The 44,605-nt window shown below is 62.3% G+C and carries 34 protein-coding genes; 16 read left to right on the top strand and 18 right to left on the bottom strand.

Annotated elements, in window-relative coordinates; genetic code table 11:
• The 5 genes from istA to R4P70_RS30395 all read left to right on the top strand — a co-directional run.
• Positions 1-1,119, top strand: a 1,119-nt coding sequence (gene istA, locus R4P70_RS30415; RefSeq protein WP_317833397.1) for an IS21-like element IS1415 family transposase, incomplete at its 5' end; no start/stop codon positions are given.
• Entirely contained in the window at positions 1,119-1,910 is a 792-nt protein-coding gene (gene istB, locus R4P70_RS30410) for an IS21-like element IS1415 family helper ATPase IstB (RefSeq protein ID WP_003944771.1), read from the top strand. The genes istA and istB, both read left to right, overlap by 1 nt.
• A 193-nt stretch (positions 1,911-2,103) precedes the next feature.
• Positions 2,104-2,742 (top strand): hypothetical protein, encoded by a 639-nt coding sequence (locus tag R4P70_RS30405; RefSeq protein ID WP_317833393.1) that lies wholly within the window; start codon positions 2,104-2,106, stop codon positions 2,740-2,742.
• A gap of 387 nt (positions 2,743-3,129) precedes the next feature.
• Positions 3,130-3,393 (top strand): hypothetical protein, encoded by a 264-nt coding sequence (locus R4P70_RS30400; RefSeq protein ID WP_225330463.1) that lies wholly within the window; start codon positions 3,130-3,132, stop codon positions 3,391-3,393.
• Positions 3,394-3,471: 78 nt separating this feature from the next.
• Positions 3,472-4,050, top strand: a complete 579-nt coding sequence (locus R4P70_RS30395) for a tyrosine-type recombinase/integrase (RefSeq protein WP_202916944.1) — start codon at positions 3,472-3,474, stop codon at positions 4,048-4,050.
• A gap of 371 nt (positions 4,051-4,421) precedes the next feature.
• Here the strand turns inward: R4P70_RS30395 and R4P70_RS30390 are convergent, their stop codons facing one another.
• From R4P70_RS30390 to R4P70_RS30345, 10 genes are all read right to left on the bottom strand, one after another.
• Positions 4,422-5,957: a class I adenylate-forming enzyme family protein gene (locus tag R4P70_RS30390; RefSeq protein ID WP_011331209.1), complete on the bottom strand. Its 1,536-nt coding sequence runs from the start codon at positions 5,955-5,957 to the stop codon at positions 4,422-4,424.
• Between the two features lie 28 nt (positions 5,958-5,985).
• On the bottom strand, positions 5,986-6,747 hold the full coding sequence (locus R4P70_RS30385; RefSeq protein WP_011331210.1) for an enoyl-CoA hydratase: 762 nt from the start codon (positions 6,745-6,747) through the stop codon (positions 5,986-5,988).
• Positions 6,748-6,751: 4 nt separating this feature from the next.
• Positions 6,752-7,906 (bottom strand): acetyl-CoA C-acetyltransferase, encoded by a 1,155-nt coding sequence (locus R4P70_RS30380; RefSeq protein ID WP_011331211.1) that lies wholly within the window; start codon positions 7,904-7,906, stop codon positions 6,752-6,754.
• A 21-nt stretch (positions 7,907-7,927) separates the two neighbouring features.
• Positions 7,928-8,428, bottom strand: a complete 501-nt coding sequence (locus tag R4P70_RS30375; protein WP_011331212.1) for a MaoC family dehydratase — start codon at positions 8,426-8,428, stop codon at positions 7,928-7,930.
• Positions 8,425-9,183: a 3-hydroxyacyl-CoA dehydrogenase gene (locus R4P70_RS30370; RefSeq protein WP_011331213.1), complete on the bottom strand. Its 759-nt coding sequence runs from the start codon at positions 9,181-9,183 to the stop codon at positions 8,425-8,427. Before R4P70_RS30370 ends, R4P70_RS30375 begins: the two co-directional genes overlap by 4 nt.
• Before the next feature lie 91 nt (positions 9,184-9,274).
• On the bottom strand, positions 9,275-10,435 hold the full coding sequence (locus R4P70_RS30365) for an acyl-CoA dehydrogenase family protein (RefSeq protein WP_011331214.1): 1,161 nt from the start codon (positions 10,433-10,435) through the stop codon (positions 9,275-9,277).
• An 8-nt stretch (positions 10,436-10,443) separates the two neighbouring features.
• The gene (locus R4P70_RS30360) at positions 10,444-11,232 is read right to left on the bottom strand and encodes an enoyl-CoA hydratase/isomerase family protein (protein WP_011331215.1); all 789 of its coding nucleotides are present in this window, start codon (positions 11,230-11,232) and stop codon (positions 10,444-10,446) included.
• Positions 11,229-12,896 (bottom strand): long-chain-fatty-acid--CoA ligase, encoded by a 1,668-nt coding sequence (locus tag R4P70_RS30355; RefSeq protein WP_011331216.1) that lies wholly within the window; start codon positions 12,894-12,896, stop codon positions 11,229-11,231. Before R4P70_RS30355 ends, R4P70_RS30360 begins: the two co-directional genes overlap by 4 nt.
• 7 nt (positions 12,897-12,903) lie before the next feature.
• Positions 12,904-14,079, bottom strand: a complete 1,176-nt coding sequence (locus R4P70_RS30350) for a thiolase family protein (RefSeq protein WP_011331217.1) — start codon at positions 14,077-14,079, stop codon at positions 12,904-12,906.
• The gene (locus tag R4P70_RS30345) at positions 14,076-14,942 is read right to left on the bottom strand and encodes a CoA transferase (protein WP_011331218.1); all 867 of its coding nucleotides are present in this window, start codon (positions 14,940-14,942) and stop codon (positions 14,076-14,078) included. The genes R4P70_RS30350 and R4P70_RS30345 overlap by 4 nt, the downstream gene beginning before the upstream one ends.
• Positions 14,943-15,043: 101 nt before the next feature.
• Between R4P70_RS30345 and R4P70_RS30340 the strand changes: the two genes are divergently transcribed.
• Entirely contained in the window at positions 15,044-15,631 is a 588-nt protein-coding gene (locus R4P70_RS30340; RefSeq protein ID WP_011331219.1) for a TetR/AcrR family transcriptional regulator, read from the top strand.
• 126 nt (positions 15,632-15,757) lie between these two features.
• Here R4P70_RS30340 and R4P70_RS30335 read toward each other — a convergent pair whose 3' ends face one another.
• The 4 genes from R4P70_RS30335 to R4P70_RS30320 form a co-directional block, all read right to left on the bottom strand.
• A complete protein-coding gene (locus R4P70_RS30335) occupies positions 15,758-18,793 on the bottom strand; it encodes a Tn3 family transposase (protein ID WP_011331220.1) in 3,036 nt (1,011 codons plus the stop codon).
• A gap of 499 nt (positions 18,794-19,292) precedes the next feature.
• Positions 19,293-19,424 carry a hypothetical protein gene (locus R4P70_RS30330; RefSeq protein WP_276328052.1) on the bottom strand — a complete coding sequence of 44 codons (132 nt, stop codon included), beginning with the start codon at positions 19,422-19,424 and terminating at the stop codon, positions 19,293-19,295.
• Positions 19,425-19,601: 177 nt separating this feature from the next.
• Positions 19,602-20,366 (bottom strand): hypothetical protein, encoded by a 765-nt coding sequence (locus R4P70_RS30325; protein WP_054825790.1) that lies wholly within the window; start codon positions 20,364-20,366, stop codon positions 19,602-19,604.
• 183 nt (positions 20,367-20,549) lie between these two features.
• On the bottom strand, positions 20,550-21,239 hold the full coding sequence (locus R4P70_RS30320) for a PE-PPE domain-containing protein (protein ID WP_317833388.1): 690 nt from the start codon (positions 21,237-21,239) through the stop codon (positions 20,550-20,552).
• A gap of 398 nt (positions 21,240-21,637) precedes the next feature.
• Between R4P70_RS30320 and R4P70_RS30315 the strand changes: the two genes are divergently transcribed.
• Complete coding sequence (locus R4P70_RS30315; protein WP_029257027.1) at positions 21,638-21,859, top strand: hypothetical protein; 222 nt, start codon at positions 21,638-21,640, stop codon at positions 21,857-21,859.
• A 430-nt stretch (positions 21,860-22,289) separates the two neighbouring features.
• The gene (locus R4P70_RS30310) at positions 22,290-22,943 is read left to right on the top strand and encodes a hypothetical protein (protein WP_317833385.1); all 654 of its coding nucleotides are present in this window, start codon (positions 22,290-22,292) and stop codon (positions 22,941-22,943) included.
• Positions 22,944-22,986: 43 nt separating this feature from the next.
• Here the strand turns inward: R4P70_RS30310 and R4P70_RS30305 are convergent, their stop codons facing one another.
• On the bottom strand, positions 22,987-25,638 hold the full coding sequence (locus tag R4P70_RS30305) for a DEAD/DEAH box helicase (RefSeq protein ID WP_317833383.1): 2,652 nt from the start codon (positions 25,636-25,638) through the stop codon (positions 22,987-22,989).
• A gap of 117 nt (positions 25,639-25,755) precedes the next feature.
• On the opposite strand from R4P70_RS30305, the gene R4P70_RS30300 reads away from it, so the two are divergent.
• Complete coding sequence (locus R4P70_RS30300) at positions 25,756-29,169, top strand: helicase-related protein (RefSeq protein ID WP_317833381.1); 3,414 nt, start codon at positions 25,756-25,758, stop codon at positions 29,167-29,169.
• Here the strand turns inward: R4P70_RS30300 and R4P70_RS30295 are convergent.
• Positions 29,166-29,729: a hypothetical protein gene (locus R4P70_RS30295; RefSeq protein WP_317833379.1), complete on the bottom strand. Its 564-nt coding sequence runs from the start codon at positions 29,727-29,729 to the stop codon at positions 29,166-29,168. The genes R4P70_RS30300 and R4P70_RS30295 overlap by 4 nt on opposite strands.
• Positions 29,730-30,486: 757 nt before the next feature.
• Between R4P70_RS30295 and R4P70_RS30290 the strand changes: the two genes are divergently transcribed.
• Both R4P70_RS30290 and R4P70_RS30285 read left to right on the top strand, forming a co-directional pair.
• The gene (locus R4P70_RS30290; RefSeq protein ID WP_317833377.1) at positions 30,487-33,228 is read left to right on the top strand and encodes a DUF1156 domain-containing protein; all 2,742 of its coding nucleotides are present in this window, start codon (positions 30,487-30,489) and stop codon (positions 33,226-33,228) included.
• Between the two features lies 1 nt (position 33,229).
• Entirely contained in the window at positions 33,230-36,595 is a 3,366-nt protein-coding gene (locus R4P70_RS30285) for a Swt1 family HEPN domain-containing protein (protein ID WP_317833375.1), read from the top strand.
• Between the two features lie 166 nt (positions 36,596-36,761).
• Here the strand turns inward: R4P70_RS30285 and R4P70_RS30280 are convergent, their stop codons facing one another.
• Positions 36,762-37,442 (bottom strand): NrtR DNA-binding winged helix domain-containing protein, encoded by a 681-nt coding sequence (locus R4P70_RS30280; RefSeq protein ID WP_317833373.1) that lies wholly within the window; start codon positions 37,440-37,442, stop codon positions 36,762-36,764.
• 233 nt (positions 37,443-37,675) lie between these two features.
• On the opposite strand from R4P70_RS30280, the gene R4P70_RS30275 reads away from it, so the two are divergent.
• From R4P70_RS30275 to R4P70_RS30255, 5 genes are all read left to right on the top strand, one after another.
• Positions 37,676-37,831, top strand: coding sequence for a hypothetical protein (locus R4P70_RS30275; RefSeq protein ID WP_317833371.1), 156 nt, complete (start codon positions 37,676-37,678; stop codon positions 37,829-37,831).
• 120 nt (positions 37,832-37,951) lie between these two features.
• Positions 37,952-38,962, top strand: a complete 1,011-nt coding sequence (locus R4P70_RS30270; protein WP_317833369.1) for a hypothetical protein — start codon at positions 37,952-37,954, stop codon at positions 38,960-38,962.
• Positions 38,963-41,053: 2,091 nt separating this feature from the next.
• Positions 41,054-41,602, top strand: a complete 549-nt coding sequence (locus tag R4P70_RS30265) for a recombinase family protein (RefSeq protein WP_317833367.1) — start codon at positions 41,054-41,056, stop codon at positions 41,600-41,602.
• Between the two features lie 166 nt (positions 41,603-41,768).
• Positions 41,769-42,215 (top strand): hypothetical protein, encoded by a 447-nt coding sequence (locus tag R4P70_RS30260; protein ID WP_317833365.1) that lies wholly within the window; start codon positions 41,769-41,771, stop codon positions 42,213-42,215.
• Positions 42,216-42,599: 384 nt separating this feature from the next.
• Entirely contained in the window at positions 42,600-43,541 is a 942-nt protein-coding gene (locus R4P70_RS30255; RefSeq protein ID WP_317833363.1) for a hypothetical protein, read from the top strand.
• A 271-nt stretch (positions 43,542-43,812) separates the two neighbouring features.
• Here the strand turns inward: R4P70_RS30255 and R4P70_RS30250 are convergent.
• On the bottom strand, positions 43,813-44,605 hold a 793-nt coding region (locus R4P70_RS30250; protein WP_317833361.1), incomplete at its 5' end, for a hypothetical protein.

Below are 44,605 nucleotides of genomic sequence, written 5' to 3'. Positions count from 1 at the left end.
ACGTTGTTCTGCGCATGGTTGGCGTGGTCGCGATTTCGGGTGGTGATCCCGATCTGGGACAAGACATTGCCGACGGTGGCGGCGTGTTTGGATGCGACATTCCGCCGCTTGGGCGGGGTTCCGGTCTATGTCCTCACCGACAACGAGAAGACCGCGACGATCGATCACGTGGCCGGGATCGCGGTCCGCAATCCGGAGATCGTGGAGGTGGCACGGCATTACGGCACGACGCTGCGGACGTGTTTACCTGCTGATCCGGAGTCGAAGGGAGGAAGTGAGGCGACGGTGCGGATCGCCAAAGCCGACCTGTTGCCGAAGGAGGTGAACCTGCGCGAGCAGTATCACTCTTTCGGTGAGCTCGAGTCGGCTTGCCGGCAGTTCTGCACCGACGTCAACACCCGCGTCCACAGCTCTACTCGGCGGCGGCCGGTCGAGCGGCTGGCCGAAGAGTTGCAGCGGCTGCATCCGCTGCCGAAATCTCCGTTCACCGCGGTGTTCGGCACTACCCGGCGGGTGAACTGGGAGTCGACGATCTCGGTGGAAGGGGTGCGGTATTCGGTGCCGCACACGTTGATCGACACTCGGGTCTGGGCCCGCTTCCATGGTGAGGAGCTGATCGTGACCGCCGTCGACAATGATGGCGGTGCAGTCGAAGTCGCGCGGCACCGCCGCGGCCAACCCGGTTCACCGGTCCTCGACAACGACCACTACCCACCCCGCCCAGACCGCGACGCCGCCGACCGGGTGCCCAAGCCTCGTACCGCCGCCGAGCTCGCCTTCCTACAGTTGGGCCAGGGTGCCAACAGCTGGCTGGTCGAGGCTGCCGCCGCGGGAGCGCACCGCATCAGGGCGAAGATGGCCGAGGCCGTGGACCTTTCGAAGCTGCACTCCCCGGACGCAGTCGACAGAGCGTTGGGGACGGCGGCGATGACCGGCCGGTTCGCCGATCGGGACCTGATCTCGATCCTCGACTACCAAGTCACCCACGAACACGCTGATCCGGTCCGTCGCAGCGAGAACCACACTCTGCAACCGGGCACCGCCGCCTGGTCCACCTTCGGCCAGACACCAGCGCCGGCCAGCCCAGCCACTACTGACGATGAAAGCGATGACGCCTGATGAGCACCCCTTTGCGCACTGTTACCAGCGCTAACGGCGACCCGTTGGCCGAGGCGATCGACCTGACTAAACGCCTGAAACTGCCCCATATCCGCAGGTCCTTGAGCGATATCATCCCGACCGCGAAAGCCCAACGCTGGGACCCCGCCGAAGTCGTGCGGGTTCTCCTCGCTGAGGAAGCCGCCGGCCGGGACCGGGCGAACCTGCACACTCGCCGCAAACGCGCGGGTTTCCCTACCGGCAAGACCTTCGGCGACTGGGACGAAACGAAATCGTCGATTCCCCGCGCCACCCAGGACGCGCTCCGCACCCTGGAGTGGGTCGGGCGGCGTGAATGTTTCTGCGTCTGTGGGCCTTCGGGAACTGGCAAGTCTCACTTCACCGAGGCACTCGGGCAGGCCGCAGTCGAAGCTGGGCTGGCGGTGTCTTGGTTCACCATCGAAGACCTCGGTGCCCTGGTCCGCCGGCACCGTGCCGACGACTCCATCGCCCGAGCCCTGACGAGGATCATCCGCTCCGACCTGATCATCGTCGACGACATCGGTCTGCTCCCGGTCTCTGAAGACGCCGCCGAAGGATTCTATCGCCTCGTCGACGCTGCCTACGAACGCCGAGCGATTGCCGTCTCGAGCAACCTGCACCCCTCCGGCTTCGACGAGATCATGCCCAAAACATTGGCCACCGCCACCGTTGACCGGCTCCTGCACCATGCGCACGTCGTCGTCACCGACGGCGACTCCTTCCGCCTCACCGAAGCCACCACCGGCAAGGGGGTGAAGCCCTTCAGCTAACCCAAATCAGAAAGCGGGTGGGGAAAAACAACTGGCCGCCACCGGGGAGAACCCGTGGCCACCAGCGGGGAGAACTACTGGCCGCCTACGGGGAGAACTTCGTGGCCATTGACACAGCGGCCACGTCCCTCCCAAAGTTCGGCCGATCTAAGCTCACCTGAACAACCAAAGCCACACCCTCACAGGAGCAGCGATGAGTCCTCGGCCCACCTGGCTCCACACCCGATCCACCGAACTCCGGGCCGCCCTACTCGATCTCGGGCTCACGATCACCGACACCGACGCCCACACAATCCTCGACGACAAACTCACCGAGTATGCGACGCTCATGCGAGTCACCCGCCAGACCGCGCAGAACGACTTCACCGACGAACGCCTGATTGCCTTCGCGCAATCACTGGCACGGTCCCTCTCCGACGAAGCCCCCGGCGCCGACCTGATCGAATTCGAACGCACCATCTCCATGCCCGTCGCCGCCGTCGGGTTGACCACCGCGGCACTGGCCGAAGCCTTGAAAGTCGCGCACATCAACCTCGACGACAAAGAAGCTGTCGCCGGCCTGTCCCTACTGTCGACTCTCGGCATGATCACCGCCGACGCGAACGACTCCGTCGTCCCGACCCCACGTCCGCTGCTCTTGCGGATCGCTCGTTACCTCGACGGCGCCGCGGCATCCATCACCGACGGTGCGAATCTTCCCGACGGACTCGACGACACCCACAGACGGCAATTCGCGGACATCCTTGCCCAGGACGCCGACGGAATCCGGGCCCTCGCCAACACCGAAGACGGCGACACTCCGACACTGTGGCGCACCCCCAACCCACGATGACCACCGGGCAGCGAATCGCAGTCCACACGCCGAAAACCCGCCGGACGGCTCGCCCGCCGATAGACCAGGGGTGGCTACCGGCGGAGCGTTCGCCATACCCGTTGGGGACCGGGTGATGCCGCCCCCGAAAATTTACGTGGCGCCCACCCTGGTTACCAGTCTTCGCACAGTTACAGCTACTTGAGTATTGAACTATTTTCCGAAACTTTGTGTCCGAAACGGGGGTCGGGGAGCAGATTCTCGAAATCCGGCGCTAAGGATTTACGGCAGATAGTAGCGTACTATCTGCCGTAACTCGTGAGTCGTCCTGCCGCGATGGTCGTTCCGGAGATGGGCGACTCCGGAAACTATCTGCCGTAGTGCTGAAGGGCGGTCGGGGTGGGATCGGTGAGCTCGCTACCGGCGCGGGCCGCCGGGATCCGGCTGGCGGACGCGACGCGGACCTTTCTGGGCACGATCGCGGCGGTGAACACCCGCCGCGCCTACGCCTCGGCGTTGGATCGGATGGTGCGCGACTTCGGCGCGGACGGCGATGTCGGGTTGTTGAACCCGGATCGGGTGTCGGGGTGGTTCGACTACGTGTGGGGCGACAAGGCCCCCAAGACCTACAACCTCCGGCTGACCGCGGTGTCGGCGGCGTGCGCCTACTGACGCGATCAACAGTGGCTGACCGGCGATCCGGTGTCGCGCCTGCGGGCGCGGCCGAGTGCGCCGGACAACAGCAAGGCGATGACCGCCGCCGAGGTTGCGGAGCTGCTGGGCATGGACGCGGCCCTGCGCGAGCGGGTGTTCTGGTCGATGCTGTATGAGTCCGCCGCGCGGGCGGAGGAGATCCTGAATCTCGACATCGAGGACCTGGACACCGTGAACCGATGCGCCACGGTCACCCGCAAGGGCGGCGCCCGCGAGGTGATCTATTGGCAGACCGGCACCGCACGGCCGCTGCCCCGGCTGATCGCCGGACGGAAGTCCGGGCCGCTGTTCCTGACCGACCGCAAAGCCAAGCCGTCGGTCGCCAAGACCGACACCGACAACTCGACCGGCCGCGCCCGACTTTCCTACCGCCGCGCCGCGACGCTCCTCGAGGAGCACACCGAAGGGATGCGACGCGGACCGTTCACGCTGCACCAGCTGCGGCACTCGCGACTGACCCACGCCGCAGAGAAGGGCGCTTCCACGCCGATGCTGATGGCGTTGAGCGGACACACCTCGGTGCGCAGCCTGGTCAAATACGCGAAGGTCTCCGCCGAGGCGCTGGGGCGCTGGCAGGCCGAGACCGATCCCGCTGCGCGGCGGCGCTCCCGCTGAATCTCTCAGTAGCTGACGGTGACGAGTTCCGGCGCGTGTCTGCGTATCTTGTTCAGCACCTTGACTGTTCGGCCCGAGCGCATCTGCTCGAGGGGGGCCGAAAGAGACCAATCAAGTGCGGCACCGTCGATGGGTGTGGTCTTCCGCGTCCGGGAACTCATAGCCGCTGCCGGGCGTGCGTGGTCGTGGTGTTTGTCGGATCCGGCGGGGGCACGGCCGAGAGTAGGGCCGTGAGGTCGCGCGAGACCTCGCCGGGGTTGGAACAGCCGTGGGAGATGAGCGCGCGGGAGCGCGGCTTCGGTCAGGCCGTATCGGATATGGACGGCGTCGTGGTTCCCGGGAACTCGAATGTGCCGGAGTCGTCCGTCGGTCTACGTGCGTTGCGCGGAGTCGTCCCGAATCTCACTGCGGAGAACGTGTTTGAGGATCTTGCCGGAAGGGTTGCGCGGGATGTCACGGACGATCAGATCGCGCGGCAGTTTGTAGTCCGCGACGTATTCGGCGGCGTACGTCCGCAGCTCCTCGAGGGTCACCTCGCGACCGGGAACCGGGGTCACGATCGCGACGATGGTCTCCCCGAATGTGGCGTGGTCCAGGCCGACGACGGCAACGTCCTGGACGTCGGGGTGCCCCGCGAGGGCGTTCTCGACCTCGATCGAGTAGACGTTGCGGCCGCCGGTGATGATCATGTCCTTGAGCCGGTCGACGATCGTGATGAAACCGTCGGCGTCGCGGACGGCGAGGTCCCCGGTGTGCAGCCACCCGTCTCGGATGGTCTCGGCGGTGGCCTCGGGCTTGTTCCAGTAGCCCTTCATGATGGTCTCGCCGCGCAGGATGATCTCGCCGGTCATCCCCGTCGGGACATCGTTGCCATCCGGATCGACCAGCCGGAACTCGGCATTCGTGATCGGCCAGCGTCCCGTCGCATCGGGACGGACGGCGACCTCGTCAGGCGTGGAGTAGATGCCGGTGGGGCCACCCTCGGTCGGCCCGCACAGCTGGAAGAAGCCGACGTCCGGGAAGGTCGTCACGAGTTTCGCGACCGCAGTCGGCGGCATCGGTGCCGCCCCGAAGAAGCCGAGCCGCCAGTGCGAGAGGTCGCGCCGCTCGAGGTCGGGGACCGTCAACATCATCTGATACATGGTGGGAACACCGAGGAAGACGGTGATCCGGTATCGCTCGAGGGCGTCGAGGACGGCGGCGGGCTCGAATGCCGGCAACACGACGTGGGTGGTGCCCATCGAGAAGCCGCTGAGCACGAACAGCACCAGTTCGGCGCAGTGGTACATCGGTGCCACGTGCAGGTTCCGGTCGAAGGAGTTGACGCCGAGCGAGGACACCGCGTGGCCGACCCACAGCAGCCGGTGGTGATCGAACAGCGCACCCTTCGGTTTCCCGGTGGTGCCGGAGGTGTAGATGATCATGCAGTCGTCGTCCTCGCGCACCTCGACCTGTGGGTCGCTGTCCGGCATGGAGGACGCCAGCTGGACGAAATCGTCGAAGCCGTCCGCGCCGTCCAGCGAAAGCGCCGGGGCAGCGGGCGCCTGCTCCAGCTTGGCCAGGTCCCGCACCGCCGCGACGGTGTCCCCACCGAACAGCAGCACCGACGCGCCGGAGTCCTCGAGCAGATACGCCAGCTCCCGGGCCGTGGACCGCGGGTTGAACGGGGAGACGATCGCGCCGACCTTGAACGCGCCGTACAGCGCGAGGAGGAAGCGGTCGGAGTTCGGCGACAGCACCGCCACGCGGTCGCCCTTCTGCACGCCGAGGGACAGCAGCGCGTTGGCGTACTGGTTGATTTCCCGGTCGAGCTGCCCGTAGCTGCGCTCGACGCCCTCGAAGATCAGCGCGGGCCGGTCCGGGTGGCGGCGTGCGTTCAATGTCAGTTGTCCACCAAGGGTTGCCATGATTCTCCTATGATCGGCGGGTGGTCTGCTAAGCAAATGTGGGGGGACGTTTGGTGAGGACGGCGTCGGCGCCCTCGGCGAAATCCGGTGTGCCGATGAGTTCGATCTGTCCGGCTCGTTCACGCTCGAGGGCGTGGTCGAGGTGGCCCAGGGTGGACGCGGCGAGCGCCCGTCTGGTCAGTTCGAGGGCGCGCCGCGGCCCGGCTCCCAGCGTGCCGGCGACGGCCTCGACATGGGCCGCGAGCTGGTCATCCGGCAGGATCCGGGCCACCAAGCCGGTCTGGGCGGCGTCGGTGGCGGAAAGCCGCTGCCCGAGCAGCGCTAATTCTGTAGCCCGCGCCCGGCCGATCGCCGCGGCGACGAGCGCGGTCGCGCCGCCGTCGGGCATCAGCCCGATGCTGGTGAACGACAACAGGAAATACGCGCTTTCGGCGGCGTAGGTGAGGTCTGCGGCGCAGGCGAGCGCCACTCCGTACCCGACCGCGGGGCCGTTGACGGCGGCGATGACGGGGACCGGCGCGGAGACGATGCCGCGGATCACCCGGTTCGCGGCGTCCATCACCACCTCGGGTTCCTCGCCCGTCACCGCGGTCAGATCCGCTCCCGTGCAGAAGGCTCTTCCCGCGCCGGTGAGCACGATCGCGCGGGCACCGGTCGCTTCCGCCCCGCTGATCGCGGTGTCGAGTGCGACCAGGTCGTCGACGCCGAGGGCGTTCATGCGGCCGGGCCGGTCGATCGTGATGTGAAGCAGGCGGCCGGTGCGGACGGTCCGGATAGCGGTCGGGGTCATCGGATCAGCCGAGCCGCTCGATGATGGTGACGTTGGCTTGTCCGCCGCCCTCGCACATGGTCTGCAACCCGTAGCGTCCGCCGGAGCGTTCGAGTTCGTGCAGCATGGTGGTCATCAGCCGGGTGCCGGTGGCGCCGATCGGGTGGCCGAGAGCGATGGCGCCGCCGTTGGGGTTCACCCGCTCCGGGTCGGCGCCGGTCTCCTGCAACCACGCCATCACGACCGGGGCGAACGCCTCGTTGACCTCGAACACGTCGAAGTCGTCGATGCGCATGCCGGTCCGCTCGAGTGCCCGTTCGGTGGCGGGGATCGGTGCGGCGAGCATCATGACCGGATCGGCGCCGAGCACGGTCAGGTGATGGATCCGGGCCCGCGGAGCCAGGTCGTGGCGGCGTACCGCCTCGGCGGAGGCGATGAGCATGCCCGAGGCGCCGTCGGAGATCTGGCTGGCGACCGCGGCGCTCAAGCGCCCCCCCGGCGTGAGGCTCGGCAGGGCGGCCATCTTCTCCGGTGTGGTGTCGGCGCGCGGTCCTTCGTCGGTCGTCATCTGCTGGTAGGGGAGGATCTCGGCGGCGAAGCGTCCGCCGGCGATCGCCTGCAGCGCCCGGCGGTGGCTTTCCAGGGCGTACTGCTCCATCGCCTCCCGGTCGATTCCCCACTTTTCGGCGATCATCTCGGCGCCGCGGAACTGCGAGATCGTCTCGTCCCCGTAGCGGGCCCGCCACCTCGTCGAGCCCGAGTAGGGGTCGCGCACGCCGAACGCCTCGCCCGCGGTGACCGACGACATCAGTGGGATCTGGCTCATGTTCTGCACCCCGCCCGCGACGATGAGGTCGGCGGTGCCGCTCATCACGGCCTGCGCGGCGAAATGTACAGCCTGTTGCGAGGATCCGCACTGGCGGTCGATGGTCACGCCGGGCACTGTCTCGGGCAGGCCCGCAGCGAGGGCCGCGGTGCGGGCGATATCGCCCGCCTGCGGACCGATGTTGTCCAGGCAGCCGAGGATCACGTCGTCGACCGACGCGGGGTCGACACCGTTGCGTTCGACGAGTGCGCCGATCACATGGGCCGCGAGGTCGACCGGGTGTGCGGCGGCCAGTGCGCCGCGGCGGCGGCCTACCGGGGTGCGTGCCGCGTCGATGATGTATGCCTCTGGCATTGATGTCTCCGAATCGTCGTCTCAGGTGGTCGATGGTTGACGTGTGCGCGAGTGCAGGTAGGCGTCGAGCAGGACGGTCAGCACGACGCGGCCTTCGCTGTCGACCACGGTGCTCTCGGTGGTGACGAGGGCGCGTGCCCGGTCGTCGAACTGGATGTCGTCGATGACGACGGTGCCGGTCAGCACGTCTCCTGGACGCACGGGACGGCGGAACCGCAGATCTCGGATGCCGCGCCCGGCAATGGCCGCCCAGCTGTGCCCCACTGCGTCGAATGTCAGCCGTTGCAGGATCGCCAACGTGTGGATTCCACTGGCGATCAGGCCACCGAACTGGCCGTCCTGCGCCGCCGCCCGGTCGATGTGAAACCACTGGGGATCCCAGTGGGTGGCGAAGTCGACGAGTTCGGCCTCGGTCACCGTGTGTGAGCCCAAGTCGAAACGCTGGCCGATGCCCAGGTCCTCGGCGTATACAAGGCGTGTGTGCTCATGGTGCGATCCCACCTGCACGCCGACGGGTTTCACCGCGGCGCCATGCGGATCGCGCCGTCGAGGCGGATGGTTTCGCCGTTGAGCATCGGGTTGGTCACGATCGCCTCGACCAGCTGCGCGTACTCGGCGGGGTCGCCGAGCCGGTTCGGGTGCGGCACCTGCTGTCCCAGCGAAATCTGAGCCGCCTCGGGCAGCGTGCCCAGCAGCGGGGTCTTGAACAGGCCGGGCGCGATGGTGTTCACCCGGATCAGCAGCGACGCCAGGTCGCGGGCGATCGGCAGGGTGGCGCCGACGATCCCGCCCTTCGATGCCGAGTACGCGGCCTGTCCGATCTGCCCGTCGAAGGCCGCGACCGAGGCGGTGTTGACGATCACGCCGCGCTCGCCGTCGACGGGCTCGTTCTGCGACATCGCGTGCGCGGCGAGGCGGATGACGTTGAAGGTTCCGGTCAGGTTGACCTTGACGATCTTCTCGAATTCGGCCAGCGGGAACGGTCCGTTCTTACCGACGGTCTTGACGGCGTTGCCGATGCCGGCGCAGTTCACGGTGATTCGCAGTGAGGACTCCGCGTTGGCGCGCTCGACCGCCTCGGTGACCGCGGCCTCGTCGGTGACATCCGCCGGAGCGAATTCCACGGTGTCGCCGAGAGCAGCCAGCGCATCCGTGTTCGCGGTGGGCAGGTCGACGGCGATTACCCGGGCGCCCGACTTGGCGAGGGCGGTGACGGTGGCCAGTCCGAGGCCCGAGGCTCCGCCGGTGACGAGTGCGTTGGTTCCGGTGATATGCATGAATACTCCTGACGAAATAGGTTGAGAACATCGGGTTTTTGACAAAGTGAGGTGTGACTGACGCAGTGGTGTCACTGCGCGAAGGTCAACCTCATAAGGCGCGGCCGATGAGTTCCTTCATGATCTCGTTGGTGCCGCCGTAGATCTTCTGCACGCGGGAAGCGGCGTACATCTGCGCGATCGGGTACTCCATCATGTAGCCGTAGCCACCGAAGACCTGCAGGCAGCGGTCGACGATCTCGCACTGCTTGTCGCTGCCCCACAGCTTGGCCATCGACGCGGTCGCCGCGTCGAGGGTGCCGTCGAGGTGACGCTGGATGCAGTGGTCCATCAGGGTCTTGCCGGCCAGCACGTCGGTCTTGCACTCGGCGAGTACGAACTTCGTGTTCTGGAAGTTCAGGATCGGCTTGCCGAAGGCGTGACGTTCCTTGGCGTACCTGATGCTCTCCGCCACCGCGGCCTCGGCCACCGCGACACCGCCGACACCGAGGATCAGCCGCTCACGCTGCAGCTGACCCATCAGCTGGTAGAAGCCCTGCCCCTCGACGCCGCCGAGCAGATTCGCTGCCGGCACCCGCATGTCGGTGAACGACAACTCGCGGGTGTCCTGGCCGTGCTGGCCGATCTTGTCCAGCACCCGCCCACGCTCGAACCCCGGAAGATTCTCCGTCTCCGCGACGAGCAGCGAGATACCCTTGGAACCTTGGCTCGGGTCCGTTTTGGCGACGATGACGAGCAGGTCGCAGTGCGACGCGTTCGAGATGAACGTCTTCGAGCCGTTGATCACGTAGTGGCCGCCGTCGCGAACCGCGGTGGTCCGTACGGCCTGCAGGTCCGAGCCGGTGCCGGGTTCGGTCATCGCAATGGCGAGGACGCTCTCACCGCTCGCACATTTCGATAGCCAGCGCTTCTTCTGGTCCTCGGTGGCATAGGCGGCGATGTAGTGCGCGACGATCGTCGAGTGCACGGCGAAGCCGAACGCGGTGTCGTGGGCGTAGGCGATCTCCTGCTGCACGATCGCCTCGTGGCCGAAGTTGCCGCCCCCGCCGCCGTATTCTTCGGCGATGTCGAGGCACAGCAGTCCCGCGGCGCCGGCCTTGGTCCAGAACTCGCGGTCGACCTGGTGCTGCGCGGCCCAACGGTCCTGGTTCGGGGTGGCTTCCTTGCGGAAGAACTCGGCGGCGTGCTTACGCAGCAGCGCCTGATCGTCGGTCTCCCACGGGGAGCGGTAATCGGGGAACAGCTCGCTCATGATCGGTCCTACTTTCCGGTGAATTCGGGGGCGCGCTTGGCGAGGAACGCGGCCTGGCCCTCGCGGCTGTCGGCGGAATGGATGGCAACGTGAAAGTTGCGCTTCTCGTGCTCGAGTCCTTGCGCCAGAGAGGTTTCCAGGGCCTGGAGGGCGGCATCCTTGGCCAGCGCCACCGCGAGCGGTGAGTTGGCGGCGATCCGCTGCGCCATGGCGACCGCCGCTTCGAGGGCGGTGCCGTCCGGGACGGTCTCGGCGACGATGCCGGCCGCGCACGCCCGCTGTGCGGACAGGAAGTCGCCGGTGAGCAGTAGGGCCATCGCCTTGGACTTGCCGACGGCCTGAATCAGGCGCTGGGTTCCGCCGCCGCCCGGGATCACGCCGAGCTTCACCTCCGGGACACCGAACTTGGCGGATTCGCCGGCGATGACGATGTCGCAGGCAAGCGCCAACTCGCAGCCGCCGCCGAGTGCGAGGCCCTCGACCGCAGCGAGGACCGGCTTCGGGAATCGGCCCAGGTCGGCCCAGATGGTGCCGCCCAGCGCGGCTCGATCGCCGAGCAGCGACTGGTCGCGAATGGCGTCGAAATTGGTGATGTCGGCTCCGGCGCAGAAGATCCCGCCGGCGCCGGTGAGCACGATGGCACGGATCTCGTCGTCGTGCCGAGCCGCGACGAGCTCGGTGTTCAAGGCGGTGAGCACCGCCTCGTTCAGACTGTTGCGAGCCTTGGGCCGGTTGATCTCCAGGATCAGGAGGTGGCTGTCGCGGGCCGTGCGTAGCGGGGCGTTGTCGGGGTTCATCGGACGTCCTCGTAGACGTTGGTGTGCGCGGCGCGCATGGCCTTCTTGTCGAGCTTGCCGACGCTGGTGCGGGGCAGCTGGTCCAGATACAGGACGGTCTCGGGCAATTGCCATTTGGCGAATGCATCGGCGAGCAATTCGTGGATCTCCGACAGTGGAAGTTCCTGCCCGTCGGTCGTCACGACGAGTGCTACTGGACGCTCCTGCCACTTCGGGTGCGGGACGCCGATGACGGCCGCCTCGGCGATCTTCGGATGGGCAACGAGTGCGTTCTCCATGTCGATGGAGGAAATCCATTCGCCACCCGACTTGACCACGTCCTTGATCCGGTCGGTGATCTTCAAGTAACCATTCGGGTCGATGGTCCCGACATCGCCGCTACGCCAATACCCGTCGAGGAACTTGTCGGCGTCGTCGTCGAGCTTGTGATAGCGCTCGATGATCCACGGTCCGCGCAGCAGCACTTCACCCTGACTCGTGCCGTCGTGCGGGAGATCGTTGCCTTCCGCGTCGACGATCCGGATGTCGATGCCGTTGACCGGCAAACCCTGCTTACGCTTGAGATCCCACTTCTCCTCGTCCGAGATCACACCGCGCAGCGAGGGCTTCAGTCCCCGGTTCACCGCGACCAGAGGGGTGGTCTCGGTGGCGCCGTAGGCGTGGATGACGTCGGCTCCAGTGATGTCGTGGAAGTCGCGCATCAGCGACAGCGGCGGCTCGGTGGCACCGGACAGCAGCCGCGCGCGGGAGAAGTCCGGTGCGACCGCAAGCGTCTTGATGTAGTTCATCATGGGCTGGAAGATCGCCGGCGCACCGTTTGCGACGGTGACTTGCTCCGCGATCATCGCGTCCACGAGGACGGATGTGTCCTCGGCGATGTAGCGACCGGGCAGCACGATTTTTGCGGCACTGTAGGCGGCCGCCTGGGGTAGGCCCCAGCCCTGGCCGTGGAACATCGGCGTGATGAGCATGACGGCATCGTCGCTGCTCATCCCGAGTCCGGCGACCTCGGCGAGGGTGTGCAGGTAGATGCCGCGATGCGAGTAGTAGATGCCCTTGGGCCTGCCGGTGGTGCCGGTGGTGTAACACGCGCTGTAGGAGGAGGTTTCGTCGATGACCGGCCAGTCGATCTCCGGGCCGGCGTCCGCGAGCAGGTCCTCCCAGTGCACCGCGTGCGGGAGCGTGGTGGTGATGTCGGCCAGCGGCTTATCGGTCATCACCACCCACGTCTTCACGTTCGGCGTATGCGGTGCCAGCGCCTCGGCAACCGGAAGCAGCGACTCGTCGATGAGGACCACCGATGCATCACTGTGTCCGGTGACGTAAGCGAGATCCTCTGGCGCCAAACGCAGGTTCATCTGCAACATCACGGCAGCGAGGCCGGGAATCGCCCAGTACAGCTCGTAGTGCCGCTTGCTGTTCCAGTCGAGGATCCCGACCACATCGCCCGGCCCGACGCCGATCGAGCGAAGTGCATTGGCACTTCGTTGGATTCGCGCGTAGGCATCGGCGTAGGTGTACCGGTCCCAGCCGCCGTCCGCGGTGCGGTACACGATCTCCTGCTCGGGATAGGTGCGCGCGGCGTGCCGGATGATGGTGGTGGTGTTGAGTTGATAGTGGTCGCCGTGGGTGGAGGGCAGGCCCCTCACGATCTCGTGGCTCATGACGTCCTCAGATGCGTTCGATGATGGTGGCGTTCGCGGTGCCGGTGGCCTCGCAGACGGTCTGCAAGCCGAACCTCTTGCCGGAGCGTTCGAGTTCGCAGAGCAGGTCGGTGAGCATCCGGGCTCCGGTCGAGCCCAGCGGGTGGCCGAGGGCGACGGAGCCGCCGTTGACGTTCAGCTTGTCGTCCGGGACGCCGAATTCCCGTTGGAAGATCAGCGGCACACCGGCGAAGGCCTCGTTGACCTCGAACAGGTCGATCTCCTCGACGGCCAACCCGCTTCGGCCGAGCGCCTTGTGGGCGGCGTCGAGGATCGCGGTGAACTGGATGATCGGGTCGGCGGCGGCGACCGACAGCGCGCGGAACCGGGCGCGTGGGATGAGGCCGTTGCGCTCGGCGTACTCGCGGTCGGCGATCAGCAGCGCGGCCGCGCCGTCGCTGATCTGCGAGGAGTTGGCCGCCGTGGTCCGCCCGTCGGCGCCGAACACGGCTTTCAGGCTCGCCATCTTGGCGGGGTCGATGTGCTCGCGGATGCCCTCGTCCGAGTCGATGACCGGACCGGTCGGGTCGTCGGGGTCGGCGGTGATCGGCACCATCTGGTCGCGGAACTTCCCGGCCCGCGTCGCGGCGTGCGCCCGCTCGTGGCTGCGAGCGCTGAACGCGTCCAACGCCGCTCGGCTCAGGTCGAACCTCTCGTTCATCAGCTCCGACGACGGGCCCTGCGCCATCAGCCCACCGTCGTAGCGGTCGAGTTCGCGCGGGCTGTACTGCGGGCCGAGCGGCGCGCCGGGCAGGAACGCCGGAGGCATCGGCACCCGTGACATCGACTCGACGCCGCAGGCGATCACCAGGTCGTGGGAACCCGCCATCACCGCCTGGGCGGCGAAGCTGACCGCCTGCTGCCCTGAACCGCACTGGCGGTCGATCGTCACCGCGGGGACCGACTCGGGCAGCCCGGCGGCGAGCACCGCGTGGCGGCCGAGATTGCCCGACTGGACATCGTGCTGGATGACGCAGCCGGTGATGACGTCCTCGATCGCGGCGGGGTCGACGCCGGCGCGGGCCACAAGCTCCCGCAGCGTCTGCCCGAGCAGGTCCACCGGATGCCATGCGCTGAGGATCCCTCCGCGACGGCCGACCGGGGTCCGGACCGCGCCGACGATAACGGCCTCGCGAACACTCATGACAAAGCTCCTTGTGCTGAATTACGGGGTGCCGAATCGCGGATTCCGATCAGGGGAATGTCGAGGCGCTTCGCGACCTCCTCCCATTCGCGCGTCGGCTTGGAAAGAAACGTCTGCTCGAGCTCCTCCTGGGTGCCCTCGACACCGAGACCGGCGCGGGCGCGCTCCCAGAAGTGCGGCTCGAGCGCGGCCAGCGCGACGTGGCCGTCGGAGCTGGAGTAGATCCGGTAACCGGGATGCGCCCCGCCGAGCGGCGCGCCCGCTCCCATCAGACCGTGCCGAACTGCGGCGCCGGCGTCGGCGGCCGCCTGTTCGAGGACGACCCGCTCGCGGTGTCCCACGCCGGACTCCGCGGCCACGCGCAGGGCGAGCAGGGCCGCGGACACGGCGCGCTCGGCGCCGAGCAGGTCGGCCACCGGGACGGTCGGCATCGTCGGCGGCTGGAGAGTGCCGTGCAGGGCCTGGTACGTCAGGTCATGGCCGGGCTGCTCCGCCGCGATCCCGTCGTGCCCGACGATCTCGATATGCGACAGGTGCGGATTCGCCGCGGTCAACTCGTCCAGGCCGAGCTTGACCAGCGCCGAGGGGCGCATGGCGGTGAGCATCAGGTCGGCACGCGACAGCTCGCGCGCCGCCACCGCCCGATCAGCGGGGTCCTTGAGGTCGAGGGTCACGACCCGCTGGCCCACAGTGAGCTCGTCGTACCACGTCGGCGCCACGGCCCGCAGCGGGTCGCCGGCCGGCGGTTCGATCTTGGTGACGGTGGCGCCCAGCGCCCGTAGCCGCGCGGCGGCGAGCGGGCCCGGCAGATTGATCGCGAGCGACACCACCTGCACGCCCTGCAGCGAACTCGACTGCGACATCATCAACCCCTTTTTGACTATACTGATGTATAGCCATTAATGCGCATGTACTGTCTAATGTCAAGGGTGTATGCTTTTTTCTCTGATAGGAGGCAATTTCTGTGACCGACCCCCGCGCCAGTGACGAGGACCTCACCGCGAAGGCCCGCATTCGCAACGCCGCGCTCGACCTCTACGCCGAGCGCGGCGAGGATCGCGTCTCGATGCGCGCCGTCGCCGCCGCCGCCGGGGTCGCCGTGGGATTGGTGCAGCACCACTTCAAGACCAAGGACGGGCTACGCGTCGCCGTCGAGCAACTGGTCGTCGACTATTACGCTCTGGCGATCGCCTCTGTGCCGGACGAGGGCGCCCCAGCGCAGGTCGCCGCCGCTCGAGACGAGGCGGTGCGGCACATGCTCGCGACGCATCCGACGGTGGTGAACTACATCCGGCGCGCTGTGCTCGATCCGCAGGGAAAGAGCGAGTTACTCGAGCGGCTGACCGACCTGAGTCGCAGAGAGATCTCCAAACTCCGCTATTCGGGCAAGACCTCGACACGGCGATCCGAGTCCTCACAGGTCATCGGGCTGATGGTTCGTCAGCTGGGGCAGCTGCTCATGCAGCCGATGATCGATGACATGTGTGACTTCCTCGACCGGACGGGCGTGCCGCACAGCGACAAACTGACGCTCTCCGTGACCGTAATCTAGCGGTAGTTTGTTGGGTCAGGTCGGAGGTAGAGGTGCAGGCCGTGGCCTGTTTCGCGGCTCAGGAGAGACTTCCGCCGACATGCGTCGTCAGGTCCTGAGCGGTCATCCGCCACCCTTCGACTCGCGCTACTCGTCGTCGTCGGCGTCCGGGTCGCGCAGCGGTCGGTGAACTCCGCTGGGGTCGGGCAGGTGGAAGCTGTAGTGCCCGTCGATGCCGATGTGGGCGCGCACGAACGCCGACAATCGCTCGACATCGGTGTCGAGCACCGGGTATCCGCCGGCTCGCAGCGCGGCGAGGGCGCGGTTCTCGTAGACGGTGTTCCACACGACGACGCAATTGAGCACCAATCCCAGCGCCGAGAGCTGGTCTTCCATGCCCTCGTAGTAGGCGCGGGTCATCTCGCCCTTGCGGCCGTGATAGATCGTGCGCGCCAGGTCGTGACGACCCTCGACGAGATTGGACTGGGCCTTGCCCTCGCGCCGGTAAGGTTCGTCGTCGGCCAGGCGCAGGATGTGCAGGGTCTTGAAGATCCGCCCGAAATGGGCGATGGCCTGGCCCAACGCGGTCGGCTGCCCGTCGCGGGAGATCATCCTGGTGACCTCGTGCGCCGACACCTCACCGGAGTGGATCGACACCGCGATCCGGCACATGTCCTCCCAGTGCGCGGCGATCTTGGCGGTGTCGATCACCCCGCGCGCCGCCTTGTCCAGCGGCCCGTAGTCGGCTCGGGCGTCGATGCGCCACAACCGCTGATCGGGCAGGTTCGCCAGCTGCGGCCGGTACTGGCGGCCGATCAGATGCAGCAGTCCGAACACGATGTCGGAATACGACCCGGTGTCGGTGATGATGACCTCCGGAATCCGCCCGCCGTGCTGGGACACGATCACGTCGATGGTGTGCAGCGAATCGCGAGGTGTTCCGCGCAGCACCTTGCCTGCCAGCCCGGCGGACTGGTCGTTGAGCATGTTCAACCAGGTGATGCCCAGTTTCCGGCCGAAGTACTTCGGGTTCGGGCGGGCGTTATGGGTGCGCACGGGCACCACGAACCGCATCCCGTCCACCGAGGCGACCAGCCCGCCGCCCCACGCTTGGGCCAGGGGGATGTCGGCCTGGGCGTCGACCAGCACGGCGTTGGCCGCCTCGATGGTCTCGGCCCGCACGTAGCACTGGTCGACGTGCAGCAGCCGATCCCTGGTCAGGGCGTCGACACCAGGCGTTGTCACCGGTTTGAACCCGACGTTCATCGCATAGGAACAGAGCACGGCCGCCACCGACAAGCCGAGGTCGGCGACGCGGGCCTCGTTGCCCGAGGTGTGGGTGAACGCCTCGGTGAAACCGGGATGCCAGCTCATCACCTCCGTGACCAGTTCCGGCAGGTCCACACGCGGGATCATCGCCTCCACCCGGCGGCGCAGGTCGACCAGCGACGCGGGCTCGGCCTTGGCGTCCAGCGCGGCGACGTGCAGTTTGCCGTCGGCGTCGATGCTGGCTGGGGTGTCCTCGCCCAGCCGTGCGGCCAACTCCCGATAAGCGGTCTCCAACGCCGTCGCGTGATCGGTCAGCAGCTGCGTCGGCGCGGCGGGCAGGCCCAGCGCGTTCATGCCGGCGTCACGCGCAGCCTCCCAGGCTTCGCCTGCCAGCAGGTGCGCCCGCGGGTCGCGCCACCGCGACGAACGCACCGCGAAGATGCTGCGGTGCTTGAGGTGTCGGTGGAACTGTTCCAACACGCAGATCGTGTAGGAGTTCCGGTCGACGGTGCCCTCCGGTCGGCCCGGCGTGTAGATCAAGCGCTTCCACGCGCCGACGATCAAGTCGTGGTCGACCTTGCGGGCGTCCAGCAGGTTTGCCGGGATCTTGCCCGACGACCTGGATGTCAGCAGCTCGGCGAGGGTCTTCATTGCCGCCAGGACGGCGGCGCCGTCACTGGTCGCGCCGAACTCGATCGTGTCCATCAGCATCGACAGGAACGGGCGGACCGTGGCGAACTTGCCGGCCAACTCGATCAACCGCTGCCCATCCAGCTCCGCGTCGTCGGCGGGCACCAGCTCGTCGACCGCCTGGACCGCGTGCCGCAACTCGGCCCGGGTGACGGTCTTCTCGATCATGTCCAACACCACGCCCAGCCCGACGTCCTGGTTGACCTCGACCATCTCCAGCAGCACCTTCACCGCTGCCGCGAGCTTGCCTGCGTTGCGTGACACCCTCGGATAGCGACGCAGCTTCTCCTCGCGAGACTCCCGCTCGGCCTTGGACAGAAGCTTCGTCGTCATCAACATGTCGAAGGTCTCCAACACGTCGTCGACCGCCCGCGCGCTCAACACAACGACCGTCGCGGCCAGCACCGCCAAGCGCTGCTCACGCGTGGGCAGCCGCCGCAGCGCGGCGGCCTTGCTCGCCAACCCGTAGGTCGCCAACCCCGTCAACCGACGCGGCGGGATCGCCCTCACGTCGATGCTGTCCACCCCGACCGCTTGCAGGTCGACAACCCTGCGCAGCGCCGCGAGCATCCCCTTCGACGACGCCTTGAACACGCCCTTGCGCAGCCGCTCCAGCTCGCTGACCTTCTGCCCGCCCTCCGCAGGAACCTCCAGCAGCCGCAACAAGGCAGACGCGGACTCCGAGGTCAGCTGCTCGCCGAGCTGGCGCCACAACCGGGCGTCCGCCGCGTTGCGGCCGTCGCCGATCAGCCGCTCCAACGTGGTGATCCCCGGCAGCAGCGCCTGACGCTTCCGCAGCCATGTCACTGCGTCGCCGAAGATCGCCTTCGGTCCGTCGCCGGTCATCCACGCCTGGTCGACGATCCACGACGTGAGCTCCGACTCCATCTCGCCGAACGGCTTGAGTCCGTACACCTGCTGGATTTCCCAGGCGTGTTCGAGCTTGGTCTTCTCCCGATCGGTGTACCGCTTCACCATCGACGGATCGGAGATCTCCAACTGCTCGGCCAGATACTCGATCAACGCGGGCGGGACATCCAGCGGATCAGCCAGGAACATTCCCAGGTGACGCACCGTCACCACCTGCACCGCGAACCCCAGACGGTTGTAGTCGCGCCGCCGCGCAGCGATCAGCCGCCGGTCCTCGTCATCCAAGTAGCAGTAACGCTCCAGCTCCTGCCGAGACAACGCACCGAACCGGCCATAGCCGCCCTCATCAGTCACGACGACATGAAATCACCTACAGCGCAAGGTCGCTCGGCGATTGCCCCTTAGCGCCGGATTTCGTCAATCTGCTCCCCGACCCCCGAAACGCATGGTTCATCTTCAGGCTTGCCTGGTGGGTTACTGCTTCCTCATGGGCGACCTTGTGGCCACAAGATCGCTGTCGGTTTCTTCATGCGTATCGATTCCCACTAGCGTGATGTCGTCTTCGGCCGTCAAGATCCAGCCTTTCGCGAAAACCGCCCACGTGCACCTCCACCGATTTGCTTTGCCTACGTCCGGAACACTGTACAGCCGTGGACAATTCACGCAGGTCGAGCACTAGCAAGATATATCAGTCATCGCTGAATGACCGTACGCCGATGGTGAGCATCTGCCTGCCCGGTCAGTGAGAGACTTCCTGCACGTCGGAACCGATGAAAATTCGGATCCACGTGCAGGAGTCGTTGATGCCGAGCTCACACTCCGGTGACATGCTCGGCGTCGGGCTGAATGGTGCTCAGCTGAGCGAGTTCAGGGCGGTGATGAAGGAGACGGTGGTGATGCCGAGCTTGAGCAGTTCGCTGATCTTGCCGAGATTCAGTTCCTCGAGCGATTCGGTGCTCAGCGATGCGGTGTCGAAAGATCCCATGAAAACTCCTCAGTACATTATCGATTGAACGGTAGTGACAATCAGCGGGACAAGAAGGGGGCAGACTCCGGATACACAGGGCTCCGCAGCCTTCTTTGCCTTGGGGCTGCCGGCTCGCCGGGAGGTGGCCGTTCGCGACCGCTACCGCACAGTGGACCTGCCCCTGCCCTTCCGCGTCTAGCTGCCGAAGATGTTGCCCAGGTTGCCCAGTGAGCCGGTGCCGGTTTCGGGCTCGGCATCCTTCTTGGCGAAGTTGGTGGTGCACCCGTTGAACGTCACCGCGTCGACGAGGGTGGAGGTTGCGGCCGAGCCACGGCCGATACTCACACCGTAGTGGTCGACGACAGCGTTCGGCTGCGCTTCGGCGATGGCGCCGAGGCTCACACGTGCGAAGTCCTTTGCGCCGTCGATGTTCTGGGTGCTCCACCATTCGCCATCCTGAAGGTTGGCGTGCACGGCGCCGTCGGTGGTGTCCGGTGCGGTAACGCCCGGAACCCACACGAGGGTGGTGAAACCAGTGGTGTCGGTGAACTTTCCGCCGGTGGTGCCACTCAAGCGCAGCTGGAACGACGCCTTCGCGGTCGCTGCGCGCTCGGCGAAGCCGATTTCGGTGTCGAGGATGTCGGAAAGCTTCACACCGCCCGCCGAGTGATACGACACGGAACGGTCTTCGACGCCGTCGACCTCGAGCTTGAGCGAGCCGTCCTCGTCGAGGACGTTCTCGGCCGAGTAGGAGGCGGTCTGGTCCTTCTCGTCGTCGAACGGGATACCCCAACCGTTAGTGCTGGTTTCGGTGGAGGTCGCATCACACGTGAAGCCAGGCGCCGTCTCATCCGAGCCGAGCGAACCTGTGGGCAGGGCGCCGGCAAAGGCGGGGGCGATCAGGGCTGCGGAGCTGACGAGTGCGGCGACGATTCCGGCGCGGCGAGCAGTGGTGGACATACGAGTTGAACCTCTCGATAAGGAATACGAGTACAGATCAGCGAAAATTAGCACAGACTGTCCGGTTTGTGAATATTTAACTATCGCGTGACCGTAATTCACACACAACCGGAAAGCATTGCCCAGTAACGTGTTCCAGTTTTCGCATGATCGTTCAATTTCCCATAATGTGGGATCACATTCCTAGCGATAACTGGTGTGCGTCATCAGATAGCCGGCGAAAGTGTCCGCGCCGAGCGGTTCCCGGGCATCACATACTCCATCGGTGGGAGCACAGATCCACTCGACCTCCACCAGACGGAACGGCGCTCGCTCGCCGGTGAAAGTGACGCCGGCCGGAGCTTTCCTTCCCACGAGGGCGACCTCGATTCCAGTGCCGGGCTGGCGGGGGTCGGCGTAGAGCCGGACTTGGATTCGGGCAGAGAGATCCGTGCCGAGGTCGCCGAGGTCGATCTCCGCCGCCAGATCCCCGACGATGCGCGCACCCTGGGAGTACCCGAGCAAGACGTATCGGGTCGACGAGCCGCACGTGCGTTCCTGCACGGCAATCCGATCGCGAAGCCGTGACGTGCCGATCGCGACGGAATCGTCGTAGTTCTGCGTCCAGCCGGCGACGCCGGCAAGGATTCCGCCCGGATACTCCACATGCTCGACGACGTACCCGAGAGCCCGGTAGTCGCCGGCGATGGCGTTGAGCGGCGAGGCTGGATCGATACTCGTCGGTGTATGTGGACCCTTCGTGCCGTCCACGGCGAGCACCAGCGGCACCATGCACGTGTCAGGAATGGAGGCGGAGGAATATTGCTGCGGGAATGCGACGACGATGGCAATCGCTGCTACAGCTACGGAAATGAGACGAGATTTCTTGAACACGAAAGTTTTCCCGATGTACGAGGCGGATGCAGCGAATGCTGCGAGAAGGTAACCGCATGTGAAATTAGCGATCCAGGAATCGGCGCGCGAGGTGATATATGGGGTGACCCGCCCACAAAGCCACCGAACAGGAACGCGTTTCGCTAATGCCTTGTGGCTTGTTCGATCGCGTCCTGCCCCCGCTCGGGGTTCGCAGTACCAGTTCACGATCGCGATCCGACAGGAGAGGGCGAAACTCGACATTGCCTCCCGAGTACCGACCGGTCAGCAATGACGCAGTAACATCCCTGACCGTGGTGCGCTGCTTTCCGCCTCGGTTCCAGCGCACCACCCCACACCAACACAGGCAGCCACTTCCCTTCGCGCTGCCTGAATGATCGACACTGCAGGAGCTACCCATGACCTCCCCCGCCGAGCGTCTGATCGCCAAACTCGAGCAACTCCCCATCGGCGATGACGCCCCCATGTGTTCACTCCTGCGCACAACGCTGCTCACACACGCGCAACACGGCAGCGACATCACCGAACCAACCGTGCTCGGACTGCTCGCTATCACCGGAGTCCTCGAAGAACGCCTCACCCGACTCGAAGCCACGATCCAACCAGCCGTCACTCCATGACCCCAGCACCGCCTCGCTCGAACCGACGAAAACGCATGCACGAACGGCTCGGCGTGTCAGTCGAAACTGCTCTGATTCTCGGCTGCATCCCCTTCGCCATCGTCATCGCCTGGTGGGCGGCCTGAAAGAAACTTCTCTGTCGAAAAGGCAAAGACAGCAGGTTTTTCGACAGAGATTGTCGACACGAAATCTCGACACCCCGACCTCACAACGATCTGCGGGCATGCATACTTCACAAAAGCGTCGAATACCGATCGATTTTCGACAGAAATTATGAAAATTCAGCGTTTCTGGGTTCGCGATTCGACACCGACCTGTTTCATACGGCCAAATTTTGCTGACCTGCACCGGCGGCCGGACAGAAAACAATCACCGACAATCCGCTCGCTTAGGAGAAATTCGTGTCGGTGCCCTCCGGCAGGATTGGCGCATGGAAGACGCGCAGCAACTCGGAGAAGCCGTTTTCGAGTCATTACGCCGACACGTGATGATGGCTCGGCTGGCGCCGTCAGGTGGAGCAGTCATGGCCCTTCTAAAAGTTCGTCAGTCCTACTCGGTGAGTCGCCACCGGCCAATCTACTTGGATTTCGCCCACAGAGACGGTGTCCAACTGGTTGTCGAACCGACGCTGACGACTGAACAGATTGACAACCAGCTCACGACCTTTGGGCCTGGTACCGACATCTTTCGCTGGTTCAACCGTGCGTGGATACCGTCGTTCTACGAAGAGTGGAACGGGGATTACCGACATCGGTTGGCGGTACTGTTGGAGAAGAAGGCAGACGAGGTAAAGGTCGGATATTTCGGAGATCTTCGGCTGATTCGGAACGACATAATTCACCACAAAGCCCAGGTCACTGAGTCAGATCGCAGCAAGTGCAGCGTACTGCAGTGGTTCGATCGCGGGAATGAAATTGAGCTCAATAACAGTCACTACACCGAACTGTTCGACAAATTTCCGTGGAATAAGTTCGGTGCGACGACTCCCGAACCAGCGTCACCGACGCCAGTCAATACAACCATCCCTAACTCTCCACTTGCAGCACTCCAGTGGCTCCGACGAAATGGTGGTTTCGTTCGATGAATGAATAGTCGTGCTGAATCCTTTGGCGAGCTCTCACGAGTTATTAGCCAACTGGGTTATCGACCTGCGGAGCGGAGAACAAGCGTTCGCGCTCAGCCGCGATGACATCACGCGCGAGCTCGGCTTCGGAGATGTCGTACGCTTCGGGCGCGCTTTGGGCGGTATCGCTGACCCGGGCGAACTCATCGAACACTTCACGCTTACGGGCCAGAATTTCGGTGATACGCGGGTCAACCCCTTCTTCGGTGAGAAGCCGGTGAACTTGAACAGATTCCAGCTGCCCCATGCGGTGTGCTCGTGCGATGGCCTGCCATTCGGTAGTCGGTTTGAGTTGCGGCTCACAGATCACCACCACCGACGCTGCTTGAATGTTCAGGCCCACGCCGCCGGCCACGATCTGCGACACCAGTGCTGCGCCGTGACCGGCAGCGGAGAACTGATCGACCATCGTCTGCCGCGTCGCTGCGGGGACGGAGCCGGTCAACGGCCCGAATACCTTGCCCGGCAACGCGCGAACAATTTGATCGAGAACTCCTCGGAAGTGGGAGAACACGATCACCCGGCGGCCGTTTTCCTCGGCTTCCGCAACGATTTCGAGGAGCCGCTCCATCTTTTGCGATCGCTTGCCCTGGGACATAGCGGCTTGGCGCATTGCCATGAAGTTCCCCGCCGCCACGGCATCCCTGTAGGCGCTTGCATCAGCGGCCGAGAGCGGGAGCCATTCCTCGACCTCGACCAGGTCCGGTAGCTCGGTGAGCACGTCCTCCTGATTGCGGCGCAGGTAAGCGGGGGCGACTTGCTTCCGGAAGAGGCGGGGAGTCAGTTCGGTGGCATCGACGACGAGCTCCGGCCGAAGGTAGCCGACGAGATTTCGGAACTCGTCGATGCGGTTCTCCAGCGGTGTCCCGGTCAGGAGAATCGCGCGCTCTGCCGAGTCGAGGAGTCGGGTGGTGCGTAGTGAACGAAGCGCTTCGGGATTCTTGATGTAATGCGCCTCGTCAACAACCACGCAACCGAGGTCAGTGACGGCCGAGACACGGCCGTCGAACCATGCCAGAGTCTCGAACGTCGTCACGGCGACGCCGCCGTTGCGGATCCAGTTTTGAGCGGCGCTCTCGCGCCCGGGGCCGTGGACGCGAAGGGGACGCAACCGGGACTTGGACGAGATCTCTCGGATCCAGTTGGTTACGACTGCGGCGGGGCAGATGACCAGGGTGTGGTGAGAGCCCTTCGACCGCAGGTGGGCGAGCACGGCGAGTGCTTCGATGGTTTTCCCGAGGCCCATTTCGTCTCCGATGATGACCTTGCGTTGGACGAGGGCGAACCGTGCCCCGAAACTTTGGTAGCCGCGTAGGGATGCAGCAAGGTACTCGGTGTCAAGTTCGAGCGCTCGGACTGCCTCGATGATGTCGTCGGGGAGGTCGCCGTGAGTCTTTTCTTCGTCTTCGGTGATGAAGCCGAGTTCGGCGAGCAGCGCGAAGTAATCAGCCGGTCTGGTGAGGAAGTCGTCCCACGGATCAGCTGTCCCTGCCGCATTGGTCGCTCCCGCCACAAGCTGAGCGCGGTATAGGACCGCATCGATATCGACCTGGAGCTCGGTGAATGCAGTGGTGTTGTCCGCGAACAGGACAAGGTGGCGGACATCGCGCCCGAGGGCACGCGCCAGCGGGGCGAGTTCTTCGACGCGGGCGAGATCCGCCCCCGCGTCCTTGATCTTTCGCGTGGCATCCCACGCCGAGAGACGACGAAGAAGCTCCGTCGTCGACGGTGTTCTGTTCTTGATATCGATCCGCGTCGGCATCTCGTCGTAGGTCGTCTGCCGGAGTGTCTGGGCGGCTCCGCGTAATCGTGTGGCGGTGGTTCCGCCGATTCCGGGTAGCTGCTCGAGCCGGTCTCCGAGCTCCAAGACACCTTGAACAGTCGTGATGCCGGCGTCAGTGAGAGCGTTGACGCGAAGGCGATCACGCGTTGCTTCTTTGAGACGCTCCACTGGCATCTCAGCCAACAACGCTTGGGCTTCCGCGCGGCGGACTTCATTTCCGGCGTTCTCAGCTAGGTTGCGTGAGATGTTCTCGTCTTTGAGAGCTTGTTCGACAGCGGTGATCGCCGCCGGTAACTTTGCCGCTGCAGCAGCTGTGAGGATTTCGCTGCAACGGCCGAAGTCGCTCAACCGTTGCGCCAGGCGAACCCGATCGGACAACGCCTCCGCCGTATCGACCCGTTCGGGCGCACTCGGTCCGGCCAGGCGGGCGATGATGCCCGTCACCTCAGCATTGACTGCCCCGTCTCGATACTCCACCAAAAATTCAGCAGCATCACGTCCGGCGGCACGTTTCTTGGAGCCCCGTACGAACCGCCGGAGACCCGAATTTTCACGAATCTCTTTGATAGCAGCAGCCGCGTCGCTCTGGAGGACCTGCAGCAATCGCTCTTCGGCGACGGTGAGCGGCGTGAGGGCGGTCTCTGTTGCCAGCTTTCCGAGCAAAACCTCGTCGGAAGTCCGCAGCGGGAGAACCCGACAGTGCGCCGCTCCGTTCCGGTTCACGGTCACTGCTGAACCGCGCAGCGCACTAGTAGCGCTTCGGGCTGCGGGCTCGATCGTTGCGCGGTGTTCCCGAGCAGTGTTCGCCTGGTTGATCCAGGTCGAGATTTCAGCGGTAATTACCCGTAGTTGTTGTTTGTCGTTTCGTTCCATTGCCCTGACCACCGAGTCGGTTTTTGCTCAGACAATAACCCGGCACTGCTGGTGCGATGATCCACTTTGTCGTACCACTCGGCTAGCGTTGATCAACTGTCTATCTGGAGGTTCAACGTGCAGCTCGAGGAACTGAAGCCGGGATTGCGCCTGCAGGGGCTGATTCCCGCCGAGGTAGTCACCGTCATCGCCGTGCAGTGGCACGGCGGCGACGCTCTCGAGCTGACCTACAAGACGACCACCGGGGGGCTCGGTCAACAAGTCATTTTCCGGAAGAACGAAGCTCAGCTCGACATCGCGCAGACCGGCAGCCGTCCCTTCGATGCGCCGGCCTCGGACTTCAAGCTTGTCGCCGAAGCGCAGCGCATCGGTCTGGCAGGTTTGTTCGACCCGATGCTCGCTGTCGCGACCAGTGACGTCCAACCGCTTCCTCACCAGATCAGAGCGGTCTACGGGGAGCTGCTTCCGCGCACTCCGCTGCGGTTTCTCCTCGCCGACGATCCGGGCGCCGGTAAGACGATCATGGCAGGGCTCTACATCAAGGAGCTGATCCTGCGTGATGACGTTCGCAAATGTCTGATCGTCGCTCCGGGTGGGCTCGTCGAGCAGTGGCAGGACGAATTGTTCTTCAAGTTCGGGCTCCGGTTCGACCTGCTTACGAACCAGTTGATCGACGCCAACATCAATCTCAACGTCTTCGACTCCAATCCGCTGTTGATCGCTCGCATGGACCAACTTTCCCGCAACGAACAATTGCAGAATCAGCTCGGGGAAACCGAATGGGACCTGGTGATCGTCGACGAGGCGCACCGCATGGGCGCCCACTATTTCGGCGGGAAGTTGAACAAAACCAAAAGGTTTCTACTCGGTGAAGCGCTGGGCGAGATCACCCGTCACCTGTTGTTGATGACGGCGACCCCGCACTCGGGGAAGGAAGAGGACTTTCAACTGTTCCTCACCCTGCTCGACAAAGACCGGTTCGAAGGCAAGAACAAAGTCACCGCCGACACCAGCGGCATCATGCGCCGCATGGTCAAAGAAGACCTACTCACCTTCGAGGGCAAGAAACTCTTTCCCGAGCGCATCGCCGAAACCGTCCCGTACGAGCTGACCGCGCTTGAGTACGAACTCTACGAACAAGTCACCTCCTACGTCCGCGAAGGGATGAACCGGGCCGAACGCGTCGGCGGAAAACGAAAGAACACCGTCGGGTTCGCCCTCACCGTCCTCCAACGCCGGCTCGCCTCCAGCCCCGAAGCGATCTACAAAAGCCTCGTTCGTCGCACCGAACGACTCGAGCGCAAGAAACAAGACATCCTCAACGGGACCTACACCGAGACCGAACCGAGCCTCGATCTAGCCGACCTCGACACCGACGACTACAACGCCGAAGAGGTCGAAGAATTCGAAGAAGAACTCCTCGACGCCGCAACGGCGGCGCAGACCGTGGAGGAACTCAACACCGAACTACTCGAACTCGCCGACCTGACACGGCTCGCCAAACAAGTTCGCGACGCCGGAACCGACCGCAAGTGGACCGAACTGTCCACGATCCTGCAAGATCATGCCCTCACCACCGACCGCAACGGATGGCCTCGAAAGTTCATCATCTTCACCGAACACCGCGATACCCTCGACTACCTCCAGGCCAGGATCGGTTCCCTCCTCGGTCGCCCTGACACAGTCAAAGCCATCCACGGCGGCGTGCGCCGCGGTGAACGACGACAGATCACCGAAGAGTTCACCAAGAACCACGCCTGCCAGATTCTGCTCGCCACCGACGCCGCCGGCGAAGGCCTCAACCTGCAGGCGGCGCACCTGATGGTCAACTACGACCTGCCGTGGAATCCGAACCGCATCGAGCAACGCTTTGGCCGCATCCATCGCATCGGACAGGAAGAGGTCTGCCGACTGTGGAACCTCGTCGCGGCCAACACCCGCGAAGGTGAAGTCTTCACCAGACTGCTCGGAAAGATCGAAGAGCAGCGGAAAGCTTACGGTGGCAAGGTCTTCGATGTTCTCGGTGAGGCTTTCGCCGACACTCCCCTGCGCGATCTATTGATGAATGCCATCCAGTACGGCGAGCTGCCGGAAGTGAAAGCCAAGATGCACGAGGTCATCGACCGCACGGTCGGCGACGGACTCAAAGAGCTGCTCGACGAACGCGCCCTCGCCTCGGAGCATCTCGCCGACTCCGACCTCGCTGCGCTCCGAGCCGCGATGGACGAAGCCCGTGCCCGCCGCCTGCAACCGCACTACATCGAGCTGGCGTTCAAGGCTGCCTTCACCCGGCTCGGAGGTCGCATCACGAAACGAGAAAAGGGTCGCTACGAGATCCCCAACGTGCCCGCCCTCCTTCGTGCCAGCAAGCACGGCCCCATCGCAACTCGCTACGACCGGGTGACTTTCGATCTGCCCCACGTCCAACCGGATGATCTCGCCCGCGCCGATCTGCTCGCCCCTGGCCATCCGCTGCACGACGCGGTGATGGACGAAGCGCTGCGGAAGTTCGGTGGCACTCTCACCGCCGGCACCGTGCTGGTGTCCTCCACCCTGGAGGAGCCGCATTTGCTTGTCGGCGTCACCGAGGAAGTCGCCGACGCGACCGGGTCCTCGGTGGCCCGCCGCTTCGGCTACGCCTTTGTCGATCACTACGGCACCGTCACACCGGCGGGACCGGCACCGTATCTGGATTGTGTGGCGGCCCCTGATGTTCCGGTTGTCAAGGCTTCTCGCTCGCTTCCCTGGCTGGCGGACGCGGAAGACAAAGCGGCGAGCTGGATCATTTCCCATCAGCTCCCCGAGTATCTCGCCGAGGTTCAGCCCCAGCGGGCAGCTGAACTGCACAAGACCCGCGAACTCGTCACCAAACGCCTCCAAAGCGAGACCGAACGACTCCTCCTCGATGCCGCCGTCGCAGCGGAGAAGGAACAAGCCGGTGACAAGGCCAAGGAGTCCTCGGAGAGTCTGAACCGCAAGGCTGTTGAGCTCGATCACCGCCTGCGTCAGCGCCTGGAACTGCTCGACCAACAAGCCCTCATGTCCACGAAACCGCCGCTCATCCTGACCGCTGCTCTCGTGCTGCCTATCGGGATGATCGACGACGCGGACCTCCCCGCTACCGCGCCGATCCACGCCAAGGAAACCAAGGAGGTCGAACGCCGGGGTGTCGACCTCGTCCTGGCCTGCGAGCAGAAGATCGGCCGACAGCCAGTCGAACAGGCCTTCAACAACAAAGGCTTCGACATTCTCTCCGCCTCGCCCAACGGTGACACTTACCGTATCGAGGTCAAGGCCCGGATCGACGGCGCCAAGGACTTCTTCGTCACTCACAACGAGGTCATGACCGGCAAGAACGCTGTCCCCCTGTACCGACTCGCCCTCGTCCGCGTCGACCCCCGCGGATCAGAGTTTGACGAGGTTCGCTACCTCGACGACCCCTTCGCCTCCACCGACCTCGGCGACTTCGACGCTACAGGCATCCGAGGTGATTGGAACAAAATCTGGGCTAAGGGACGAAACCCGTTCTAAATTATCCCGGCCTCATGATCAGACGGGGGCGGGTTTTTTGCAGTCGATTCTGAAGCAGTCACAGTACCAAAGTATGCGCCAACACTGTCCTCATACGGAGCGGTGACAGATTCCAAGCGTGCACTCAGCAACGCCGTATCAGCTGACGACAGCAAAATCGGTGTACGCCGGAGCACCTGCCCGTAGTTAGCACGACCAGCGGTCAGCTCAAGGTCGTTCTTGACGTCACTGATAGAGAGCCCCGATCCGAGTGCCGCAAGTCGCTCGAAAAATACTTCGCAACCATACTCAAATTTTCGCCCCCCCACCTGCGCCGCTGTACGTAACCGTGCCACCTCTGTGAGGACTACCGCGCTGCCAATCATGATCCCCGCTTTGGGTCGGACCTTCCCACCAAGAGCTGGCCAGCACTTGACTCCCGCATAGAAGACCAGCGTATCCCCACGTGACAAGCGGGAGGCTGTGCGACGCCCCACCTCACTGAACGCCATCCGCTGGTTTTTCAAGACCCATCGAACGGCCTCAGCGTTGCCCAATACCACCAGATGCGTTGCAGCCATGGGATTAGCCTAAAGCGTGCTTACCGACTCAATAACCTCGACCTGAAATGCCAGTTACGACGTAGTCTGTCCAGCTGTCCGCGAGGCAGTCAGTCCAGCTGTCAGGGAGGTAGTCAGTCCCAGCTGTCAACGAGGTAGTCAGTCCCAGCGGTCAGCGACTCGCGACAAGGAAATGACGACATCAACCAAGGTGCAGAGATCGCAGACGGCGCTCAGCATCAAGGTCCCAGACTTGGGCCGGTCCCCGTAAAGTCCCGCAGCCCCGTTTACCTCCGCTAGGTGAGGCGCAGACCTACGAGGACGGAATCCAAGTACCAACGAGGCGCCGAATATTCTGGCCACAACGGCACAGGTGCCGAACGAGGTGGATGTTTCGCGCGTGTCGCGTCAAGGACACTTCTGCGCCGACGCGAACCGTCGAATCTGGGATGTTCAGAATCCATCGGTTCATTGTGGTCTGTGATCGCTGAAGTGGTCATGTTCGGTCGATCCGTATCTCCTCTGATCAGGTGGGGTGCTGTGAATCGATGGTCTCCCACTCACCCTGACACGCAGGGAAATCCCGATTCGCAGCGACAGCAGGCCAAGTGAACAGCCCTTGACCTCCACACCCTCGGTTCACATTTGGGCTGGCCCGGCCCTTTACCCCCATAACCGTCGTTCAGCAGCGCCAACACCAGACGATAGGCTGACGCGATAAGTGGACGCTCCGGGAAGAACCAGCCGACCCGGAACAGGGAGAAAGCGTGACGCCATAATGACTGCTCGGAAGCTCATCGAGGTGGCTTTACCCTTGGAAGCCATTAATCGCGCGTCTGCTCGAGAAAAAGAACCCTTCACCAAACGTCACCCTCGCGCATTGCATATATGGTGGGCACGCCGACCCCTCACAGCAGCTCGAGCCATCCTGTTCGCTCAGCTCGTCGATGACCCGTCTTCACATCCCGAAGAGTTTCCGACCGAGGAACTCCAGCGTAAAGAACGTGTCAGGCTACACGAAATAATTGAACGATTGGTAATTTGGGAAAACTCCTGGAATGACAAGCTGTTCGAAGAGGCCCATGCTGAAATCATCAAGTCCACGAATGGGTCTCCACCAGTCATCTACGACCCCTTTGCTGGGGGCGGAACAATACCACTAGAGGCTCAGCGGCTCGGTTTGATCGCAAAAGCCTCGGACCTGAACCCGGTGGCCGTACTAATTAATAAAGCTCTTGTTGAACTGCCTCCCAAATTTCGAGATATGCCGCCCGTGTTTCCCGGACTCGCAGACTCCGAGATCAGATCTTGGAGAGGAGCCGAGGGGCTTGTGGCTGACATTCGAGCTTACGGCCACAAGATGCGCGAACAAGCCCATGAAAACATTGGTCACCTATACCCGAATATAGGTGACCACCGTATCATCGGGTGGGTCTGGGCGCGAACAGTGACGTGCCCAAACCCTGCTTGCCAGATCGATATGCCATTAGTTCGATCTTGGTGGCTCAGCAAAAAAAAGAACAAAGAACACTATATCAAGCCCAATGTTATCCGTGACCCTATCCATCCGTCGGGCCTACGCGTAGTATTTGAAATTGTAAAGGGCATCCCCCTAGATCCGAATGATGCCAACGAAGGGACTGTATCGGGAAGGACAGGTGCTATTTGCCTATCCTGCCACTCGACAGCATCCGTCGAATATTTGCGCGTTCAAGGGAAAGGTGGAAAAACCGGTCGAGTCCTCTTAGCTACTATCGCCTCGGGTGAGCGGCAGAGGATCTACTTCCCAGCCACGCCTGAACATACCCGCGCCGCCGAAGTGCCAGCGCCTGTGGAAACCATTAGCGGTGAAATGGCCGACAATCCCAGATGGTTCTCCCCTCCGGGGTATGGGCTGACAGACTTTGAAGACGTATTCACTCCCCGACAATTAGTCGCCCTGACAGAATTTAGCGATTTAGTCGTCAACGTTCGCAAAAACGTAATTTCAGATGGAGGAAGCACTGAGTACGCCGATGCGATCGCCACATACTTAGGGTTGGCCGTTTCACGGTACGCGGACCTTTCTAATGCGCTCTGCTCATGGAACCATACCAACGAGAATATCCGAGCACTGTTCTCACGCCAAGCTGTCCCGATGACGTGGGATTTCGTCGAGGCAAATGTGTTCGGATCAATCGGACTTGACGGGCCAATCGAATCAATCTGCAACTCACTGTACTTAGGGATCGGACCTGCCGGAACCGCTGTGCAGATGTCCGCTAGTGCAGCTAACTTCGAGGGCACTATCATAAGCACCGACCCACCTTATTACGATAATATCGGTTACTCCGACCTGTCTGACTTCTTTTACGTTTGGCTTAGAAGATCGTTGCGGCAGGTTCACCCAGAATTATTAGCGACCCTACTTGTTCCTAAAGCGGACGAGTTGGTCGCCAACCCTTATCGCCACGAAGGAAAGGGTGGAGCAAAAAAATTCTTTGAAGATGGATTCCGTGAAGTTTTCAATCGAGCCAGGAGTTCAGCCTCCAGCAATTTCCCCATTACGGTTTACTACGCTTTCAAGCAATCGGAATCAGATGCGTCAGGCGAGGCTTCAACCGGTTGGGAAACTCTCCTGGAAGGCATGATCCGATCAGGCTGGGAAATCACATCGACCTGGCCTATCCGCAGCGAAAGAAGCGCCCGATCTGTCGGGTTGAAAACTAATGCACTGGCGTCCTCGATCATACTTTCATTGCGTCCACGTAAGGAAAACTCACCGATCACCGATAGGCGCGGGTTCATCTCTGCTCTGGAAAATGAACTACCGGATGCGCTCCGCAACCTTCAACAGGGACGCATCTCCCCCGTAGACCTGCCCCAGTCCGCAATCGGGCCGGGGATGTCAGTTTTCAGCAGATACGATGGAGTTCTCGAACCAGACGGCAACAAGATGACTGTCCGATCCGCTTTGGCACGCATCAACGAGATACTTGACCAAGTCTTAAATGAACAAGAAGGTGACTTTGACGAGCCTTCGCGTTTTGCGATTTCGTGGTACCGCCAACATGGATACGGAACGGGAACATTCGGTGACGCAAATAACCTAGCAACTGCCAAGAACACAACGGTCAGCATCATGGATCGTGCAGGTATTCTCACCAGCCGGGGCGGGCAGGTGCAGTTAATTAAACCGTGCGATTTAATATGGGACTACGATACTATTAATGATCAACTATCAAGCAGCTGGGGGCTTTTACATCAATTGATCAAGGTTTTTGAGCGCGACGGAATCACTGTCGCCGGCGACTTGTTGAAGACTGCCATGAGTCGGCCGGACGATATTTCTGACACAGATTTGATCAAAGAGTTGTCCCATCTATTGTTTCGCATTGCCGAAAGCAACGGATGGCCGAAGGACGCTCTAAGCTTCAATACGTTTGCGACAAGCTGGCCTGACATTCTTGAAGCAGCTAGAACCACCACCGTGTCGCTGGCATCACAAGGCTCTCTCGATTTCAATGAAGTGGATAACTGAGATGGCAATGAGTAACCGCGACCGGATCGATCAGATGTTTCAGGTGCTGGCGCCTGCTCTCGACGACTTCATCTCCTTGGTGATTGGGCAGGTTGATCCGGCGCTGGGTGCGGAGTGGGTCAAGCTGGTCCAGGGTAAGGACTTGAAGAATGGGGCGCCGGCGGGCAAGCTCTACGACCCACTGGACCCTCAAGTTCAGTTCCGGATGCTGACCGAGGGCAACATCACTGCCAATTACCAACCGCGTTGGTATCCGTTCAGCCAGGCGATCGGCCGTACGGGAGAGACCTTTGCCAACGAGTTGCGTGAAGTGCGCAACACGTGGGCCCACAATGGCTCGTTCAGCGACGACGACGCCTACCGCGCCCTCGATACCGGTGAACGCCTGCTCAAGCTGATCGGCGCAGCCGCTGAGGCCGAGCAGGTCACAGGTATCCGGCTGAACCTACGCCGTGTCACAGCGGACAAGGCTGACAAGAAGGTTCTCAAGTCCGCGGTCGATAACCCTGAAGCTACGGGACTCAAACCCTGGCGCGAAGTCCTGCCTCCCCACGAGGACGTGGCCACAGGAAACTTCCATGCCTCCGAGTTCGCCGCCGACCTCTTCAAAGTCGCCAACGGCGGCGAGGTGGACGCTGACTATGCCGACCCGGTGGAGTTCTTCAAGCGGACGTTCCTTACCGAGGGGCTCCGCGACCTGATCGGACGGGCAGTGCGACGCCTTTCCGGCGACGGTAATGCTTCACCGGTCATCAACTTGCAGACTAACTTCGGTGGCGGCAAAACCCATTCGATGTTGTCACTCTGGCACATCGCGGCCGGGCTGCCGGTCGGCCAGTTCCCCCAGGAAACTCAAGAATTGCTGAACAGCAGCGGCTACATCGGTGAAAAGATTAACCGGGTCGCTATCGTCGGTAACCACCTGAGCCCCTCCGGTGCCACGAAGTCTGATGGCACCCAGGTGAACACGATGTGGGGTGAGTTGGCGTGGCAACTCGGCGGCGCGGAAGGCTTTGCGCTGGTGGCAAAGACCGACGCTGACCGTACTCCGCCGGGTCAAACTCTTCACGACCTATTGACGGCGTACTCGCCGGCGGTGATCCTGATCGACGAATGGGTAGCCTACGCCCGATCGCTGGTGGGACGCGACGACCTCGCCGGCGGTACGTTCGACGACCAGTTCACCTTCGCCCAATCCCTCACGGAAGCAGTTAAGGGCACTCCCGGAGTGTTGCTGGCGATCTCCATCCCGGCCTCCGAGAACGGCGTCGACACGAAGAACTCCGTCGCTGGCAACGCCGAGGAAGTTGGTGGCGCCCACGGTCTAGAGGCACTCAAGCGACTCCAAAACGTCGTGCGGCGGATCGCCGATCAGTGGCGCCCAGCGTCCTCTGACGAGGCTTACCACATCGTCAAACAGCGACTGTTCACCCAGCCTGACGCGGCAGCGCTGGCCGCGATCGGCGCATCCGCGCGGGCGTATGTGGAGATGTACCGCAAATACACCGACGACTTCCCCCGCGAGGCTCGGGATTCGGCCTACGAGGACCGGATCAAGCAGACCTATCCCATACACCCAGAACTGTTCGACACGCTTTACGAGGAGTGGTCATCGCTGGAGCGGTTCCAGCGCACCCGCGGCGTGCTGCGCTTGATGTCGACAGTGATCCACGCACTGTGGACCGGCGAGGATGCCTCGCCGCTCATCATGCCCGGTTCGATCCCCCTGGCGACCGCGAATGTGAACTCCGAACTGACGCAGTACCTTCAGGATTCCTGGAAAGCGATCATCGACGCCGATGTCGACGGGCCCAACTCCGAACCGGCACGGATCGACAAGGAGAAGCCGCTGTTCGGGCAGCGGTCGTTGACCAAGCGCCTCGCTCGCACCGTGTTCTTCGGCGCCGCCCCGACTGTCGCGCCTGGTGCCGCCAGCAAGGGCATCGGCACCCAGCGGGTATTCCTCGGTACCGCAGTCCCCGGTGACGTGCCCGGAAACTTCCATGCGGCCCTGACTCAACTCGGTGACCGGGCGACGTACTTCTACTCCGGCTCCGGGAAATATTGGTACGACCTGCAGGCAAATATCAGCCGGACCGCGAAGGATCAGGCCGAGCGGCTTCACAAGGAAGACGTCTGGGCCGAGATCGCCCGCCGATTGCAGGGGCAAAGCCGCACCCGGGCCGACTTCGCGGGCGTGCACGTCAGCCCCGAGTCCGACGCAGACATCCCCGATGTCGATGAAGCCCGATTGGTCATCTTGCACCCCAAGGTGTCCCACAAACGGGGCACCGAGTCCGCTGCCAAGGAATTCGCTCGCAAGGCCACCGAACAGCGCGGCAGCGCAAACCGGAGCCACCGCAACATGCTCATCTTTCTGGCTGCCGACGAGGCTCGCCTCGAGGAGCTCGACCACGCCACGCGTGACTACCTCGGGTGGAGCCATGTCCTCAGTAACGAAGCTGACCTGGACCTGACCCAGAACCAAAAGAACCAGGCTGCACAGAAGCAAGCCCAGGCCGATCAGACCGTGACCTCACGGCTGTTGCAGACCTTTACCTGGGCCTTAGTCCCCGCCCAACCTGATCCCGGTGCTCGGTTCCTGATTCGCGAGGTCAAGGTCGAGGGTCAGTCTCCCTCGCTGGCCGAGCGAGTCTCACGCCGGCTCGGTAACGACGGCGACCTGTCCACCCGGCAGGCTGCCGCCACTATCCGCCTGGCCATCGGTAAAGTCCCCCAAATTTGGAAGGACGGTCACGTCTCCCTCGGTACCCTGTGGGGTCTCTACAGCCAATATCCCTACATGCCTCGCCTCCGCGACCGAGGTGTATTGGACGAGGGCATTGTCGACCTGCCGATGATCTGGCAAACAGATGCCTTTGCCCTGGCTACAGGCTATGACGAGACCAATGGCCGCTACATCGGGCTGTGGATCCCCGACGACAAAGCGACTGCCCCCGCGGCTACCGACTCGCTGCTACTTGTACGTCCAGATGTTGCAACCAAACAACACGAGGCCGAGTCGTCAGCTCCCGTAGAGCAGGACGGCCAAGAATCAGAGCAGGCGGAGGAAGGCTCGACTTCGACCAAGAACCCATCGCCGCGCGAGAGGAGCATCCCTGATGCGCAAGCCAAGACACGTTTCTACGGTGTCAAGACCCTCAATGCCGACAAGATAGCCCTCGACTTCAAGAACATTGCTGACGAAGTGCTCGCCCACCTGCGTGCTGACACGAACACCGCTCTCACCGTGCGAATCGAAATCGAAGCCAGTAACAATTCGGGTTTCGACGAGAGCAAAATCCGCACAGTTTCCGAGAATGCACGCACCCTCAAGTTCGACCAGTCGGGCTTCGAAGAGAATTGAACTAAGAGCGACCCCCGGGTTACCTCGTCAAGTTATCGTCCAGATCAGGACCGCGAAAGGCTGCACCACTCAGGGCGCAGCCTTTCGCAGTTCCGGAGTAGACCTCTTTTCCACCACGCTGTATGACGGTTGCATCCCCAGCATCCGCCGTTGTTGAAGATGTAGCCTAACCAGTCAACAACACCGACGCCTGCGCCGGAAGCCGGCCCTCGCCCTTTCTGCTGAATAGTTCGGCGGGGCGACCGTTACCCGGGTTCGTCAGCTCCCCCGTACTTTCCAGCGTGCCCGTGACATGGCGCCGGAACGCGTCCTTCTGCAACTGCCGATCGAAGATCACCTCGTAAAGCTGACGCAGCTCCAGCACCGTGAACGAGTCACCCAGCAGACCACCGGGATCCACGTGCGCTGCATACCGCGTTCGCAGGTCCTCGACCGCCAGCCGCACCATGTCGGCATGATCGAACGCCAACTCCTGCCTCACGGTCCCACCCACCACGTTCACCAGGATCGCGTCCGCAGGAAGCTCCGCAGCAGGTACGACGGCGGTGTGGGCCATCGAGAGAACCCATCCACGCTCGTCGCGGGCCGGGTCATCGAACATCGCCAGCTGATGAAACTGCGTATCGACCAGGCCTGCCTTGGTGCGCAGCGCCCGTTCGGCGGCATCAGTGAGCAGTTCGCCCTCGTGCAAGAAGGTCCCCTGTAACGCCAATCCGCCACGGCGATGCTTGACCACCAATACCTGTAGCGCGCCGTCGGAGTAGGTCAATACCGCAACATCCACCGCCACCGAGGGACGCGCGTAATCCGCCAGTGTCTTGCCGCTTGTGTCTGTCCACTTTTCCACCCTTGCATATTAGCTCAAACATGATCTATATTTAGCGCAGAGTTGATCAAAAGAGATGTCGTGGACCTGAACACGCTGCAGTAGAACATCAAAACCTCTGCTGCCTGCGCTCGCACCACGCACCACCCAGCCGTCACGATTCCCTTGCACGACAACAGAAACGGATACCCCCTATGCCCAGGCCAGGACCCCGCAGAGCAGCCACCGCCTTACGGCTCGGCGACGATATCCTGATGCAGTTGGATGAGCGTGCGCTGCTTGAGGAGTTCGTCAAAGGCGACGGCGAACCCAACCGCTCCGACATGATCAGACTCTTCGTCGACTACGGCCTTGCCAACATGCCCATGAATTGGCGCCCGACCGCCGACACGCTCCAGAAACTCCGATAGCAACTACACCGCATCGGCTGTAGAGACTCCCCCCGTACTGTACAAATTCGGCACCCCACTCATTGGCCACATAGTGAAAGAGAAAACATGAGAGTAGAACAAGGCGACGGTGTCGAAGCCTTGGCAAACGATCCCTTATACCAACTCTCTGCCTCGGACCAAGACGGATTTCACACCGGAATGCTGTACTGGCTGCTCAGTACACCTCTGGAGGTGGCGCACCCGTTGACGGAAATTTCTCGTTCCCTGTCTGGATCTATCGTCGAACGGGACTGGCTGGGTTTGGATCTCTTCGTTGACCACGACATGGGGAGCCATAAGCTCGGCGTCGTCAATTCACTGCACACTATTCCGAGCCGAGAAAAGCTCGAGAAACTCGGACGGGTCCGTTACTTGACGCGCACCATGGTGATTTCTCTGATCCTGCCCGCCACCGAACTCCCGGCGCCGTGGCGCCACGTCCCCTACGACGAACTGCTCCAGCCCCTCCAAGAGACGGCAGATAATTTGAGAAGGCTCGGATCGCACGAGTACGAAGCGGACCTGCTCGACCGTTACGTTGATCTCCTCCGAAAGCTGATCTACCTGCGTGATCATCACCCCTTGTCGATAGGCCCATACGATGCCGTCGTCCTGGATCCGGGTGAAACCCGCCGCCTCAAGGCCGCGCGACTGCTGCCGTTAGTCGAGAAGATTCGACTGTCACGATTCGCCGAGCGCGTCGAGCAAAAGCAGGGAGTCAGGGTCGACGTCGACTTTTCCTCGCCACAAGGGTCTGTTCAGTACTCAGCGCCGAGTAATTCCGGTCATCTGTTCGGCTGGAAATATCAGGCAGGGCGCATTCACCTTATGGCGGCCTTCGACTGCTCGGATGCCGACCGGTGGCGGGGACGGAGTTCACAGAAAGAGGAGTTCGCCAGAAGTAATTTTTCGGAATTCTTCGATTTCACCACGATACCGAAGGAGAATCACGAACTATTCGACAACGCCAGGGAAAGGCACTGGCAGTCGAAAGAACCCAATATTTCGTACGCATACCGCAAAGTTCCACGCGGAATGACACACGAAGAATTGGCTGAAATCTGTGCCGCACTGTCCTACTATGTCGAGAGGTACTCAGATTTGCATTGAGGCCGATCTATCGAACAATCTTATTAAATAATGCAACGATGTACAAACATGACCGCACTAAGTTTTTTTCATCCGCCCTCGGGTTACGTACTACCGATAGGACGATAATGATCAAATTTCGCCATCTGGCAGGGTTCGTGTGCGCCGGCATGATGCTCACTGCCTGCTCGAACGAGGCTCCCACCGCCCTCCCTGAACCCGAAATCAATACGACCTCGAGTAGCGCCACGTCTTCGACGCCCACTGCGGTCATGTCCTCCACATCGAAAACCGATGCCGTCGTCTGCAGCGGTAAAGACGGATTAGAGAATCGTGGAAAATACTTCTATCCTACGTACAAAGAAATTCTTTTAACCGACGAATCCTCCATACAACCAGCCACGCTTTCTGCGCAACTCGTGCCCCTCACTACAATTGCGGAAACGGGCAACGGGAAACTGACGGTTCGGAAACGATCAACGAAGCGAGTTCCAATGTCCGTCTAGCGATTACGAAAATGATTCGTGACGCCGACCGAATTGCACAACACTACACCGATGTAAAAAATGGTATTTTGCCGGCCGAGTCGGATGTGACACCTATTGTAAATTCGTACACGGACGCGTTGATCGCTTGCACCATGTCAGGAAATCAACCGACATGGTTCATTCCCGAAGACTTGACTGAAAATTGAAGCTCAACTCTGATTGAACGTCCCCACTTAAGGTACCAGTAGTACCGATTGCAAAGGTTGCCCTCGCCCAAATTCTTCTCCTCTCTCACCGGCGATAATCGCGGTATGCCCCGCTCGTTGTGCCTCAGCGAGAGAAGATGCTGATCACGTGCCCTATTCGCAGTTCGGAAGTATCGATGACGGCAACTTTGAAGGTTCACCGGAATTAGAGTGGATTAACACGAGTTATGTACTTCTACATCTTTTGCCTCCTCAATCAACGACGGATCGACTCACGCACTCTAGATCAGGAGAGCTAATTAATCGCTCCTCCACTCTATTCCGTTACATAAATTCATCGTTTAATAGTAGTTGAATAACTTTGAGTACGTGTGCGAGAATGACTCCAACGACAAACTTTGGAGCAATACTTGAAGATTCCACCAGCTGGCCAAACCGATCCTCGCCCTACAGAAGACAATCGGGCATCTTCTGCACCGCCGTTTCAGTGGAAGTGGATTGCAATCATAATCGGAGTTTTTCTCGCAGCTACTCTCCTACTTGTCATTGGGTTCACAATTGGCTCCCAGGATGGGGATGCAAATGAGACGCAGGTCGCACCGTCCACCCGTGCAACAGAAATCGCACCGCCTACCGCTGCAACAGCAGCAGACTCCTCAATGGATGATTGGCTTGAGGCCGTGTGCGCTCCAGGCACATATGGGGCAAGTAGCAATGTTCTGAAAAATTCGATCACTCGCCCTATGAGTTGTCGCACACCCACTCGAAACGGTCGTGCACCCATTATTTCAATAGGAACATATGATTCTAACTTTCTCTTGAAAGAGGACTTACATGCCACCAATTATGGCCATGTGGCTACAGCGACGCTCACAGATGGCAGGATGGTTATCTTTGCTCTCACTAGAGGTGTCGTATCGCCGGAATATTTTCTGAACCCACTAAAAGAATTCGGTTTCGACGTTAGAATCGGAATCTGATGCCAGTTTGGCAGGTATTAAAATAAATTGATCAGGACTGCACTCACTGCGGTTGACACATTAACCTAAACCCACTCACTGCGGTTGACACATTAACCTAAACCGGGGGCGGCCCTCTGCCAGACGTACGGTGACCTGACCGCAATGTCTCGAAAATTTCAGTGTGATTCCCCGGGAAAGAATCCTGCCTGAATCTAGGACCTCCCTACTTCCGTCTGGCGCACCGGCCGTGCCAGCGACCAGAGCGCGCCCATGGCTGTCTCGGCAGTCGATCCGACTCGATTTTTGGCGTCCTCGAACGATGTTTCATAAACACTCGTTTTTGAAACGCACAGGACGATTTTGGACGACCAGGAAGAGGGCATGTTTCGAAACTCGTGTCCAAAACCGATGGTTCAATATGTAGCCTGTCGGTGAGTTCTGGAACACTGCTGCCTCATGGGTGAACTTTTGGGCTACGCGAGGGTCTCGACTACCGACCAGAGCGTCGATCCGCAGAGCGACGCTCTGAGCGCTGCCGGCTGTTTCAAGGTCTGGACCGAAACCGCGTCCGGTGCAACCACGACCCGTCCGCAACTGACGGATCTTCTCTCCCATCTTCGCGACGGAGACACCCTGGTCGTCTGGCGCCTGGACCGGTTGGGGCGTTCACTCCCCCATCTACTGCAGACCGTGGAGGATCTCGCCGCCCGCGGAGTCGGCTTCAAATCGTTGACCGAAGCGATCGACACCACCACCTCCGGCGGCAAACTCATCTTCTCCATCTTCGGCGCGCTCGCAGAATTCGAACGCAACCTCATCCGGGAACGGACCCAAGTCGGTCTTGCCGCTGCTAGAGCCCGTGGACGTACCGGCGGCCGGCCAACGAAGATGACGTCGACGAAACTCGCTCAGGCACAACGAATGCGGGAGAACGGCATGCACCTGACTGACATCGCCGAAATCATCGGCGTCGGCCGAACCACTCTGTACAGGCACCTGAAGTGAACTACTGCAGGGTTCGTTCGGGCGGCTACTCGGTGAAATTACCGGGCCTACGATGCTCTTGCTTGAACTGGTCGGTCGTGAGCTTGATTCGGTCGGGTCGCGTCACTCGTATCGGCTCGCCGGTCTCAGGATCAACCGGAATGTAGTCGCCGTACACCCCTGAGTCGTGCCCGGACGAGAACGCGCGATTCTCCCGTTCCGCTTTCTGATGGGCAAGCAGTCTTTCGTTCCTGGCACGGCGCTCGCGAATCATCTTGGACGTTGTCCACTTTTCGTAGCCGAAGGCAAAAATCAAGAAACCAACAAGTCCGCCGAATACGAGGGCAACTATCCAGAAAAGGTGCACGGCAGAATTTCACAGGCTGCAGTAGATCGTTGTCAAGCTGCTTGGACTGCAGTAGTTTTCGTCTCGACGTGTCGCGCTGAAGATCTCAATGCGGGAAGCAAGGTCCGCTGTGTAGCCACGGATGTGCCAGCAATCGACACCCCTGCGGTGTCGCTTCCCTGCGCGGTGAATTCGGGTTCGCGCCTTTGCGAAGCACATGCCGCTTCAGCGCAAGGTCGCGAAGTCGGTAGTGAGAAGGGTAAAACTTACCGGGTGCGCGACAACTGAACTCCGCTGCGCCAGACAACGAACCCGGTGAGCGCTCCGACCGCAGCGCTGGCCAGTGGCCCGACGATGAGATACAGCGTCGGGCTCTCATCACTGCCAGGGCAGAGGGAGATCGTAGGTAAGTTGGCCGGATCCGTGATCTGCGATGTCAGAGGTGCGTACGAACAGCATTGAGTCGGTTGCCCGAGCCACCACAGCACGAAGCCAACGCAGATAAGACCACCTATCAAGAAGGTTGCAGCCCCCGCTGCGATCAACGTACGCATCTCAGCATCCTTCCATGGTCGCGACCACGTTCAGTTCGGCGGATAGCGTCGTCACCATAGAATTGAAACGCCGGATTGAATTGAAACGCCGGATTTGACAGAGACCAGGAGAAGTTCAGTGACCATCGTTTCATCGGAGTGGCCTGACGGCGACGCCGTCGGCGAATTCACCTGGCGCATCAGCGTCTTCACGGCAGACAATCGTCCGGTGCCTCTGGCTGGGCGCTCGCAGACCCACGAGGCCGCCCTGCATGACATGGTCGTCAAAGCCCGGGCCTACATGGCCCAAGAGCCGGGCACGTTCATCGACCGCACCGCACTCCACGTGAACCGAAACTATGTCCAGGTCCAGGGCATCATCGATCCTGAACTCAGCGTCGACGATATCGTCGCTCGAATCACCGCCGCCTACGATGCCGAAGCCGCCGCCGACGCGGAACGTGAGCGCCGTCGACGCGAGATCGACGCCATTCCGACACTGAGCCCGACGCCCGCAGGCTCGGTACGCGAGGCGTGGCACGACATCGAAGCCTGGCTGACAGTCAACACGGACTACGCGGCTGACAATCGTGTGCCGCCGCAGGAGTTGAGGGGCACCGACGGTTGGCCGGACGAGCTCGTCGAGTTTCTGACGCTGTATTCCGGTGCGCCCTATCGGCTACTGCCGCTGAACGCATTGCTGACCGTCGAACAGATCCACGATGCACGCCGATCGATGGTCAAGGTCTGGGCGGGCTTGGCAGCCGAAGAACCCGAGATGGTCGACGCGAATGCGTCAGCGCACCCCGCGGGAACACCTGCCTACTCCTTCATCGACGAGTACATTCCGTTCGCTGGATTGGATGGATACTTCTGGTTCGTCGACACCCGCCCGGGTCCGATGCACGGGTGCGTTACCGAATACAGCCGCGACTCGAGCGACGAGGACGGCCCCAAGTGGGTGTCTATCAGTGCCATGCTGACGGACCTCGCCGACAGCCTGGCGGGTGAGACCGTCTTCGATCGCATGTGGCTGTCGTCTGTCACCGATGGCGAAATCGACTGGCGGATAAGACGTTAGGTGCGTCCGCCGAAAGCGGTTCGAGTGGTTTCCTAGAGCGGCAGGTGTCGTCGACGAGAAAGGTCCTTTTCATATTTGCCAACGGTTTCGGTCACTCGAAGCGAGGTTGCAGGAGTCAGTGCCCCGCGAGAACGGTGACCAGCTGACCGAATGCCCAACCTGCACCCACTCAGACGGCTACCGGTGCAGAGCCGGCGGTGGTGTGGACAGGCTGCGGATGTGCCGTCCTCGGTAACGATCGTTCCCCGCGAGCTAGCCCGTCATCTTAGGATCACCGTGTGAACTTGATGCTGTAGCCGGCCAGGCCATCGATTTTCACTCGGTACTCGACGCCTTCAAGTGTTGTCATGGTCCAGCCGTCCTTGACGCTTATCGACTCGCCCACAGGCATCCCCGCGACACCTGCGACCGCGAGTCCCTCGATGTCGCCGTCACTCACAAACTTGATGTCGGTTTCGCCTTGTTCAGCGTTGGTGGCCTGGCGGAAGATCGTGCCCACTGCCAACTCCGGAGATGTGTTCTTGACGGTGACCGGGAAGTAGACACTCACTGGCTCCAACGGCCGGTCATACAGGGTGCTCGCGTCCTCACTCGGCGTGAACTCGACCGGTGCGCCCACGGTGATCTCCAGCTTCACCTCGCCCGACCGCACCGTGTCGCTGTAGATCGCGGTCTGGCCGAACTTGCATGGAATTCCGCCCAGTTTCCCGTCGCAGATCATCGGGTCGGCCGACGAGGAGGGTTCCGCTTCCCTTTCCGGAGCAGACTGCGGGGAGGACTGCTCGGCACTCGAGGCTGCCGCGGTGTCGGTCGTGGACGCGTCGCTGTCGTCTTCCAATAGCGCTCCGGCGGTGAGGATACCCGCCAGGGCGACACCGGCGGCGCCAACTGCGGCCCATAATCGCCAGGGGGGCTTTGGCTTTGGCCGACGGAAGGTCATGGTGGTTCGCAGGCGGCCCTCCTGTTGGGTGACCAACTCCCAGCCTTCCTGCTGCTTGCTTGTGATCGTTTTCGACTCAGTGCCGCGGATCGCCTTTATCTCAGTGAACTCGTACCGTGTTTCC

This window comes from Rhodococcus sp. IEGM 1241, assembly GCF_033142365.1.
GTDB classification, from domain to species: domain Bacteria; phylum Actinomycetota; class Actinomycetes; order Mycobacteriales; family Mycobacteriaceae; genus Rhodococcus_F; species Rhodococcus_F erythropolis.
This window is presented reverse-complemented; position numbering and strand designations above follow the sequence as displayed.

Excerpts from the sequence above, each read along its gene's own strand:
- R4P70_RS30285 (WP_317833375.1), top strand. The coding sequence starts at position 33,230 with ATGGCAATGAGTAACCGCGACCGGATCGATCAGATGTTTCAGGTGCTG.
- R4P70_RS30345 (WP_011331218.1), bottom strand. The coding sequence starts at position 14,942 with ATGTCGCAGTCGAGTTCGCTGCAGGGCGTGCAGGTGGTGTCGCTCGCG.
- R4P70_RS30275 (WP_317833371.1), top strand. The coding sequence starts at position 37,676 with ATGCAGTTGGATGAGCGTGCGCTGCTTGAGGAGTTCGTCAAAGGCGAC.
- R4P70_RS30310 (WP_317833385.1), top strand. The coding sequence starts at position 22,290 with ATGGAAGACGCGCAGCAACTCGGAGAAGCCGTTTTCGAGTCATTACGC.
- R4P70_RS30305 (WP_317833383.1), bottom strand. The coding sequence starts at position 25,638 with ATGGAACGAAACGACAAACAACAACTACGGGTAATTACCGCTGAAATC.
- R4P70_RS30265 (WP_317833367.1), top strand. The coding sequence starts at position 41,054 with ATGGGTGAACTTTTGGGCTACGCGAGGGTCTCGACTACCGACCAGAGC.
- R4P70_RS30290 (WP_317833377.1), top strand. The coding sequence starts at position 30,487 with ATGACTGCTCGGAAGCTCATCGAGGTGGCTTTACCCTTGGAAGCCATT.
- R4P70_RS30395 (WP_202916944.1), top strand. The coding sequence starts at position 3,472 with ATGACCGCCGCCGAGGTTGCGGAGCTGCTGGGCATGGACGCGGCCCTG.
- R4P70_RS30295 (WP_317833379.1), bottom strand. The coding sequence starts at position 29,729 with ATGGCTGCAACGCATCTGGTGGTATTGGGCAACGCTGAGGCCGTTCGA.
- R4P70_RS30330 (WP_276328052.1), bottom strand. The coding sequence starts at position 19,424 with ATGGGATCTTTCGACACCGCATCGCTGAGCACCGAATCGCTCGAGGAA.
- R4P70_RS30315 (WP_029257027.1), top strand. The coding sequence starts at position 21,638 with ATGACCTCCCCCGCCGAGCGTCTGATCGCCAAACTCGAGCAACTCCCC.
- R4P70_RS30385 (WP_011331210.1), bottom strand. The coding sequence starts at position 6,747 with ATGACCCCGACCGCTATCCGGACCGTCCGCACCGGCCGCCTGCTTCAC.
- R4P70_RS30365 (WP_011331214.1), bottom strand. The coding sequence starts at position 10,435 with ATGAGCGAGCTGTTCCCCGATTACCGCTCCCCGTGGGAGACCGACGAT.
- istB (WP_003944771.1), top strand. The coding sequence starts at position 1,119 with ATGAGCACCCCTTTGCGCACTGTTACCAGCGCTAACGGCGACCCGTTG.
- R4P70_RS30325 (WP_054825790.1), bottom strand. The coding sequence starts at position 20,366 with ATGTCCACCACTGCTCGCCGCGCCGGAATCGTCGCCGCACTCGTCAGC.
- R4P70_RS30350 (WP_011331217.1), bottom strand. The coding sequence starts at position 14,079 with ATGAGTGTTCGCGAGGCCGTTATCGTCGGCGCGGTCCGGACCCCGGTC.
- R4P70_RS30355 (WP_011331216.1), bottom strand. The coding sequence starts at position 12,896 with ATGAGCCACGAGATCGTGAGGGGCCTGCCCTCCACCCACGGCGACCAC.
- R4P70_RS30390 (WP_011331209.1), bottom strand. The coding sequence starts at position 5,957 with ATGGCAACCCTTGGTGGACAACTGACATTGAACGCACGCCGCCACCCG.
- R4P70_RS30360 (WP_011331215.1), bottom strand. The coding sequence starts at position 11,232 with ATGAACCCCGACAACGCCCCGCTACGCACGGCCCGCGACAGCCACCTC.
- R4P70_RS30370 (WP_011331213.1), bottom strand. The coding sequence starts at position 9,183 with ATGCATATCACCGGAACCAACGCACTCGTCACCGGCGGAGCCTCGGGC.
- R4P70_RS30405 (WP_317833393.1), top strand. The coding sequence starts at position 2,104 with ATGAGTCCTCGGCCCACCTGGCTCCACACCCGATCCACCGAACTCCGG.
- R4P70_RS30380 (WP_011331211.1), bottom strand. The coding sequence starts at position 7,906 with ATGCCAGAGGCATACATCATCGACGCGGCACGCACCCCGGTAGGCCGC.